The organism is Acinetobacter sp. X9 (assembly GCF_054889255.1).
In genome coordinates this window covers 2,191,516-2,249,186 of sequence record NZ_CM142679.1, presented here as the reverse complement: position 1 = coordinate 2,249,186, position 57,671 = coordinate 2,191,516, and the positions used below count along the sequence as shown (strand labels likewise).

The following is a 57,671-nucleotide window of genomic DNA, read 5'->3' as shown; positions in this document are numbered from 1 at the left end:
AATGCAGATGGCTGAACCGTCAATTGCGTATGATGCAGTGATTATTCCTGATGGCGATAACTTAAATGCCGTGCTGCAAGATGGCGTAGCGCGCCACTATCTATTAGAGGCTTACAAGCATTTAAAACCAATTGCGTTTTTAGGTAATAAATCTGATTTACTTGAACCGTTAGGTTTAGTTCCCGATGAAGGCACTCTAGTTGGAGATGAATTCCAGCCGATTGCTGAAAATTTCAAAAACCTGATTATGGCTCATCGTGTTTGGTCACGAGAACAAATAGCTGCTCAGATACCGGCTTAACAAACAAAAAAGCCCTGAAAGTTTTAACTTTCAGGGCTTTTTTATATCTTAGGGATTAACCATTTACGATTTGACCACCATTTACATGAATGACTTGACCTGTAATGTAACTTGCATCATCTGAGGCAAGGAAAAGATAAGCAGGTGCAACTTCACTTGGTTGTCCCATTCTTCCCATTGGGGTGTCTTTACCAAACTCCTTAACGGTTTCTGCATCGAAACTGCTTGGAATTAATGGTGTCCAGATGGGTCCCGGCGCAACACCATTTACTCGAATTCCTTTTTTCTGCTTCATTAAATTGTTCGATAAGCTACGCGTAAAAGTAGTAATCGCGCCTTTAGTACTTGCATAATCAATAAGCTCATCATGGCCTTGATAGCTGGTAATACTGGTCGTATTAATAATACTGTCGCCTTTTTCCATATAAGAAATGGCTTCTTTAGTAAGATAAAACATTGGGAAAATATTAGTTTTAAAAGTTTTTTCTAATTGCTCATTACTAATGCTTTCAATTTCTTTTTGTTGATATTGCACACCAGCGTTATTCACTAAAATATTAATTTTACCGTAATGTTGTAGAACTTTATCAATATCAAGTTTTGCCACATCTGGATCAGAAATATCACCTTTTAATAAAAGACAATGTTGTCCTTCTCTTTCAACGAGTTGTTTAGTGATTTCAGCATCTTGATCTTCTTCAAGATAAAGGATTGCAATATCGGCACCTTCACGAGCAAACAATACTGCGACAGAACGCCCTATACCGCTATCGCCACCACTAATAACGGCAACTTTACCTTTTAGCTTATCGCTACCTTTATGTGAGCTTTTTATAATCTCAGGTTCAGGATGCATTTTTTCCTGATCGCCTGGTTGATGAGATTGAACTTGTGCGGGGGCAGATGTTGGATACTGGTTTGTTGAGTTTTCCATTTTTAAATACCTCGGTTGTAATATCTAATTTTCATATAGTGAGCTGTTACCGCGTAAATGTGAGTAAAATGAATTTTTTAATAAGTTGTCTTTGTTATTTTATTTATAAGGATGTAAAAAAATATTTTATATTTGAGGGTTAAATAATATCGATTAACTTGATTTTGTTTTTATCAATCATGCTTTCAATAATAGATCTATTTCCTGTATCCTCTAACCAGTTTTCTATCGGTATATTATTAGATAAGTCTAATATTTTTTTAATAATTTCTTTTGCTCCATCTATATTTTCTGAATTTTTATTATTTTTAATAGCTATATTATCTAGCAACAGTTTTATATCTTCATGTTCTATATTTTTTGACTTAATAATATATAAGTCTCTTTGGAAGGGATGACTTGCATGAGGTGGGTCTAATCTATAGCTCCATTCTTTGTCATAGTCCTGCCATGAGTTTTTGGACTTAATATGTCCTAGTAAAATTTCAGGAATGGAAATATGGATATATTGTAGAGCTGACTGTTGATTTTTTAATTGCATAGTTAAGTTACTCAAACCATCTTATTAAAATTAGTTTTAAATATTCATATAAATCTCTCAAGTAAATTAATTCTGAAAATGTAATGATATATGTTGTTGTTTTTTAATTAAAATAATTGTTTGCTTGTTATTTTCTCAATAGACCTGATGTTGTGTTAGTTTACTGTTTTGTACATTTTGAAATTTTTTGTTATCAGTTAAAATATTTTAACTGTGTTTGTAAAAATATATTGTAGTGTGCCCTTAGGTAATAATGAGTATATCCAATATTTAAAGAGTAAAATTATTAATAATTAAAATTTTTAAAATATTTTAAAAATAATATGTTTATAAGAAATTTCATTTTTTGATTGATATACATTTAAAAGGATTGATACATCACTTGGGTGGGAAAATATTATAGATATTCTATTGTTATTAAATCCGTTAACTAAAAGCGGTAGTGACTATAATTAAATATAGGAAGATATAACTATGGCTAATACTAGATATGAAGATGATGATAACAATAGAACAGGTACTTCAAATCGTGGATTTGCAAGTATGGATCCTGAAAGAGTACGAGAAATAGCCAGCAAAGGTGGGCGAGCTGCTCACGCGAGTGGTAATGCACATGAGTTTACCTCTGAAGAAGCTCGTGAAGCTGGCCGAGCAGCCCATGCAAGTGGTAACGCTCATGAATTTACGTCTGAAGAAGCGCGTGAAGCGGGTGCATTAAGCCATAAAAATGATGGCCGTAATGGTCGTGGCCGCGGTCGTGATGATGACGACGATGATGACGATCGCGGTAGCCGCTCAGGTGGTCGAGGCCGAAGCCGTTACGACGACGATGATGATGACGATGATCGCGGTGGTCGTTCAAGCGGACGAGGACGTGGCCGCAGCCGTGATGACGACGATGATGATGACGATCGCGGTGGCCGTTCAGGTGGACGAGGTCGTGGTCGCAGCCGTGATGACGACGATGATGACGATGATCGTGGTGGCCGTTCAGGCGGACGAGGCCGTGGTCGCAGCCGTGATGATGACGACGATGATGATCGCGGAGGCTGCTCAGGTGGTCGAGGCCGAGGTCGCAGCCGTGATGACGATGATGATGATGACGATCGTGGCCGCTCAGGCGGACGAGGTCGTGGCCGCAGTCGTGATGACGACGATGATGATGATCGCGGAGGCCGTTCAGGCGGACGAGGCCGAGGTCGCAGCCGTGATGATGACGATGATGATGATCGTGGTGGCCGTTCAGGCGGACGAGGTCGTGGCCGCAGCCGTGATGACGATGATGATGACGATCGCGGTGGCCGTTCAGGCGGACGAGGCCGTGGCCGCAGCCGTGATGACGATGATGATGACGATCGCGGTGGTCGCTCAGGCGGACGGGGGCGTGGTCGCAGCCGTGATGACGACGATGATGACGATCGTGGCCGTTCAGGCGGACGAGGCCGTGGCCGCAGCCGTGATGACGACGATGATGATGATCGCGGTGGCCGCTCAGGCGGACGAGGTCGTGGTCGCAGCCGTGATGACGATGATGATGACGATCGTGGTGGCCGCTCAGGTGGACGAGGTCGTGGCCGCAGCCGTGATGACGATGATAATGACGATCGTGGCCGCTCAGGCGGACGAGGCCGTGGCCGCAGTCGTGATGACGATGATGATGACGATCGAGGTGGCCGCTCAAGTGGACGAGGTCGTGGCCGTAGCCGTGATGACGACGATGATGATGATGGCCGTGGTCAAAACTCTCGTAATCAAAAACGTGATGCCTACGGACGTTTTACCTCTTAAGCAGAATGTTTTAAAAACAAAGGAGGCTTTTGCCTCCTTTGTTTTTTAGCTTACTTATTTACTGAGGGAGAGGTTGTAGGCCTTTTACAATATCAAGGTATTCAGAACCGTTTAACCAAAAAGATTTTTTCAAAAAAAGTGTCGTCATAATACTTTCGGCTGCTTCGCTATCTGGATTTTCACAAAATAATCCGTAGCTTTCACCTAAAACCGCATCATTTTCAATTAGGCGGATATAGTAAGCATGTTGCTCATTTGCATAACCTAAAACCGCATCACGTTGATTTTTCATTTCGCATGTCTCCATACCAAAAAACTGAATTTAACCAGAATGTTAAGTGTTCAGAATCTCATTTGATAAAAATCAAAAACAGTCAGCGATAACGACTATTCCGAAATAGGTTTTGATTTTCTTCAAATTGCCATTTTGGTTAAAACATCCCTGTTAAAAGCAAAATGGATTAAAATCTGATCATGAGATTTATTGTTATGCAAAAAAAATATTTCGTCAACTTGAAAATGTAACTTTTTCAAGTTACATTGTTTGTGTAGGATTTGAACAGTGGAATGGAGGCAATATGCCAAAGAAAAAAGAGTTCGAGCATGGCGGTGCACGAGAAAATGCCGGACGTAAAGCACAGTTCAATGAACCCACCAAAGTCATTCGTGTTCCCGAGTCTCAAGTTAAATTTATCAAAAATTGGTTACTGAATAATGTCAAAACCAATAACTTGACCGACTTTAACTCAAAACTTAATGTCCAACAGGTTCACCCAAATAACGATAAAATTTACCACATTCCTCTGGCAACTGAACGTGTTGCGGCAGGTTTTCCTTCACCTGCGCAAGATGATATTGAGCAAGCACTCGATTTAAATGAATATTTAATTAGAAATGAAAATGCCACGTTTATTGTTAAAGCCAACTCTTTATCCATGTTAGATGCTGGAATTGATATTAATGATCCGCTTATTGTGGACCGTAGCATTCCCGCTAAATCAGGTGATATTGTGATTGCACTCATCGACAATGATTTTACTGTGAAGCGCTTAATGATTGATAGTCAATTTCATCCACCTAAAGTTTGGCTGAAAGCAGAGAACCCTGATTATCAGAATATTTATATTGAAGAGGGGCAAGAACTGGTGATTTGGGGAGTGGTGACTTATAACCTCAAACGAATGAGATAATTTTTTCTCATATTTTGTTATTCAAGTTACTGACCTGAAATGGAGACCAGTAACTTTTGCTGAATGACTTTTTAAATTTGCCCAATCAATAAACATGTAGCGATAACAACCATCAAACCACCTGAAAAACGACCAACTAACTGTGCTGCTTGTGGTCTGGTTTTTAAAATAGCCTCTGAACCATAACCCACCATTAAGTAAATTATCGCGCAGCTAATCATGTGAACAACACCAAAGGCAAGAATTTGTGTTGTTACTGACCATGAAGCAGTAGTATCAATAAACTGAGGAAGCAGGGCTAAAAAGAGTAAAAAAACTTTCGGGTTTAATCCACTCACGTAAACGCCTTTGGTTGCCCAGCTCAACCATGACTGAGCTTTTTCAGAACCAGATTCGTTCGGAGTAGGAGGGGTAAGTAATAAATTTATACCCATCCATAACAAATAAGCAGAACCCGCAACAGTAAGAATCATTAGAGCAGTTGGATTATTTGCTACAAGCAGACCAACACCAGCCGCTACCAATAAAATCGTAATAAAGTGTCCAAATAGCATACCTGCGACGGCGGGTACGACGACTTTGCCTTTAATCCCTGCTGAAATGGCATAGGCCCAGTCTGCCCCTGGCGTAATAATAAAAAGAATGGAGACACTCCAAAATGCAATAAAAATGTTAAAAGCCATATGCTTATCTCAGCAAACTATTTTCCAAAGGTTTCGCTCGTGGTTTAGAAAAAATCCCTATTTATTCGAGCTTGTTGAAAATAATATGCTCATGTATTTAGAATGTGCTTTTAAATGTTTGCTCATATCACACTCATTTGGGGTAAATTTTTCTAAATGGATCGCACAGATAAAAAGATTCTTGCTGAATTGCAATTAAATGGCCGATTATCTATTACTGAATTGGCAGAAAAAGTCGGTTTGAGCATTTCACCTTGTCATAGACGAGTAAAGGCTTTAGAAGAGTCAGGAGCTATCAAAGGTTATCGGGCAGAACTCGACCCAAACTTAGTGGGATTTGAATTTTCAGCGATTGTTTTTATTACGCTTAAAGAGGGCGATAAACAGGCAGTCGAGAAGTTTGAAAATGCCGTGATTGACATCCCGCAAATTATTCAGGCACAGCGTTTGTTTGGTGAGCCAGATTATTTACTACATGTGGTGGCTAAAGATTTACCTGCTTTTCAGCGTTTGTACGATGAAAAATTATCTGCTATTCCAAGTGTGCAACGACTCATCTCAACCATTGTGATGAAAGATGTAGTGCCTGAACGTTTATTCCCGATTGGCTAAGAATCATCAGATATAAAAAAAGAAGCTTTAAAGCTTCTTTTTTTAGTTTTAAGAATATTTAAGCATCGAGTGTTTTACACAAAGAACAGATCGTACCGTTATGTTTGTGAGAGAACATAATATCTGGACGCTCATAGCCTTGCTCACATACGCGGCAGTGATAGACGGTAGCAACAGGAGTGCCTTCAGCATCATAACGTGGTTCTTTAATACCGTCATCGTGTGACTTGATGTAGTATTTTCCTTTGGTTAGTAAGCCCATGATGGGTGTTAATACAAAAGCAAGCACAAGTGCGATAAGCGGTGAGTAAGGTGCCAAGAAACTACCGAGTAAGCCGAAGAATGCTGCAATCGATAAGCCTGCTGATACAAGGAATGCAACCATACCGACAGGGTTTACGTTGTATAGCATATCACGGCGGTATTCCGGCTCTTTAGGTGAAAGTTTTAAAACATATTTGTTGATTGAAATGTCTGTTGCAACAACTACAACCCATGCAATTGCAAAGTTTGAATAGAATCCTAAGATTTTACCCAGTACCGCAAACATATTGCCTTCCATCAAAGCAAGTGCAATTGCCAAGTTCACCATTACAAAGACAATACGGCCCGGATAATGTTTGCTTATACGTGTGTAGGCACTTGTCCATGCAAGGGAACCAGAGTAAGCATTGGTCACATTAATTTTAATTTGAGAAATAACCACCAAAATCACTGCAAGTGTTAAAGCAGCCCAACCCGGAAGCATGTCATGAAACGCCGCATTAAACTGTTGAACAGGTTCAGTACTGTTTACGCCCGGTATTTTAGTAAGTAAATAGAAACCTAAAAATGCCCCAATAATTTGTTTAATTGCCCCTAAAATCACCCAACCCGGACCCGCTGAAATAACCGCAGCCCACCATGCTTTGCTATTTTCTTTTGTTTTAGCAGGCATGAAACGTAAGTAATCAATTTGCTCACCAATTTGCATGATGAGAGATAAACAAATACCAGCACCCAACATGATTGCAGCCATGTCTACAGTTGCAAAACCTTCGTTACCTGTGAAAGTTGCAAACTGGCTGACTAAGGTAGGTTCTTGATAAATCAGATAGGCCACAGGACCAATCATCAGAACCAGCCAAAGCGGGGTAGTCCAGACTTGTAATTTACTTAAGGCTTTCATGCCGTAAATTACCAGCGGTATGACCATAACGGTTGAGATGAGATAACCTGCCCAAAGCGGAATACCTAAACCGAGCAATAACCCTTGCGCCATGATTGAACCTTCAAGGGCAAAGAAAATAAAGGTAAAACTGGCGAAAATGATACTGGTCAGGACTGAACCGATATAACCGAAACCTGCACCGCGGGTAATCAAGTCAAGATCGATGTTATAGCGCGCTGCGTAGTAGGCTAAAGGAATGCCTGTTAAGAAGATAATAATCGCTGCAAATAAAATGGAGAAAACAGCATTGGTTGTTCCGTAAGACATACCAATACTGGCGCCAATAGAAAAGTCAGCAAGATAGGCAATACCACCAAGTGCAGTAATAGCGACAACTTTGGGACTCCAGCGCCGAAAGCTATGTGGAGCATAACGTAAAGTATAATCTTCTAAGGTTTCATTCACTGCTTTTTGTGAATCTGTACCTTGCACAGTGTCCAGATTTGGATGTTCAGATACACTCATAACATCAATCTCCCAATCAGTTTCGGTCAATCAACACAAATATTGATCATTGTTTTTTGATGGATTTGAGTGTGTGATTTTTGGGAAAAATTGAAAATACGTTATTTTGCGTATATGTGCGTATTCGAGAAAATCGCCATGATAATTGACTTTTGGCATAAGGATTGCTGGGTTTAATGCAGTCACAAGCCAAACATGAGTGTTATGCCAGATTCTTCACGCCCCCAACAAGCCCCACAACGTGTGATCAAAACACGCCGTGAATATAATATTTGGGTGGCAGATGAAAGTATTGAAGATTATGCGCTCCGCTATGCACCCACCTCTGTACGTAAGTGGTCACCTTGGACTGTGACCAACACCGCAATTTCGACCGTTAGCTTTTTGGCGATGGAAGCCATTGGGGCGACTATGCTTTGGCAGTATGGCTTTAGCAATGCAGTATGGGCAGCAATAGTCGTATGTACCATTATATTTTTAACCAGTTGGCCGATTAGTTATTACGCTGCAAAATATAATGTAGACGTCGATTTGCTTACTCGTGGTGCAGGTTTTGGCTACATTGGCTCGACCATTACATCTCTGATTTATGCCAGCTTTACCTTTATTTTGCTTGCGTTTGAAGCCGCAATTATGGCGATGGCACTTGAGCTGGCTTTAGGTATTCCACAAGTCATTGGTTACTTAATTTCGGCATTAGTGATTTTGCCTTTAGTGGTCAAAGGTATTGGTTTTATTAATAAAGTTCAGGCAATCACACAGCCAATCTGGCTCTTATTGCTGTTATTACCGTGGTTTTTTGTACTTTGGAAACAACCACAAATTTTAAGTAGTAGTCTGCATTTTGTTGGTGCGGTTTCAAACTCGACTGATTTTAATCTGTATTACTTTGGTGCGGCGTGCACTCTCATTTTTTCATTTGTGATCCAAATTGGTGAGCAAGCCGACTATTTACGTTTTTTACCCCAACAAGAAAAGAACAGAACTGCATGGCGTTTTGCTGTTTTTTTAGGGGGGCCATCTTGGATTATTTTTGGATTTCTAAAAGTTTTGATGGGCATGCTGCTGATGGTGTTGGCTTTTCAGTTGTTTATTCCTGTCTCTGAACTAGATAATCCGACTTATTTATATTGGGTTGCCTATCAACAATTTATTCCAAACCCTCAGCTAGCGTTAATATTGACTTTAGCACTGGTTTGCTTGGCGCAAATTAAAATTAATATGACTAATGCCTACGCTGGCTCACTGGCATGGTCAAACTTTTTTGCGCGCTTAACTCATAGCCATCCGGGGCGAATTGTCTGGCTTCTTTTTAACGTTTTTATTGCCATTGTTTTGATGGAAATGGGGATTAGCCATGCAGTTGAACGCATTTTGGGGCTATATAGCAATATCGCTTTGGCATGGATTGGTGCCGTTGTTGCCGATTTAATTATCTGTAAGCCTTTAGGCTTAAGCCCAAAGGGAATTGAATTTCGCCGTGCTTATTTATATGACATCAATCCCGTAGGTGTAGGCGCGCTACTCATCGCTTCAGTGTTATCGATGCTGAGCTATTTGGGCTTTTTCGGACTCATGGCGAAAGGCTTGGCGAGTTTTATTGCTTTGGGGAGTGCGGTGTTATGCGTTCCTATTATTGCTTACTTAACCAAAGGCAAATATTACATTGCACGCCAGCCTGAAAAAATTCAGGCAACTTCAGTTGCTAACTGTGTAGTGTGTGAAAGGGACTATGAACTTGCTGATATGGCTGGCTGTCCAGCCTATAACGGTACGATTTGCTCTTTATGCTGCTCACTTGAAGCACGCTGTCACGACTTATGTAAACCTGATGCACGTTGGTCAGTACAGCTCAAAAAAGCCATTTGGCACTATTTACCAGAACGCTGGGCCAGCCGTTTAAATAGCAGGGTCAGTTTGTATCTATTGCTGACTCTAGGGCTGTCGATCGTTTTGGCAGTAAGTTTGAGTCTGGTTTATATCCAAGAAAAAACCTATTTAGAAACAATCAATGCGGCAGCCGTTCCGCAGTTATTTACACTGTTTGTCAAAATTTACACCATTTTATTTTTATTGATGAGCGTTGCTGCATGGTGGCTCGTATTAAACGATGAAAGCCGTCGTAATGCCGAAATCGAAACGCATCAGCAAACAGCATTATTGATTGATGAAATTGCTGCCCATGAAGTCACTTCAAAAGACCTGCAAGATGCCAGAATTTCAGCAGAACGGGCAAATGATGCAAAAAGCCGTTATGTCATTGGCATTAGTCACGAACTAAGAACGCCTCTAAATAGTATTTTAGGCTATAGCCAATTACTTCAAAAACAAGAGCAGCTTTCAGAACAAGGCAAAATGGCGCTCGGTGTGATTAGCCGTAGTGGGCAGCATTTAACTTCACTGATTGACGGTTTACTAGATTTAGCGCGAATTGAAACAGGCAAGATTTCTTTAAATGTAGTGGACGTTCATTTCCCAAATTTTATTGAACAAATTATTCAAATGTTTCAGCCACAGTTTGAACAGAAGAATTTACAGTTTGTTTATGAAATTGGAGATAACCTGCCGCACTATGTTCGTACCGACAAAAAACGCTTAGAACAGATACTTATTAACTTACTAGGCAATGCTTTAAAGTTTACAACGAGCGGCACAATTACTTTGAAAGTCGAGTACCGATTTCAAACAGCATATTTTGAAATTAGAGATACGGGCTGTGGTATTGCCGAGGCAGATTTAGAACGAATTTTTAACCCGTTTGAACGGGGCAGCAATGTAGTGCAAGGTGGATTTACCGGAACAGGGCTAGGCCTACCCATTGTAAAATTGTTGGTCGATTTACTCGGTGGACAGCTATCTGTGACTAGTCAGCTCAATCAGGGGTCACAATTTAAGATTAAGTTTTACTTACCTTCAAAAGAAGTGGTTCATCCAATTTCTAATGTTTACTCCAACCAAATTACTGGTTATCAAGGCGAACGAAAACGAATTTTAGTTGTCGATAATGAAGCGGTGGACCGAGGTTTAGTCGCTAATTTTCTAAAACCTTTGGGATTTATGATTGAAGAAGCCGAGTCGGGCATTGATTGTTTAAGACGTGTACCTATTTTCCAACCTAATCTGATCTTGATGGATTTAAATATGCCTTTGATGGGCGGTTGGGAAACTGCGCGATTATTGCGTCAGAATAATATTACCAATGTGCCGATCTTAATTATTTCAGCGAATGCAGGCGAGCGTGAAGTCAATCCACAAGACGCCGTCTTAAGTGAAGACTTTATGTTAAAACCAATCGATCTTAATTTGTTGCTGAGTAAAATTGGAGACAAGTTAGGCTTGGTATGGATTGATTCCAAATCAGATGCACACCTTGAAAATAATGAAGTTCAAGCACTTGATGTAAAGGTGTTAAAACAAGAGCAAGCCACTGTCCATACATCAATTACACAACCTGAAAAGAATGATCTGCTCGATTTGCCCCAAAGCTTGCAGCATTTAAATGATTTAATTGGACAGGGTTATATTCGCGGAATTCAACAGACTTTAATGCAATGCCGTCAAAATTTTCCGGAGCATGATGAGTTATGGGAACAGCTTGAAGAGGCGATTCAAAAGTTTGATTTAAAACACGCGCAACGATTAATTCAGGATAAGCAATGAGTACGCAACATGTTTCTTTTCAGCAAGCTTCACCAAATGAGCAAGCTGTTATTCTGATTGTGGATGATGTGCCAGAAAATTTAGGATTGCTACATGAAAGTCTGGACCAGGCAGGTTATCGCGTGCTTGTCACAACCGATGGGTTAAGTGCTATTGAAATAGCACACCGATGCTTACCAGATATGATTTTACTTGATGGCAATATGCCACATATGGATGGTTTTGAAAGTTGTATACAACTTAAAGCGAGCCCAATTACACAGTTTATTCCCGTCATTTTTATGACAGGCTTGTCGGAAACAGAGCATATAGTGCGAGGTTTTCAGGTCGGTGGGGTGGACTATGTAACCAAGCCTTTGAATATTGAAGAAGTACTAGCAAGGGTAAAAACACATTTGGCACATGCCAAACTATTGCAGCAACAGAAACAGGTGATTGATGCGACGGAAACAGCCATTCTTGCGCTAGATGTTCAAGGTGAAATTGTTTGGAAAACCCAAAAAGCCAGTGATTTACTGAATCAATATTTACCTGAATTAGAGGGCTTTGAAGCAGGCTTAAAAGCTTGGTTTTCAGACTTAGAAAATGAAAAAGACCCTAAAAAATTAACCAGCTGTTCTTATTCGACACCATCTCAGCAATTACAGCTTTTATTGCTTACGCCGTGGGAAAGTGACTCAAGCGTAGCAAAAAATTATCTGATACAGATTAAGACTTCTACGCCAGCTCTGGAAATGGCTGATATTTTGAAATATTGCCCACAGTTGACTCAACGTGAGGCAGAAGTCATGCACTGGTTATTGTTAGGGAAAACCAATAAAGATATTGCAGAAATATTGGAGCTTAGCCCACGGACCGTGAACAAGCATTTAGAACATATTTTTGAAAAACTTTGCGTTGAAAATCGAACTGCTGCCGTGGCGCACATTAATAGTTTGGTGCAAGAGTTTCACTAATTTAATTGACGATTGTATTTAAAAAGCATACAGACTCACTGCTAAAAATAGTCTATTTTTTTACACTTAAATTTGTTCTTATAGATAAAGATATATAAAGTCATTTTTAAATAAATTTGAGCCATAATATGAGGAATTCATTGTGAATATTCAACAAAAAGATGATACAAAACACGGCAGCTTTAGCTTACTTGATGGTGAAACTGTTGCAGGTGAAATGACTTATACATGGGCAGGCGAAGGCATGCTGATTATTGATGCTACAGATGTAAATGAAAATTATCGGGGACAAGGTGTAGGTCGTCAATTACTGGATGCTTTGGTGGCTTTTGTTCGTGAAAAAGACGTAAAGGTGATTCCGCTTTGCCCATATGCTAAATCGGTTTTTGATAAAGATCCAAGCATTGGCGATGTACTGAGAAAGTAAAGAATAGATTAAAAATCATTTTAAAAAATCGGGCCTTGGTGTCCGATTTTTTATTGGATTTATTGTTCATCTTTGTTTTAGTGAATATGTTTTAAGCAGTTGTATTCAACTGATTTGAAGGTTTTCGATTGGCATATCGAATTTATCAAACTTATAGAAAAGCTTATCTAATAAAAATAGTTTTAGACCAATTGGGAAAAAAATAAACTTCTTACACAAATATTTAATAGCTGATGAAAGCTAAATATTTATAACGTTTTAATATTATTTTTTGGAATTTTCCTTGAACTGGCAGTATATCCATAGTGTGTTGCCGCAATTTTTCTCTGCAACTTTGACCACGCTGAAAATTTCAATTATCAGTATTATTTTGGCAATTATTGTAGGGCTAATTTGCAGCATTTTAATCACATATCGCGTGCGGGTGCTAAATAGAATTGCCCAGTTCTATATTGAGTTATCTCGAAATACCCCCTTATTAATTCAACTGTTCTTTTTGTATTACGGTTTACCAAAGCTGGGTATCAAAATTGATGGTTTTGCTTGTGGTGTGATCGGACTGACCTTTTTAGGTGGAAGCTATATGGCTGAAGCTTTCCGAGCAGGTTTGCAATCTGTTGCAAAAGGGCAGATTGATTCTGCAAAAAGTATTGGTTTGCAACCGACTCAAATTTTTAGATATGTCATTTTTCCTCAAGCACTTGCCATTTCAATTCCGGCAATAGGGGCAAATTGCCTATTTCTGATTAAAGAAAGTTCTGTGGTTAGTGCCATTGCTGTCGTTGAACTGCTTTTTGTCACTAAAGACTTAATTGGTATGGACTATAAAACCACCGAAGCTTTGTTCTTACTCATCATGGCTTATCTCATTATTTTATTGCCCGTGTCTATTTTAACCAGTTATCTGGAGCACAGAAGTCGGAAGGTGAGCCATGGAACTTGATTATCTATTTCAAGCAAGTCACCTCGAACGTTTAATGTGGGGACTCTGGGCAACTGCAAAAATTGCTTTTATTTCGGTCTTTTTCTCTGCAATTTTCGGCACAGTTTTCGGCGTCATTATGACTTCTAAAAACATAGTCGTTAAATCGCTGTGCCGGTTGTATTTAGAAGCCATTCGAATCATTCCAATTTTAGTTTTGCTATTTGTGTTTTATTTCGGCTTTGCGACATGGTTTAACTGGCAGTTTTCTGCAATGTGGGTGTGCATTGTTGTATTTGTTTTGTGGGGTACTGCAGAAATGGGCGATTTGGTCCGTGCAGCCATTACTTCAATTGATCAGCATCAACGTGATTCGGCCTATGCGCTCGGACTTACCCATGTACAAGCCTTGGTCTATGTCATTTTCCCGCAAAGTCTAAAACGAGTAACGCCAGGTGCGATTAATTTATTTACTCGAATGGTGAAAACCAGCTCTTTGGCAGTCCTGATTGGTGTGGTTGAGGTGATTAAAGTGGGTCAGCAAATTATTGAAAATTCGCTGTTGACCGTACCGAGTGCTTCTCTTTGGATTTATGGCTTTGTTTTTATTTTGTATTTTCTGATTTGCTATCCCTTATCTCGTTTGGCGGCACATTTAGAAAAGGTCTGGGAGTAATTATGTCTTTGTTATCGATACAACAATTACAGAAATCATTTGCACAAAGTCATATTTTACAGGGCATTGATCTGGATGTAGAACAAGGAGAGGTGGTTGTTATTTTAGGTCCATCGGGCTGTGGGAAAAGTACCTTATTGCGCTGTATTAACGGCTTAGAACCGATTCAGGGTGGTGAAATTCGTTTAACTGGCTCAGGTGTACTCGGTAAAGATGTGGACTGGACTAACGCCCGTCAAAAAATTGGCATGGTTTTTCAGAACTATGAGTTATTTGGGCATATGAATGTCATTGACAATATTTTGCTTGGACCCCTCAAAGTACAAAAACGTCATCGTGATGAAGCTGAACAAGTAGCAGATGAGTTATTAAAGCGAGTGGGGCTATTTGAGCGAAAACTTGATTATCCACGCCAGCTTTCAGGTGGACAAAAACAACGTATCGCTATTGTGCGTTCGCTAGTTATGCAACCTAAAGTCATTTTACTTGATGAAATTACCGCCGCGCTTGACCCAGAAATGGTCAGAGAAGTGCTCGATGTCGTACTCAAATTGGCGAATGAAGGAATGACCATGCTGATTGTGACACATGAGATGTCCTTTGCCCGCAAGGTTGCTGACCGCATTATTTTTATGGATAAGGGCAAGATTATTGAACAGGCTTCACCAGAAGAATTTTTTGAACAGCCAAAAACAGAACGAGCGAAAGCCTTCTTAAATATTTTGTCGTACTAAATTTTTATTATTTGAATCATGAGGAAGTGAATGTTTAAACGTAATTCAATAAAAATATTAAGCAGTCTTGCTGTTGCTGGGGTTTTATTAACTGCATGTAGTAAAACCCCATCAACTGAACAGGCAAGTAATAGTCAAGAAGACCATTCTTTAGAACAAGTCAAAAAAAATGGAGTTCTACGCGTTGCTGTTTTTGCCGATGATCCGCCGTTTGGTTATGTAGATAGTGCGGGGAATAATCAGGGCTTTGATGTGGCTCTAGCAAAACGGGTGACTAAAGATTTGCTTGGTGATGAAAAGAAAGTTGAGTTTATTGTGACTGAAGCTTCAAATCGGGTGGAGTTTTTAAAATCAAATCGTGCCGATGTGGTGTTCGCGACATTTACAGTAACCCCTGAACGTAAGGAAGTTGTCGATTTTGCCGAGCCTTATTTAAAAGGGGCTTTTGGGATTGTCTCGCCTAAAGCTAAGCCGATTACAGACATTGCCCAGTTAGAAGGTAAGACCTTAATTGTAAATAAAGGCACAAGTTCGGATACCTACTTTACCAAGCATTATCCAAAAGTGAATTTACTTAAGTTTGAAAGAAATTCGGATGCCTTCAAAGCCTTAACTGACGGTCGTGGTGACGCAATTTCACAAGATAGTACCTATGCTTTGGCATGGGCCGCGAAGAACCCAAGTTATGTGGCAGGTATTCAGTCTATTGGTGATCAAGAGTTTATTGCACCAGCAGTTAAAAAGGGTAATACCCAATTATTGAATTGGCTCAATACTGAAATTAAGCAGCTCAGAACAAGTGGTGAAATTAAGAAAATTTATGATGAAACCTTGAAACCAATTTACGGTGACTCGGTCAATCCGAATGTGTTTTTAGATGTAGGCCAATAATTTTCGATGTCGCTAGAGCAGTGCCTAGAAGTAGGCGCTGCGATTCTAAATAAGACTTTTACAAGAACGAGAGGGTGAAATAATGACAACATTAACATTTCAAAACGTGAAGCATATTTTAGCTGCGTCTTTACTGAGTTTAGGTTTAGTTGCTTGTGACAAAGGAACTCAGTCTACTGAAAAAACAGCAGATACCACACAAACTGTATCGAGTATTGAACAGATCAAAAAGAATGGTGTGGTACGAATTGGCGTATTTAGTGATAAACCGCCATTTGGATATTTAGATGCTCAAGGTAAAAATCAGGGTTTTGATGTAGAAATTGCCAAGCATGTTGCTAAAGATCTGCTGGGTGATGAAAACAAAGTGGAATTTGTTTTAACTGAAGCGGCTAACCGTGTTGAATATTTAAAAGCAAATAAAGTCGATATTATTTTTGCAAACTTTACTGTTACACCAGAACGTAAAGAAGTGGTCGATTTTGCTAAACCTTATTTAAAAGTGGCGCTCGGTGTGGTTTCTCCTAAAAGTCATCCGATTACCGATGTGGCTCAACTTAAAGATAAAACTTTATTGGTAAACAAAGGTACAACGGCTGATTCATTCTTCATCAAGACTCATCCTGAGATTAAACTACAAAAGTATGAGCAAAACACTGAAACTTTTGATGCTTTAAAAGATGGTCGTGGTGCTGCGCTTGCCCATGATAACTTGCTGGTTTTAGCTTGGGCTAAAGAAAATCCAAATTACACGGTTGGCATTACCAATTTAGGTGAGCAGGACTTAATTGCACCAGCAGTGAAAAAGGGTGACAAAGAGTTATTGGACTGGTTGAACCAAGATTTAGAGAAACTGGCAAAAGAAGGCGTGATTCATCAGGCTTATGAAAAAACGTTAAAACCAGTCTATGGCGATACGATTAATCCAAAAGATTTATTGGTTGAGTAATCGTGCTAATAACCTCTAAAGATTAGAACTCTAGATAGTATTTATTCGAGCTAGGATTCATCTACAGCCTGCCCATAATTTATAAAGATAATGTTTTTGCAATATTTTTTTATAGATCTAAACAGTGGTCAGGTTCTGTAGATGAGAAAGTTTTTTGGTTACTTTTTTCAAAAAAAGTAACAGAATTAGCTGAGTGCTTTAGAGGTTAAAAGGTAGGATTCCATCGTGCTAATTCCTTGACTTTATATTACTTTAATTTAAATAAAGTCGGCTCTGCTGCTAATTTATCTGCCAAATATTGAATCAACACACTCAATTTAGGCGGGACATGCCTTGTCGGTGGGTAAAGTAACCACAGCCCACCACTGTAATAGGTTTTAAAATACCAATCTGGTAAAACCTGAACTAAGGTACCTTGTTGTAGAGCATGGCGTGCAACGAAGTATGGCAAGCTCGCAATACCTAAATGCTGTAGGGCTGCGCTTAAACGAACACCTGTATGGTTTGCTGCATAACGCCCACGCACAGCCACACTGATCGATTTGTTTCCTTGTTGAAATTTCCATTTTGAGTCACTGGCTTGTTCGCCCAAGTAAATACATTCATGCTGCTTTAAATCATGAGGGTGGCTCGGTGTGCCATGCTTTGCTAAATATTCAGGTGTAGCACAAACCAAGTGATCAATATCAATGAGTTTTCGACCCATAAGGCCACCTGGTGGTTGCTCTGTAATCCGAAGTGCTAAATCAACGCCATCATCAATCAGATCTACATAGCGATCTTCTAAAAGCATTTGTATATCAATTTTCGGGTAGCGTTCTAAAAAATCGGGTAAATGCGGATGAATCATAAAATGTCCCACAGCTTTTGGAACACTCATACGAATAATACCTTCTGGTTCGACATGAAATTGACCCGAGCTTTCCATGACTGCTTGTGCCGCATTGACCATATCTAAACAACGTTGATAAACCTGTTGTCCACTTTCACTTAAACGAAGTTTCCGTGTGGTCCGATAGAGTAAGCGAGTGCCTAAAGCACGTTCTAAACGAGCAATGGCGCGGCTAACAGCAGAAGGTGTTGTACCAAGCTGGCGGGCAGTTTCAGAAAAACTTTCCGATTCGACAACCTTAACGAAAGTCGCCATTTCATTTAATAGAATCAGACTTTGATTTGTGCTCATGAGGCAAAAGTTATTTGGATTTTGATTGGATTATCGCGTCTAAAAAATCGCAATACAATCTTTTAGGTGATTTTCAGGAAACTAAATTGTTATGTGGCAGTTGTATGGACATGAGTTTTTAACGCTAGCTCTTATTCATTTTATGGCGGTGATTTTACCGGGACCAGATTTTGTGATTACGGTCAGACAAAGTGTACGTTATGGTTATTTGATTGGATGTCTAACCGCAATTGGTATTGGTGTTGGGATTTCGGTTCATGTCTTTTATACCTTGGTTGGGATTGGTTTTTTGATTCAACAAAGTGAATGGCTCATGTCGCTTATTAGAACAGCGGGAGCAGTCTATTTAATTTATTTGGGGTGGCAGTGTTTACGTAGCCAGCCGAATACCAATATTGAAATTAATGGCCAAGCAGGCAGTGATAAGCCGAGTTTATTTAAAGCTTTTACAATGGGTTTTCTTACCAATGCGTTAAACCCAAAAGCCACTATCTTTTTTCTGGCAATTTTTACGACGATTGTAAGTACAACTACACCAATGAAAGTTCAGGTTTTTTATGGGGTCTGGATGTGTATGGTCAATGCCATCTGGTTTATGGTGGTGAGTGTAATGTTTGCTCAGCCTATTGTACGTAAACGTTTTTTAGAATTTGGAGTTTATTTTGAGAGGGTGATGGGAGTTTTATTAATTGGGATTGCGTTGAGATTGATTTGGAGTTTGTTTGTTTAAGTTGGTTTTATTTATAAGTGGATGGGGTAGCACGACGGAGTCTTACCGTTTATACATCAGAAGAACGTAGCTAATTCTGTTACTTTTTTTGGAAAAAGTAACCAAAAAACTTTGTCATCTACAGAACCTGTTCACTGTTTTCATCTATCAAAAAATGTTGCAAAAACATTATTTTTATAAATTATGGGCAGGCTGTAGATGACTCTTAGCTCGAGCCGAAGCTTAATCCAGAAATCGAAATTAAAATAACAAGACTCTGAGGTGATAGCTACTTTGAGTTGTCCGAACTATTGATGACTCTTAATTCGAGCTAAAATCATCTGCGAACTATTGCATAGCACGACAGAGTATTATCGCTTAAAGTTTTAATTTCTTCAGTCGCCTTCGGCTTGACTTACTTTGGTTTCGCTCAAAGTAAGCAAAAGCATTGTCATCTGCAAAACCTGTCGACTTATTTCATTTAACTAGTATTTCACAGAAACAGAATCTTTTTGATGCTACGCAGGTTGCAGACGACATTTGCTCGAGTAAATATAGTGCTAGGACTATTTGAGTTTTAATAGTTTCCTCATTGAAAAATTGAATTTTAATGATGGCAAATTAATTATAAAAAAAGACCGCTCGAAGGCAGTCCTTTTTGCAAAAATAGATTTAACTGGTACGCTTGTTACGCGTAAGTTGATGTAAAACCGACACCAATAAATCAATTTCTTCCGTCGTGTTATAAAAAGCCAAAGACGGACGCACGGTCTGTTCTACACCAAAACGACGTAAAATTGGCTGTGCACAATGGTGCCCAGAACGTACAGCAATACCATGTTGATTTAAAGCTTTACCCACTTGTTCGGTTGAATAGCCTTGTAAGGTAAAGGACATAACACTGGCTTTGTGATGTGCGGTTCCGATCAGGCGTAAACCTGACACACTACTCAGCGCATTTTGACCATATTCGAGTAGATCATGTTCATAGCGAGCAATGTTATGAATGCCTAGACTTTCGACATATTCAAGTGCAGCGCCTAAACCAACAGCATCGGCAATGTTTCCAGTTCCAGCTTCAAACTTGTTTGGTGCAGGTTGGTAAACTACTTGTTCGAAGGTAACATCCTGAATCATGTTACCGCCGCCTTCCCAAACAGGCATACTTTCTAGCAATTCTGGTTTTGTATAGACCGCACCAATACCTGTTGGACCAAACACTTTATGTCCAGAAAACACAAAAAAGTCTGCATCAAGAGCTTGTACATCGGTAGGGATGTGCGAAACAGATTGAGCACCATCAACTAAAACACGAACACCTTTGGCATGCGCAATTTTAATGACTTCAGCAACAGGTGTGACTGTACCCAAAGCATTTGAAACTTGAGTAATCGACAGCAGTTTGGTGCGCTCATTAATCAGTTTTGGCAATTCTTCTAAAATAATTTGCCCAGTGTCATCCACAGGAATGACTCGTAATTTCGCTCCAGTTTTTTTAGTGAGTTGATACCAAGGCACAATATTGGCATGGTGTTCTAAGTGAGAAACGATAATTTCATCACCTTCACCAATATTTTGCTCACCCCATGTTTTTGCAATCAGATTAATGCCTTCGGTTGTTCCTCGAACAAAGATAATTTCTTTAGAAGAGGGTGCACCAATAAATCGGGCCACTACATTTCTTGCATGCTCATAGGCATCGGTTGCACGAGCCGCTAACTCATGGGCAGCACGGTGAATATTTGAGTTTTCATGCTGATAAAAATAAGCAATCCGATCAATCACGCGCTGCGGTTTTTGTGTAGTCGCTGCATTATCAAACCAGACCAAAGGTCGACCATTGACGCGTTCCTGTAAAATTGGGAAATCGCGACGTATGGCATGCACATCGAGTGGTTGAGCACTGCTTGCTACAAAAGTGGGTTGCGATGGTTGATAGTGACTATAACTTTGTCCACTTTGAGGCAAGTCTAAAAAATAAAATGCAGAGCTTGCCGAACTTTGGGTGGGCGTGTTCGTTGCAAAACGATCTTCCGTCAGTAATGACTTCAGCTGGTCACCATGTGGCAACTGAAAAGACTGTGCAACTGAATAATTATCTTCAACACCTTTAACAGACGGTTCTTCTGTATTGGGAGCAGAAAAATCATTTAAAAAATAATAAGGTGATTCACCTGCACCAGTGGGTAAGTTTGGTTCAATGCGTGGCACATTGGGTTCACTATGAGCAGCTTGTGGCAAAAGTGGTTCAAATGGTGGGCGTGGCAAATTAGCTCCACCAACCACAGGTGCAGACGCTACAATTCGACGTTCAGGGTAGTCTGGCAAATTTGGAATATGCTCAGGATATTCTGGATTGAGACTTTTCTGAAACGCGATATTGGGCGCACGACCACTGAGAGCAGAGAATGGTTCACCTGGTTGTGGTGGGTGCGGTGGCGCTCCGACAGGTAAATCCAAGTTAAGGCCCGATGGAGAAGCTGAACTGCTTGAACTTGGCAATGCTGAAAAAAACTCATTAGCAAGTCGAGCAATAGTGGACTCATCAGGGAAGTTGGCTGGTGGGTTAACACCAGTCACTTCAGGCCCCGTTGGACTACCTTGCAGATTACTTGTAGTTAACTGGGTAGTCATGATATTTGTCCACCTCCACATCATCTAATACTGCCAACGCATCATCAGTCAATACTGCAAGTGAGCAATATAATGAGATTAGATACGATGCAATCGCATTACGGTTGATTCCCATAAAACGTACTGAAAGCCCTGGTGACTGTTCACCAGCAAGACCCGGCTGGAACAAACCAACAATCCCTTGACGCTTTTCACCAACACGAAGCAGCAAGATTTTAGTTTTGCCATCTTCTACAGGAATTTTATTAGATGGAATAAGTGGAATTCCGCGCCATGTAATGAATTGTGAACCAAATAAGCTAACCGTTGGAGGTGGTACACCACGGCGTGTACATTCACGGCCAAATGCTGCAATTGCATCAGGATGCGCTAAGAAAAACCCCGGTTCTTTCCAGACTTTACGTAATAAGTCATCAAGATCATCTGGAGTAGGTGGGCCATTTAAAGTCGAAATACGTTGGTCATCTGTCACACTTGCCAGTAAACCGTATTCAGGATTATTGATGAGCTCACTTTCTTGACGTTCTTTAATGGTTTCAATGGTTAAGCGAAGTTGTTCTTTAATTTGGTCATGTGGGCTGCTGTAAAGGTCGGCTACACGTGTATGCACATCTAAAACAGTAGAAACACCATTTAAAAAGTATTCACGCGGCTCTGGATCATAATCGACAAAAGTCTGAGGTAAAGTTGCTTCATCACGTTGTGTACAAGCCACCTGAATATCATCGGTATTATTGACACGGTTTAGGCGATAAATACCTGCTTCAACAGGAATCCACTGAAGTAAATGAGTCAGCCAGCGGGGAGTAATTGTAGAAAGCTGGGGAGCTGTTTTGGTTGCATTGGCCAGTTGACGGGCCGCATGGTCCCCAAGTGCAAGTTGGGCTTTATCTGTATTTTTCGCCATGAATCATTTTTCCTTATTACATTGGCTTTTTGAAAATAAAAATTCTAGGATGCATATAAACTAGAATTAGTTCTGGTTTTAAAATTAAAATCGCGTTATAAATTTTTTAAATACTGAGCTTATTAATGAGTTATCTATTTTCTAAATAAAAATATATTTAAACTAGAAATAAGCATTTAGTTAATACATAAGTTTTTTGTTTATTTATCTCCTTATCTATTTATTTCACATCTATAGTTTTTAACTGGCAATATGATTTTTTTGATAAGACTCATTCGGTGACTGTAAAATCTGGCTACCTGCGGCCACACTATGTGTAAGCCAGACATTCCCCCCAATAATTGACCCTCGACCAATGGTAATACGGCCTAAAATAGTGGCGCCTGCATAAATCACGACATCATCTTCAACAATCGGATGGCGTATATAATCTTTTTTCAAACCACCATCATCATTGGTTTCAAAGCGTTTTGCTCCAAGGGTCACGGCCTGATAAATACGAACGCGTTCCCCAATCACACAAGTCTCACCAATCACCACACCCGTACCATGATCAATGAAAAATCCTTTGCCGATTTGCGCACCCGGATGAATATCAATACCTGTTGTAGAGTGGGCCAACTCGGAAATAATGCGCGACAATAAAGGCACTTGGGCATACAGTTGATGCGCAATTCGGTGATAAATAATCGCAAATATGCCCGGATAGCAAAGTAATACCTCATCCACACTATGCGCCGCTGGATCACCTTCATAAGCCGCTCGCACATCGCCGTCTAAAAGGCGCCGGATAGAGGGCAAAGTGTTGGCAAAATCCTGCACAATAGTTTGAGCAAGTTCTTGTGGCTGCTGCACTAGGTTTGAATGGCCCAAATGACGTTTTGCTTCATAATTCAAAGCCAGTTGCACTTGAGCATGTAAGGCTGTCAGCACCCGATTTAAAGTATAGGCAATATAAGAATCTTCAGTTTCTTGACGTAAGTCGGCAGGGCCTAAACGCATTGGAAATAAAATCCCGCACAGGTCATCTAAAATGGCCTTTAAAGCTTCTTTAGATGGAAGTTCACGGCCCCCAAATTCTTTGGTTCTGTGCTGCTGCTGACGCCAGTCATGCCTTGCTTGTTGTAAACCTTGTACAACCGCATTAATGTTCCATTGAGTCACAAGCTTTCCTTGATTCACTGAAAATTGATTGAAGTATTAGTCTTGTTGCCAAGGAAGTTGGTGGATGCGCCAGCCATTTTTCTGATTACGCTGTTGCTGATCATTTAGATCACCTTCGAAGCCTTCAAGAACGTTATAAATATGCTCAAACCCTGCATTAAATGCGGCTTCGGCAGCTTGTGCTGAACGGTTACCACTACGGCATAACAAAAGAATGGTTTTATCTTTGCCAACTTTTGATTCAAGTTCTTTTAAAAAGCGTGGATTACGGTTAAATGACGTGCCTGTTGCCCAAGCGACATGAACACTTTCAGGGACATAACCCACAAATTTGCGTTCTTCATTGGTACGCACATCAACTAAAACAGCTTCTCCTTGTTGTACGAGTTGCCATGCTTCAACAGGTGATAAACTGCCACTAAAATTTAGTTCGTGTTCTTGTGCATATTGCTGTGCTTTAGCAAGAATATCTTCGGTTGAAAAGGATGTATTTGAACCATTTGAGATAAAACTTTGCGGAGTTTCAGTATTTAATTTAGCGTTCATTGAATATATCCTTATCTTTGATTCAGATTGTTAAGGTTCAATTTACGCGGTTTTAAATATAAGCAAAAATAAGGAATATCTATTTATATATATTATTTTGATAAATAAGAATGAGGGATATTTTTATAAAAATAGTATTAGTTAATCTTATAAACTTATTAAAATAAAATAGATTTAAGAAATTTTAATAGTTAGTAAAAAACCTTGTGAATTAAAATAATCCACAAGGTTTTAAAAATTAAGCAAATCCACCATTTACTCGAATGACTTGTGAATTTACCCAACGTCCATCTGGACCAGCCAGCATGGCAACTACGCCAGCAATTTCGTCAGGTGTCCCGATTCTTTCCAATGGAGCAAGTTTTGCAATAGCCGCTACTTGTTCATCAGTTTTTCCATTATAAAAAAGGTCAGTGCCTGTCGGGCCGGGTGCAACGGCGTTTACAGTGATATTGCGTCCACGTAACTCATTTGCTAACACATGTACCAAACCTTCGACACCTGCTTTTGAAGCAATATAAGGACCATATAAAGGAAAAGATTTGGCAATTACACTGGTTGAAAGCGCAATAATCCGGCCACCATCTGGCACTGTTTCGGCCGCATGCGCCAATATTAAAAACGCGCCACGTAAATTGGTATGAATTACTTTATCGAAATCTGGCAGGCTTTCAGGTGTAATTTTTGCCATAGGCATAATACCAGCACTATGAACTACCACATCTACTTGACCATTAATGGCCTTTGCCTCTTGAAACAAACGGCTCACCTCATGTTCATTTGCAACGTCCGCTTGAATAGCTGAGGCTTGACCACCTTGCTCAATAATATGTTCTACAGTGGCTTGGGCATGCACTTTATTGCCAGCATAGTTAACAATCACATAAAAACCATCTTGAGCTAAACGTTCTGCAATAGCACGGCCAATACCACGTGATGCACCAGTAACCAGAGCTGTTTTTCTTGAAATATTCATTTTTAGATTGCCTATTTGATTAAGTATGGCTTATTTTAATAATATAGAAATATGGGATAAATCATCAGAATTGGATAAGATAATTCCATATACATTAATAATAGACAGGGTTAAAAGCGAGCACTATGGATAAATTTGATACCTTGCAACTTTTTACCCGCATCGTAGAGCTGGGTAGTTTTAGTCAGGCAGCCGATCAGCTGAATATCCCACGCGCTACAGCAAGTAACGCCATTAAAGAGTTAGAGAGTAATTTACAGTGCCGTTTATTAGAGCGGACGACTCGGCATGTAAGACCATCACTAGATGGACAGGCATTTTATGAACGCTGCACACAAATATTATCGGAACTTGATGATGCCGAATCATCTTTACGCAATGTAATTGCTCAGCCCCGTGGTTTATTACGTGTCGATTTATCAGGCGCACATGCAACTAAAATTGTTTTACCCAATATCGACCAATTTCACGAGTTATACCCTGACATTGAACTGGTAATCAGTACGGGGGATCGCTTGGTTGATCTGATTAGGGAAGGGATAGACTGCGTAGTGAGGGCGGGGCGTTTAGATGATTCCACTTTAATTGCCAGACATTTGGTCGATATGCCACAAGTCATTTGTGCAAGTCCTGACTATTTAAATAAACATGGAACGCCAGAGCAACCAGAAGATTTGTTATCACATTATTGTGTCAATTTCTTTTCGACATCAGGCGGACGGAATTATCCATTTGAATTGATGGTGAATGGCAAAAAACAAGATTATTTTTTGAAAAGCTGGATCGCGGTAAATGACGCTGAAAACTATGTATTATCTGCTTTACGTGGGGCAGGTTTAATTCAGGTCCCGCACTACCATGTGGCAAATGAGTTAAAAGACGGGCAACTAGTTGAGATCTTATCGGAGTGGGAAATCCCGAAGATGTCAGTTTCTGCTTTATATCCGCAGCATCGGCAGCTCTCGCCACGCGTACGCGTTTTTGTCGCTTGGCTGAGTGAGTTATATATAGGCTATTTTTCAAAATAACCATAGCGTATAACGTATAGGTAGAATGCTCTCTAGCACATATAAAATTTTGGTGAATATGTGATTGAATTACCTAATGCAAATGATTGGATCGTCAGAAATTCTGACCCGAATAGTCTAGAACGAATTGAAGCCTTTTTTACTGATCATGCTTATGAGTCGCATCGCCACGATACTTTTGCAATTGGTCGAACATTAACAGGTGTTCAAAGCTTTCATTATCGTGGAGAGATGAAACATAGCTTACCGGGTATGACGATGGTTTTACATCCTGATGAAAAACATGATGGCGAGTCAGGTAGTCGAGACGGTTTTAGATATCGGATGGTGTACGTAGAACCTGCAACCCTACAGGAAATTATGAAGGGTAAACCTTTACCATTTTTTGAGAATGGCTTGAGTCAGGATCCTCGATTATTTAAAGCAACTGATGTTCTATTACAAGGGATGGACCAGCATATTGATCCTTTAGAAAAACAAGATGCTTTATATGATCTGGCAACCACACTTTACGAAATTTCTGGTAATAATCAGCGCACCTCACATGCTTATGACTATGTCGCAGCGGAGCGCGCTAGAGAGTTTATACATGCCTCTTTATATGAAAATATCTCTTTAGATGATATTGAAAAAAATGTGGGACGAGACCGTTGGAGCCTTTCACGGGACTTCCGATTGCTATTTGGTACAAGTCCACATCGATATATGACTATGCGCAGACTGGAAGTTGTGAAGTCCTGTTTAATGTATGGAGAGTCCTTAACTCAAGCTTCATTGATTGCAGGATTTTTTGATCAAAGCCACATGACACGTCATTTTTTAAAAGCATTTGGATTGACTCCAGCCAGATGGCGGATGATCAATAAGCTCTCTTCATAAACAAAAGCTAGCCTGTTTAGGCTGACATAGACTTTATCTTAAATTAGATGCATACCTTTCAAAAAATCATAAAGCATAAATATGCCGGAAATGATTAGCATCAATCCCATGGCTCGGTTTATACCATTAAACCAGATTTTATTTTTAATTTTTTTACCTAACACAGCACCTGCCCAAGAGTAAAGGCAGGGCGCGCCAGCTGCACCCAGTGAAATGAGCAATGATACTAAGAATATTTGAACGCCAATGATATGTGCAGTAGGGTACATAATGGTTGTAACAGGCAAAATGACTAAAATCCCTTTGGGGTTTAAAGCTTGTATCCAAAAACCATTCCAGAACGAAAGCACCTGAACTTCAGTGGTCTCATTACTCAGATCGATATCTGACTTTAGCATTTGATATGAAAGGTAAAACGTATAACATGCACCAAACAAAGCAATATAGTGCAAGGCATTTTGTGGAATGATTGCAGCCCCAAGATATCCAAAAATCATGAATAACATCAGCATTGCACAACCGACGCCTATAAAAAAATAAATCGTTTTTTTGAATTGTCCGGTAAGCCCAGCATTTAGCCCCATAAAATTTACTGGACCGGGGCTATACATCACACTCAAGGTATAAAAAAAGATTTCCATAACGTATCTACTGAAACAAAAACAACCCAGCATAGTGACTCGTAAATTTAGGGTCTTGTACGTTTGTGATGGCTCCTGCACAAACGTACAAGACGAGAAAAATCCGAATGAGTCATGATGAGCGGTCTAAAATAAATGATTCAGGAAAGAGGTTTATGTTTGACACAAAAATTGCGCTGATTGTCCGTAATGATCTTGCGACGTGGCAGAGATTAAATGTGGTGGCTTTTTTGGCAACGGGGATTGCCTCTGCTGTACCTGAAATGTTGGGAAAACCTTATATCGATGCGAATGGCTATGAGTATGGCAACATGTTAGGGCAGCCGATGTTGGTATTTGAGGGGGATTTATCTGGTCTACAAAAAGCACATCGCAAAGGAATAGAGCAAAATTTAACGATAATTCCCTATGTACATGCCATGTTTTCTACAGGCAATGATGAGGATAATCGAGCTGTATTTTTGGCCGAAGATGCGAATCAATTAAATTTGGTTGGGCTAGCATTAAGAGGACCTAAAAAGGCAGTTGATAAGGCAATTAAAGGACTTTCTTTGCATCAATAAGATTTTTATTGGAAGAATCATAAAACCCACTTTTTGAGCAAAAGTGGGTTTTATTTAAAAATAATAATTAAACTTTATCTTGAGTATTGGTCTCAAAATCGCTCGCATCATGACGTTCATGTAACTGTGTGGCTAAATCACCAAAGGTACGGTTGACCATACGGCCACGTTGTACCGCAGGGCGCGCTAAAATCGCATCTGCCCAGCGCTGAACATTTTTATATTGATCGACACCTAAAAACTCCGCGCCGTTATACACCCAGTTTTTAACAAGACCGCCATACCAAGGGAATGCTGCAATATCAGCGATGCTATATTCAGAACCAGCCAAATATTCATGCTTTGCTAGATGCTGATCTAATACATCAAGTAAGCGTTTTGTTTCCAAGGCAAAGCGGTTAATTGCATATTCAATTTTGACAGGGGCGTAGGCATAAAAATGCCCAAAACCACCACCTAGGTAAGGCGCGCTGCCCATTTGCCAAAATAACCAATTAAGGCATTCAGTACGTGCAGCAATATCAGTTGGAATGAAAGCCTTAAATTTTTCAGCTAAATAAAGCAAAATTGAGCCAGACTCAAATACTCTTAATGGCGGGTTTTGGCTATGGTCAACCAATGCTGGAATTTTAGAGTTTGGATTAGCTTCTACAAAGCCACTACCAAATTGCTGTCCTTCACCGATTTTAATCAGCCATGCATCATATTCAGCATCTTGGTGTCCTAGAGCTAAAAGCTCTTCTAACAAAATAGTGACTTTTTGACCATTAGGCGTTGCTAAAGAGTAGAGCTGAAGCGGATGTTTTCCTACAGGAAGTGTATGTTCGTAGCGAGGGCCTGAAGTAGGTTGGTTTAAATCGGTTTTCTCTCCAGTCCATTGCCAAACTTGTGGAGGAATATAGTTTGAATCACTCATTTTTTATCTCGTGTTTGGTGTAAATATAAGGATTTATTTATGTCGTAAGGCAAGCCATTTTTGTACGGTCGGTCTTTGCCATTGCTGTAATGCATAGTTTTTTAAACGTTCTGGTACAGCATCACCATTTTGAATAAGGCGTTGCAACATAAGGGCAAGTTCAGCATCGACAATGCTCCATGAACCAAAAAGAAATTCGGCATCAGACGCAAGAAGTTTTTCTGCAACAAAGAAAAGTTTCTCCGCAGCTTTTAGACCTTCTTCTGAAAGTGGAGTGGAGGTGGGCTGAATAAAAATAACATCGGTTGGACGCTCAGTTCTTAGTGCAACTAAGTCCGATCGGAGCCATGCCTGAATTTGTCTTGCTCTTGCGCGTGCTTGAATATCTTTTGGATAAATAGATGTGTTTGGATAAAGCTCTTCAAGATATTCCAAAATGGCAGAAGATTCTGATAAGGCAAAATCATTATGCTCAAGTACAGGCACTTTGGCAGTTAATGACTTTTCTACATAAGATTTTTCAAACTGGCCTTGCTGGCCTAAGTTGATGGTCGCTATTTCAAATGGAATTTGTTTTTCATGTAGCCCTACAAAAACTGTAAACGCATAGGGGCTTAGAAATTGTGAATCTGTGTACAGCTTAAAATGTTCATTATTCATTGTTATTGTCCATGTCATAAAACAATCGGATCTAGTCTAAGTGAGCTGATTCAAGATTGGGTAGCTTTTTTGTGGAAAAGCTTTATCGGTTTTTGAATTAAGCTATTTCAACGTTAGGGCTTAATGTGCTGAAAATGTTGACGAACAATACTAAGCCACGCCTGTACAGCTGGTGAGACAGGAAGATTCTTTTTCCAAGCCATCACTAAGTGCCACTGAATATTTGGTTTTTCGAGTGGTACTGCTGCAAATAAATTAGGGTCAAGCATGTCGGTATAATATTGCGGGAGAAGCGCAATCCCCATACGTTGTAACACCATGTCTGCCAACAGGTGCCATTGGCTGGTCCGGCAAGCAATAGTTGGGTAAAAACCATGCTGCTTACAGGCATCGAGAATAATACTGTTTAAAGAGAAATTTTCAGGAAACATTAAAAATGATTGGTGTTGTAGCTCTTCTAGATTTATTTTTTTACGGGTTGCCCAAGTCGCATCACGACGTAAAAGTACCATTAAAGGGTAGTTACATAACTCGATGCTATTAAAGATTTGCTCATCAAAAGGCTGCAATAAAACGCCAACGTCCAACTCATTGTTAAGCAAAGCTTGCTCAATACCGCGTGAACCAACCTCCATAAAAGCCAATTCAATATCTGGTAATTGCTGATGATAATCAAATAGGGCAGTCGTTAAGAGCTGCGAGCCTAAAGGCGGAACGCCAAGTTTTAAAGTTCCTGTTTTTAATTGTTGGTAGTTTTCAATTTCAAGAAAGATGTTCTGTTCTGCCTGAAGAAGCTCGACCGCATGTTGATAAATGCGCTCTCCAATTTCAGTTAACTCGATTTGTCTTTTACGGCCATGATCGGGTTTAACCAAAAGCTGTACCTGAAGTTGCTCTTCAAGCTGCTGTAATATTTTACTAATAGTGGGTTGAGTCAGATACAACTCTTCAGCAGTACGTGTAAAGCTTTTAGTTTTTACCAGCGTAACGAAGCACTGTAGTGATTTTAGAGAAAGCATAATAAAGAATAAATTATTCCATTTTAGAATAATATTAACATTAATAATTCATATTTAGCAGCTTTAACCAAGATAGCATAATGGTGTAGTTAACCATCTAATTTCGCAAAATGAGTACTGAATCTGCTTCTGGAACACCCACACAACCTTCACTTTTAGTTTTAGTTAAACAAATTTTGATTTTGGCTGGATTTTGGTGGGTCGGATATCTCTTACATCAAAAACTTGGCGTACCTGTCTCGGCAGGCATTTTAGGTATGTTTTTATTGCTTTTATGCCTGTTCTTTAAAATTATCAAAATGGATCAGGTGGCAATGGGAGCAACTGTTGTTTTAGGTGAGCTATTACTGTTTTTTGTGCCTGTAGTCGTTGCCGTAGTTCAGTATAAGACCTTGTTTATGACCGAAGGGTGGCAAATTGTTTTGAGCATTGCGGTTGGGACCATTTCGGTCATGCTCAGTACCTGCCTCACGATTCACTATTACAATCGTTTGAAAGCTTATTTACAGGCTAGAAAACGTCTTCAACATAAGCATATCTAAAGAGCAAACGACATGAATATCTGGTCAATTCTTTGTCTGATCTGGACTTTGGCAGCCTATATTGTGGCAAAGCGGATCTATCAGAAAAATCCAAAACTTTGGTTGTCACCCGCGATTAGTGTGCCTGTACTCACCATTATTTTGATGACGATTTTTGGAATTTCATATCAAACTTATGCTGAAGATACGCAGTGGATTGTTAATTTATTAGGGCCTGCAACGGTTGCGTTTGCTGTACCGATTTATCGTTATCGGGAAACGATTCGTAAAAACCTTGGAGTCCTTTCAATTGCGATTATTGTGGGGATGAGTGTAGGTGTGATGTCAGCCTATGAGATGGCGCAGTGGTTCCATTTTAGCCCTGAAGTGACCAATAGTTTAATGGCCCGTTCTATTTCAACACCATTTGCCATGATTTTAGCGGAAGATATTCACGGTTCAGCAGCATTGGTTTCACTATTTACGGTTATTACGGGTTTGGTTGGTATGATTTGTGGTGATGCAATTTTAGCAATTACTAAAATCCGTTCTAATGTAGCCAATGGGGCAGCCTTCGGTAATGCAGCCCATGGTTTTGGTACAGTTAGAGCACAGCAGCGCAATAGTGAAGAGGGCGTAATTGCTAGTTTGACTATGGTTATTGCCGGTATTTTAATGGTACTGATTGGGCCATTTGCTATTCATCTATGGTTGCTATTGTAGGTTTTCCGAAGTTGGCTTGTCATGTTGTTGAATAATGTTTGATAGTTTTTTAATGGCTTGTTTCATCAGCTCAGGTTCAAAATCCCCTAAACCGACAATTAATCCCGGGCGCTGTTGCTCTGTTGAAAATGTTGGTGAAATTGCTTTAATGGCAATGCCTGCATCGACGGCCGAGTTTGCAACTTCAATATCATTAATATGATGAGCAAGCCATAACACCATATGCATACCTTGATCACCCGGCTGTAACCAAGCCAGTTCTTGAGGTATGTATTTTTCAATCAAGCCAATAATATATTCTCGGACTTCTGCGTAAACATTTCGAGTACGTCGAATATGTCGCTCTAAATAGCCTTCTTGAATAAAGGCAGCTAAAACATGTTGATCAGCAGCAGGCGGATGTCGATCAATTAATACTCTAAGTCCGCAAAAAGATGCTACTAATTCTTTAGGCAACACTGCATAGCCAAGCCTAAGGGACGGAAATAACACTTTGCTAAAAGTACCCAAATAAATCACTTGGTCGGGTGCCATGCCTTGTAAAGATGGGAAGGGCTGGCCGTTATAACGAAGTTCACTGTCATAGTCATCTTCAATGATCCACGCATTTTGCTGTTTTGCCCAAGCTAATAAAGCTGTACGTCTTGCTAGGCTCATTGGCATACCAAGTGGGTATTGATGAGATGGCGTCACAAAAGCAGCACGTGCATGTTTTGCAAGCTTAATGCCAGTTTCAACCTGAATGCCTTCTTCATCGACAGGAACACGCACCATCCGAATGTTTTGTACTGTATGCTCAAAAATCGCTGTCGTACCCCGATAAGCTGGATCTTCAACCCAGACTTCATCTTTTGCTTCAAATAAAATCTGGCTACAAATATAAAGGGATTGTTGAATGCCGGGTGTAATTACGATTTGGTCAGGTTCACAGTGGACAGAGCGTGATCGGCGTACATAGTCTGCTATAGCAATTCTTAGTGATAACACACCTTGCGGCTCGCCATATCCTGAAGGAACTCCTGCTCCCCGCGATCTATATTTATTACCAAATTTGCGCCAGATATCACTTGGTTGGGTCCGACCGACGGGGACAGACACCGCAAATGGAACATGGGGAAGTGGTTTAAACTCTTTAAGTACTTGGGCATAAGAACGTGCCGACTTCGTCAAAGGGATTGAGCTAGGTATGGTTTCTTTTTGAGAATGTTGCAGTAGAGTTTTTTTAGTTAAAGCATGAGACACATAGGTGCCCGTTCGTGCTTGAGAGTCAAAAACACCTTCAGCTAAAAGCTGATCGTAAGCTTCGATAATCGTTCCGCGAGCGACCCCAAGTGTTTGAGCCAGTTCACGGGAAGAAGGCAACGGATCGCCGGGTTGTAAATCACCACTTTGTACAGCTTCGCGTAAAGCTTGAGTCAGTTGAGCACTAATCTTTCCTTGGCTTTTATCAATTTTTGCAATAGACGGAAGTTCCACAACTTTTGCCATTCTTGCCATAATTCTGGTCTACTTAAAAAAACACAAAGTGGTTCTTTTTAATAAACCACATAAACCAGAAAATTTAAACACAAAATATAAATAACCCTGATATTTACAGCGAGGTTTTGAGCCATGTATATCCCTGATGATTTTGCAGAAAACCGTTTGGATGTGTTGCATTCTCTTATTGCAGAACACCCATTTGGGGTGCTTTTTACCCATGGAAGTAAGGGCTTAGATGCAAATCATCTTCCATTCGAGTTGCAGGCAAATGATGGGGAATTTGGCATGCTACATGCGCATGTGTCTCGAAATAATTCTGTTTGGCAGGACATTAAAAATGGAGATGAGGTACTCGTCGTGTTTCAAGCGGGTGATGCGTATATTTCACCAAATTGGTACCCATCCAAACATGAACAGCATAGACAAGTACCGACATGGAACTATAGGGTTGTGCATGCTTATGGGAAAGTGACGATTCGAGATGATGAACGTTATGTTCGTGGTGTAGTGGCTCGTTTAACCCGTACCCATGAAGCATCTCAACCTGAGCCATGGAAAATGTCCGATGCACCAAAAGACTATCTTGAACCGATGTTAAAGGCGATTGTGGGAATAGAAATTGTAATTACTAAGCTGCAAGGAAAATCAAAACTTGGGCAAAACAAAGAACACCGAGACATTTTGGGTGCGGCAGATGGCCTATCGAAATCTGGTCATCAAACTATAGCGAATGCCATGTACAGTGTGGCTGAGTTAAATAAATAATTTTGAAAATATAAAACTTTAATATTAATTGAGGAGATAAAGATGTCTTTGACTACACCTGTTGAATTAGTGGGTGAGCACGTTATTTTAAAGCCGCTAGATGTAACTCAAGCTGAATCATTGGCAGAGGCCGTTTGCGATGGGGAACTCTATAATCTTTGGTATACCCGTGTGCCAAGACCTGAAAAAATGACTGCTGAAATTGAAAGACGTCTTGGTTTGCAGCAATCAGGAAGCATGTTGCCATTTTATATTGAAGACCGAAAAACGGGACAAGCGCTGGGCATGACAACCCTCATGCATATTGAAGAAGCCCATCGCCGTGTAGAAATTGGCTCGACGTGGTATCGAAAGTCTGCGCAACGTACGCCAGTCAATACTGAATGTAAAAAGCTATTGCTGGCTCATGCATTTGAGACTTTAAATTGCATTGGAGTCGAGTTGCGCACATCTTCTTTAAATGTTCAAAGTCAAGCCGCGATTGTACGCTTAGGTGCAAAGCTCGATGGTGTGCTAAGAAGTCATCAAATTGTGAAAGATGATATTTTGCGGGACACTCATGTTTATAGCATTTTGAAACATGAGTGGCCTGCGGTCCGTCAAAATCTCGAATGGCTATTGAGCAAACCGCGTTAAAAAGAATTTAAACAAACTGCTTTTCTCTTTTTTGGCTTAGCCAGAAGAGAGAAGCTGCGGCAATCACTAACCATGGTATTAACGCCATATTCATTGCTTTCCAGCCAAATAAATCCAGTAAAGCACCTGCACTAAACGAACAAATCAATCCCACAACAAAAACCGTCATATCATTAATTGCCTGAGCTTTGGCTTTTTCAGCCACAGAATAAGTACCTGTGAGTAAAGAAGTACTGCCAATAAATAAAAAGTTCCATCCCACACCTAATAAAATTAAAGAAATAGCAAACGATGCGAACTGAATACCCGAGAGGGAAAAACCAATATAACTAGCAAATAATATAAGACCTACAAACATGATTTTAAGCACACCAAATCGAGCGATTAAATGTCCAGTAAAGAATGAAGGTAGGAACATACCAAGCACATGAAGTTGAATGACAGTTGTAATCGTGCCTAGTTCATGGTGTGAATGTCGCATGGCAATGGGTGTTGCGGTCATACCTAAAATCATGATGCCGTAGCCTGTGACTGCACCAAACAGAGCAACTAGATAGGTAGGCTGAAAGACAATCTGTTGCCATGGGCGACCAGCAGTAAAGTCAGACTTTTGCTCAACTGTATTGGCAATATGTAGGCTAGATAAAATGCCCATTGCCACAAGTGAAATGATACTAATAATTAAAAATGAACCGATATATTCTAAATGTTGAAATAATGGGCCACCAAAGCGCGCCAAAGTCGGACCAATCAGTGCGGCAACAATTCCACCTGCCATAACCCAAGAAATAGCACGTGAACGGAACGCATCATCTGCTACTTCACTGGCAGCAAAACGATAAAACTGAGCAAAGGATTGGTAGGCTCCGACACATAACGTGCCTACGGCTAAGAAAGTAAGTGAACTATAAAAGATACCAATGGCGGCAATAATACCGCCAATTACACCTAAAAAAGCGCCGAAAAGAAAACCCTTACGCCGTCCCACATGTGCCATCAACATTGATGCAGGGAACATCATTAAAGCTGTACCCAAAAACATAGATGCGATGGGTAAAGTTGCTAGTATCGGTGTGTTAGAAATATTTGCCCCAGCCAAACCACCAATCGTCATGACCATGATCGATACGGTTTGGTAAAGTGACTGAGAACTCGCCAAAATAAGAACTTGGCGATGCATCGTATTTTGAAGCATGAGAGCCTTTAATTATATGTGTTAATTGATGAATTTGGGTGCTGAGTTTTTATAGAGCAAGAAAGTATCAACAGCTCAGCTGGAAAATGCTGAGATGTTCTTGGCGATAGATATAACAATATTTCTTTGGCATAAACTATTTCTTATCAAATATTTGTAGCTGAATGATCAGGCTTAATATTCTATCATCTGATAATTTGATGCAAAACAGTTGCAGTACCAGTTTTCTAAATAAGTCTATTTATCTAAGACATTTAATGTGTCTATTCTCTCAAATTCTTTTTCATCCACCTTAAAATAAATCGTTAACCTGAGGTTAATAACGGCTCATCTAGGTTGATTGATCGAAACTCCATAAAGCGTTTTTATAGATTCAGAACAAAACTGCGATCTATAGGTAAACACATGGAAGGCTCAGTTCAGAATAAAGAACGGTTATGGACAAAACGGCGTCATGCCAAACAACTAAAACTAGAGATGGCAAACCAATATACCGATGGTGTGGTGATTCCAACTCAAGACATTATTAAAGTTTTGGAAACCCTGATTACACCGGGTGACAAGGTTATACTCGAAGGGAATAACCAAAAACAGGCAGATTTCCTTTCGCGCTCTTTGGCACAAACCAATCCAGATGTTTTACACGATTTACATATGATCATGCCAAGCGTCGGGCGTTCAGAACATCTTGATCTGTTTGAAAAAGGCATTGCACGTAAGCTCGATTTTTCTTTTGCTGGCCCACAAAGTTTGCGTATTAGTCAGTTAATTGAAGATGGTTTACTAGAGATTGGTGCGATTCATACCTATATCGAACTATATTCACGTTTGGTAGTCGACCTCATTCCAAATGTGGTGCTCTCAGCGGGTTTTATGGCAGACCGTCAAGGCAATATCTATACAGGTCCAAGTACCGAAGATTCACCAGCACTTATTGAACCTGCGGCTTTTAGTGACGGTATTGTGATTGTTCAGGTCAATGAACTGGTCGATGATGTCTCAGAGTTACCACGTGTCGATATTCCTGCTTCTTGGGTTGATTATGTGGTGGTCGCAGATCAGCCATTTTATATCGAACCGTTATTTACCCGTGACCCGAAACACATCAAGCCAGTGCATGTGCTTATGGCCATGATGGCAATTCGCGGAATTTATGAAAAGCATAATGTGCAATCGTTAAACCATGGTATTGGTTTTAACACTGCGGCAATTGAATTGATTTTACCGACCTATGGTGAATCTTTAGGTTTAAAAGGAAAAATTTGCCGAAATTGGACACTAAATCCGCATCCAACCTTAATTCCAGCGATTGAAACAGGTTGGGTTGAAAGCGTGCATTGTTTTGGTACCGAACTCGGTATGGAAAAATATGTTGCAGCTCGTCCTGATGTTTTCTTTACAGGTCGTGATGGTGCTTTACGTTCCAACCGTATGATGTGTCAGCTTGCAGGTCAGTACGCCGTTGACTTGTTTATTGGCGCAACTTTGCAAGTTGATGGCATGGGCCATTCTTCGACTGTTACTAAAGGTCGTTTGGCTGGTTTCGGTGGTGCACCAAACATGGGGCATGACCCGCGTGGCCGTCGTCATGATACGCCAGCATGGTTAGATATGCGTTTGCAGGGTGCCAGTGAAACAGAAACCTATTTGGCACGTGGTAAAAAGCTGGTGGTGCAAATGGTGGAAACCTTCCAAGAGGGCGGCAAACCAACTTTTGTAGATCGCCTTGATGCGATTGATGTGGCTAAAACGGCTGGTTTGCCTTTAGCACCGATCATGATTTATGGCGATGATGTTACCCATTTACTCACCGAAGAAGGCATTGCTTATCTATATAAAGCAAGCAGTCAAGAAGAGCGTCAAGCCATGATTGCTGCGGTGGCAGGTCTGACTAGCATTGGTTTAAGCCAAGACCCGAAAACAACAGCACGTTTAAGACGTGAAGGTTTGGTGGTATTTCCTGAAGATCTAGGTATTCGCCGTACCGATGCCACACGTGAACTTTTAGCGGCTAAAAATATTGCCGACTTGGTGACATGGTCAGATGGCTTATATCAACCACCTGCGAAATTTAGGAGTTGGTAATGATGGCACAAATTAAATATCAAACGCTCAGCGATAGTCAGATTTTGGCAAGTTTAGCGGTCGAGGCTTTGATTGATGAGGTTAATCTGACACCTAAACCAGCCTTGGTTGATCGCCGTGGCAGTGGTGCACATGATGACCTGACTTTGGAGTTAATGGAGCGCTCTGCGAAAAGTTTAAGACCCATGTTTGAAGCGATGGCTCAAGCTGCAAAGCATCACGGAAAAGTCTGTTTAGCCTTGCGTGAAGACATTGGCGAAATTGGTCGCCAAGGTGAAAAGACCATGATGTTGGCGACAAATGGTGTCAACACACACCGCGGCGCAATTTGGGCCTTGGGTTTAATGGTTACGGCAGCAGCATTGGCGCGCAGTAATCAGCAATATTTATCGGCTGTTGAGCTATGCCAGTTAGCAGGCCAGATTGCTCAGCTTGAAGATCGTTTTATTCCAGAGCAGGCCTTGAGTCATGGTCAGCAAGTTCAAAAGAAATTAGGCATCTTAGGTGCCAAAGAACAGGCTCAACAAGGTTTTCCAACCATCGTAAATTTTGGGTTAAAGCAACTTTATCAAAGTCGTAGGAAACCTATGAAAGAAGAGTTCGCACGCTTAGATGCCTTACTTGCCATGATGACCGATCTGAACGATACATGTGTGCTTTATCGCTCGGGAACATCGGGTTTAAAGCGTATGCAACAAGGTGCTCAGCAAGTACTTGATTTGGGCGGCAGCTCAAGCTTAGAAGGTCGCCGAGCTTTGCATCTTTTAGAGATTGATCTACTTCGGATGAAAGCTTCTGCAGGTGGTGCTGCAGATTTGTTGGCAGCAACACTATTTATAGATCGTGTTAAGCAGACATCTGTCAAAAAATAAAAAGGATTTTAATTATGGAAACACTTCATTTTGAATTTGTGGCGACAAAGCCACCTGTAAAAAAAGCATTAGTAGGATGTGTTGGCTCGGGCGATTTAGAAATTTTGATGGAACCTGGTGAAACTGGAAAAGCTTCTATTCAGGTAGTGACTTCGGTAGATGGCAGTGCAGCACGTTGGCACAATCTTTTTGAACGGATTTTTACTGCGCAAATACCACCTGCCGTCAATATTGATATTCATGACTTTGGTGCAACTCCTGGTGTTGTTCGCTTACGTCTGGAACAAGCATTAGAGGAGATTGCTCATGACTGATATTCAAAGCTTGTTAAATAAACAAGATTTTATTGAACTCAGTGCGAGAGAACGTGCCAAAGCGCTATTAGATGAAGGGACTTTTCGAGAGCTACTTGACCCATTTGCACGTGTCATGTCACCTTGGTTGGTTAAGCAAAATATTGTGCCGCAAGCTGATGATGGCGTGGTGATTGCAAAAGGATCTATTCAAGAACAGCCAGTAGTTTTAATTTCGATTGAAGGTTTATTTCAAGGTGGAAGTTTAGGTGAGGTGGGCGGTGCCAAAATTGCGGGTGCCTTAGAACTTGCAGTTGAAGACAATCTAAAAGGAATTCCAACAGCGGCAATTTTACTATTAGAGACGGGCGGCGTTCGCTTACAGGAAGCAAATCTTGGTTTGGCTGCAATTGCTGAAATTCAGGCTGCAATTGTGAACTTACGTCAGTATCAACCTGTGATTGCAGTAGTTGCAGGCAGTGTAGGGTGCTTTGGCGGTATGTCAATTGCTGCTGGCCTATGTAGCTATATTGTAATGACACAAGAAGGACGTTTAGGCTTAAATGGCCCGCAAGTAATTGAACAAGAAGCTGGTGTACAAGAATATAACGCCAAAGATCGTCCATTTATATGGAGTATTACTGGTGGTAATCAGCGTTTCGCTAGTGGTTTGGCAGATGCTTATGTTGACGATGATCGTCAGAAAATTCGTCAGCAAGTCATCGATTATTTAACTCAAGGCGTGCCTCAGCAGCATCGTAGTTCAAATTACTCATTCTATTTAGAAAAGCTACAACAAGTCGATACTGCTGAGCAGATTATCCCAGCACAGGTTCAAGCTTTGTATCAAGGAGAGCAAGCATGAATATCGCCGTTGATACATTAAAAGCATCTACTCGTGGTGCACATTGGTTTAAAGCATTTACACAGGGTTTTAAGACAGTTGAAGGTTTTCCAGCTTCCGTTTGGATGGCTGATGGTCAGATTGATCAGCAAGCGGTACGTGTGATTGCAGTTGTGCAAGATACCAATAATCTGTTCCCACGCGCGAGACAAGGTGAGGTTGGGCTACTGGAAGGCTGGAGTTTGGCAAAAGCAGTTGATGACGTGATTCAAGCCGATGCACAGACTGAAAATAAACGCGGCATTTTATGCTTGGTTGATGTGCCAAGTCAGGCCTATGGGCGCCGTGAAGAATTATTGGGTATTCATCAAGCTTTAGCGGGTGCAGTAGATAGCTATGCTAGAGCCAGATTAGCAGGTCATCCTATTGTGAGTTTATTGGTTGATAAGTCGATGTCAGGTGCTTTCTTGGCGCATGGATACCAAGCCAATCGTATTATTGCCTTAAAAGATTCAGGTGTTATGGTGCATGCGATGGGTAAGGAATCTGCTGCACGCGTTACCTTGCGGTCGGTTGATGAGTTAGAGCAATTGGCATCAAGCATTCCGCCAATGGCTTATGATATTGAAAGTTATGCAACTCTAGGTTTGTTATCTGAACTGTTATCTGTTGAAAACCCTGAACAACCAACAACCGATGATCTTTTGTTAGCGAAGCAGGTAGTTGCTCGAGCATTTAAAGAAATTAATGCTGAGCAATCGAGAGGACTGGAACAAAGACTTCACGGCCAAAATCGCCAAATGTCTAAAAAGGTCCGTGAATTATTGCGTGAGCAATGGTCATGAAACTTAAGCTCGAAGCCCATGATTTACTGTGGGGCATGACGGTCGATTGCTTGGCCGATGATGCTCCAGTTTGGGTGAAAGAGGTATTGCAACGAGGTGATCCTGTTGTAGTTCGACGGGCAATTACTCCTGTAGATCAGGTGGCTGTGGGTGTAAGAGGGCAATTTCGTCATCAACGCTATGCAGCTCAAATGCCACGATCTGCAATTAGCAAACAGCTTAAGCCAGAAGCGCTGACTCATGTAGATACGCAGCAGTTTGAACACTTGGCAGAACGTTTACAGAGTATTTCAAGCATTATGAAAAACTTTTCAGGATGTTGGGGATATACAGGAAGTTTCGGATTTGAGCTGGCAACGGGCATTAAAACAGTAACCGAGCAAAGTGACATTGATTTGTTGATTCGAGCTGAACAGCCTTTTACCAGAATGCAGGCGATTGAGCTACTCGAAAATTTTCAGCAAGCAGGGCTGAATGTGGATATACAGCTTCAACTTCCACAAGGTGGGTTAGCGTTAAAAGAATGGGCTGGGAACAGTGGAAAAGTTCTATTGAAACGTCCTGACGGTGCTGTTTTAGTAGAAAACCCATGGAATTAAGGAAATAGATATCATGGCTTCAATTTGGGTATATCCGGGGCAAGGTGTGCAACGAAGCAATATGTTGCACGACTTACCTCAAACAGCTCTGGTTAAAGAATACCTTGAGCGTGCATCGGATGCACTCAAAGAAGATGTCTTGATGTTAGATAGTCCGGCTGCATTGCAGTCGACACGTGCAGTACAGCTTTGTTTACTGATTTCTGGTGTGGTGAGTTCAGCTTTATTAACAGCGGAAAACTTAACAGCTGATTATGTAGCGGGTCTATCAATTGGCGCATGGTCGGCTGCGGTTGTAGCAGGAGTTTTAGCCTTTGAGGATGCCGTTCGTTTGGTTGCCTATCGAGGTGAACTCATGCAAAACGCCTATCCAACAGGCTATGGCATGACGGCCCTAATTGGTACAGACCGTGCAGCTGTTGAAACATGGGTCAAACAAATTTATGAAATAACGCCAGAGGTGTTTGTCGCAAATATTAATGCATATAACCAGATCGTTATTTCAGGAGGCTTTGAAGCCATGAACCAAGTTGCTGTTTTGGCAAAGCAACAAGGCGTGGTGGCAAAAAAATTAGATGTATCGGTGCCATCGCACTGTGAATTATTAAGTCAGCAAGCAAAGCAACTTGCATCGTCTATGGAGGGAGTGACTTTAAAGCAGCCTAAAATACGATATTTAAGTGGTACAACGGCTCGTACGCTTAGCAGGCCAGAACAGATTGGTGATGACTTGGCTTTTAATATGAGTCGAACTGTAGATTGGGAAAGTACCATCCAAGCTGCATGGGAGCGAGGTGTGAGGTTACAGATAGAAGCTTTGCCGGGAACGGTACTTACTACACTTGCACGTCGAACATTTAAAGAAGGAACTGTATTGTCATTTCAGGGAACACGTTTAGACAGCATTCAATTGGCAATGCAAAACGAAAATAATGCTTCTTTGTAATTACAATACAAATTAAAAATTGAGTAATAACCCAAGGATATGAGGGATTTACAATGATTATTTATGGAACAGCAATATTAGCGATCTGCCATTTATTAGGTGATTATCTTGGCAACACCTTAGGCATGGTATTAGGCGTTAAAGCCAATGTCGGTGGAGTGGCTATTTCGATGATTTTGTTAATCTTATCTAAAGAATTATTGGCAAAAAAAGGTTACTTACCTCAAGTCACACAATTTGGCGTCTTGTATTGGTCAGGCATGTACATTCCGATCGTAGTTGCGATGTCGGCAGGTCAAAATGTCGTTGCAGCTTTATCGGGTGGCATGTTAGGGCTGATTGTCTCTATTGCATCGTTAATCGGTACGGTTTTAGTCATCCGTTATTTAAATAGAATTAGTGGCGACTATGAAACCTATGAATGGACGATAGAATCCAAGGAAAAAATAGCCTAAGCAAACATAAACTACAAAAAGTTCAATCAAAAAGGATTTAAATGATGGACGCTATAATTGCTGTGTTAACAAAAAATGCATTAGTTACTGCTCTTGCCGTAACGGGTTTAATGATGTTCGTTTCCCATTTACTCTCAAAATATTTGACGAAGGGAAAACTACAAAGTTCTGCAATCGCGATTACTTTAGGTTTGGTTGTTGCTTACTTTGCAGGAGTTTATACGCAAGGAACCAAAGGTGTTTCGGACATCGCTATTTTTTCTGGTTTTGCGTTGTTGGGCGGAGCCATGATTCGTGATTTGGCTATCGCTTCAACTGCATTTGAAGTTGATGTGAAAGAAGTGAAGAAAGCAGGCAAAATTGGTCTAATTGCATTAATGCTTGGTTGTGTTGTGCCTTTTGCAATTGGGGTTTTGGTTGCATGGAGCATGGGCTATCGAGATCCAATTTCGATGACAACGATCGGTGCAGGGGCAATGACTTATATTGTTGGCCCGATTACAGGAACCGCAATTGGTGCGAGTTCTGATGTGATCGCACTTTCTATTGCAATTGGTTTAATCAAGTCAGTTTTCTTTATGGTAGGGACGCCACTGCTTGCGAAATTTATGTATCTAAAAAGTCCACGCTCTGCCATGGTATTTGGCGGTTTAGCAGGAACAACCAGTGGCACTGCAGCAGGCCTAGCTGGCACGGATGTTCGATTGGTACCTTATGGCGCTTTAGTTGCAACCTTCTATACAGGACTTGGCTGTTTACTTGGACCTTCTTTATTTTTCCTAACGGTTAATGCAATTTTTGGATAAATTTTTGAAAATCGCACAACGGCAACTCATTATCTTTTAATAAGTTGCCGATATTTATCTTTTAAAATTAGTGGCGAACATTCGACATTCAGCAATCAGAGCAAGTAAGTTAGGGTCGCGTTCTTTACTTTTTAAAAAGACCAGTCCAATTTCTTGTTGCATGTGATATTGCTGTTTTAGCGGAATAAGTTTTACTGAACTTTCATAAACAGCAGAAATACGACCGGGTAGTAGAGCAAAACCGACGCCTGAACTGACCATACTAATTAAGGTGAAAATATCATTCACCTGTAAAGCAACTTTAGGCGAAAAGCCTGCTTTTTTAAAAATAATATCGCTGTCGTTATGGGTTGCAAAACCCTTGGTTAAAGTTAAAAAAGTTTCTTCTTTTAAAAGGCTTAAATCAATATCTTTAAACTCGGCATATTTAGAATCTTTGTTGACGGCCAGAAAGATATCGTCTGAAAACATCGGCAAAACTTCAAAGTCATCATCTTGTGTGGTTTCATTTAAAGCCACGATAATGGCATCCAGCTCAGTTGCTTTAAGCTTTTTCACCAAATCCTGATTTGAACTCAGCAACAGTTGAATATCAAGCTCACTACGTCTGAGTTTAAGACCGCTAATCACATTTGGAATCGTATTTACCGTCAAAGAATAAAGAGACCCTAAATGTAAAACCTTAGCCGCAAAACCAGCAGCTTCTCTGGTTTTATTTACGGTAATAAAAATGTCTTGTACGATTTTTTGTGCCCGTTCTTCAAAGACATAAGCACTTTTTAAAGGAATGAGGTTACGGCCTTCATTTTTAAAAAGAGGGCAACGTAAAGCGCTTTCTAAAGAGTGTAAGGCTTTATGAACACTGACATTACTCAACTGCATTTCTGTAGCTGTTTTAGACAAATTTCCACAGCGCATGAAAGCTAAAAAAATCTGTATTTTTTTCAGGGTGAGTTCTTCATCAATTTCCATATTAATCCTTTGAACCTGTTTCCCTTAAAACTATAGATTTTGAGCTATAAAGTTACCACAAAATAAAGTCTATAAAATTGTGCTTACGTCGAAGCATTTCTTTAGAGACTTGCTTCAACTCTTTGTTGAATGGTTTTGATAACTTGATCTAATGCGCTTTGAATTTTAGTGTTCCATTCAAAAGAACAGTTAATTCTCAAATAATGCTGCTGTGAGGGTAAAACACTAAACAAAGGGCTTGGTGCAACGCCAATATCTTGCTGAATCAATTCTTCATAAACTTGCATACTGTCTAGCGTACTAGGAAGTTTGACCCATAGAAAATAGCCACTCGGGTAGTAATACACTTCGCAAGAGCTCGGTAAATGCTGCTTTAAATAGTGATAAAACTGCTTTTTATAACGCTCAAGTGAAAGTCTAAGTGTACGCAAATGCTTTTCATAATGATGATGTGACAAAAATTCGACTAATGCATTTTGAATGAGTGCATTGACTGAAATGGTACTCATGAGTTGCAAGTGTTGAATATGGTCTGAAAATTTACCTGCATAAACCCAACCGACCCGAAAACCTGCACCTAATGTTTTAGAAAAAGACGAGCAGTGTAGCACCAGATTTTGTTGGTCAAAATACTTCATCGAAAGTGGTTTTTGCCCACCATAATAAAGCTCTTCATAGACATCATCTTCAATCAAATAAATTTGGTGTTCATGAAGCAACTTGGCAATTTTATATTTAATGTCATCACTAACAGTAAAACCAATCGGGTTATGGGCATTCAGCATGAGCCAGCACACTTTGATTGGATAGGTTTGAATGACTTGTTCAAATGCCTCTAGGTCAAAACCATGTTGCGGATGTTCAGGAATAGTAATCACTTTAAGTCCTAAACGCTCAGCGGCTTGCCACGCCCCATAAAACACGGTTTGCTGTAATAAAATATAATCGCCGGGTTGAGCGACCGCTTGTAGCGAAAGGTTCAGTGCGTCCAAACCTCCAGATGTAATGACAATGTCATCTGGGTCTGTCTGTATGCCTTGCATACAGTAGCGTTGAGCAATTAGTTTTCTTAAGGCTAAATTACCGGGAGGCAAACTGGTTGTCTGGTCATAACTTTGTCTTTGACGGGCAAGCTGTCCCATAATTTGAATAAGTTTGGGTGCTGTTAAAAGCTGACTGTCCGGAAAAGCTGAACCAAAAGGTACGACAGACTCATGTTGAATTGACTTAAGATATTTAAAAACTAAGGAATTAATTTCAATTTTAGAGTTTAGTGAAACAATTGAATATTGTTCGAGTGGCTTTAGTGCAATTTGCTCGGCAACAAAGTAGCCAGATTTTTCTTTTGAATAGATCAGACCTTGTGATTCAAGCTCCTGATAAGCATTCATTACAGTCATTAAGCTAAAGCCAGAGCGTTGTACTTGATCTCTTAATGAAGGTAATTTTTCATGCGCATTTAAAGTGCCGCTCTCAATGAGTTGGCGAATGCTATGAGCGAGTTGTTCTGATTTATACATGTATGAGCTGCACGAAATAACAAAATGAAAGAAGCACTTAATCAATAATAAATGCCGTTTGCAGAATCTACAAACGGCATTTGTTTAGAACAATAGATTTACTTTAAGTAAGGGGCTGCATAAATCAAGATAACTTTAAACAATCCCGCAATCACAGCTAAGGCTAAAAAACCACCGAGCCATAGCAGAATAAACCATTGGGTTTGATTGAGTTTAACGGATGACTTTTTCATAAAACCCTCCATACTTAATGATAGCCTTCATCACCTACACGGACTTTGTCTCTAAATACCCAGTAAGAGACAATGGTGTAAGCAATAATGATTGGAATCAAGATAAGTGCGCCAACCAGAGCAAACATTTGGCTTGAATGAGGTGCTGCAGCCTGCCAGATGGTGACTGATGGCGGAATAATATAAGGCCATAAACTAATTACAAAACCAGTAAATGCAAGGAAAACGAGGGCCAATGTATATGCAAATGGTTTGAGGTCGTGATCTTGCTTTTTACATGCCGATAAAATCAGACCAACAAACAATAAGACCAAAATAGGCACAGGGCTAAAATAGAACAGATTTGGTAAAGAGAACCAGCGATCTGCAATTTCAGGATGAGTCAACGGAGTATATAAACTCACGCCACCAAAAATAATGAGCAATGCAATAATCAGCTTTGGCATAAGCTCATACATACGTTGCTGCAAACCTTTTTCGGTTTTTAAGATCAGCCATCCACAGCCTAAAGTAGCATACATGGCAACTACGCCAATACCTGTGAAGATGGTAAACGGAGAAAGCCAATCAAGAGACCCACCAGCAAAAATACCATTTTCGGTTTTGATTCCTTGAATATAAGCACCCAAAATAATCCCTTGAAGGAAGCTCGTTAAAACTGAACCCCAAATGAAAGCCAAGTCCCACAGATGTTTAGTGCGATGAGCCTTAAAACGGAATTCAAAAGCAACGCCACGAAAAATCAGGGCAATGACCATGAAAATAATAGGTAGGTAAAGAGCTGATAAAACTGTTGAATAGACCAGTGGGAAGGCAGCATATAGACCAGCACCACCGAGAACCATCCAAGTTTCGTTACCATCCCAAACAGGAGCGACGGTATTCATCATGACGTCACGTTCTTGGCTGTTCTTAATGAAAGGGAACATAATCCCGATTCCTAAGTCAAAACCGTCCATGACGACGTAAATTAAAACGCCTAAACCAATAATACCGACCCATATTAAAGAAAGATCAATCATGATGTTTCTCCCCAGATTTTTGATTATCGTCAATGTTTTCATCGACAGCACTGAGTGGACGCATTGGTGTTTTAAAGTGTCCAACGCCACCAGTTTCAATATTTGGTGTATCGATAAATACAGGGCCTTTATTAATGAGTTTTAAGGTGTAGTAAATACCGCTACCAAAAACGATGGTATAGACCACCACAAAAATAAAGAGACTAAGTCCAACCTGATCTGCCGAAACGGTATGTGAAAGCCCGTCTTTAGTGCGCATAATGCCGTATACAACCCACGGTTGACGGCCTACTTCGGTAGTAATCCAGCCAGCCAGCATTGCCACATAACCCGCAGGCCCCATCACTACAGCAAATTTATGAAACCATGATGTTTCATAGAGTTTTCCACGCTTACGTAACCAAAGCGCAATTAAAGACAGAGTGACCATGAGCACACCAAGACCAACCATCACACGGAAGCTCCAGAAAACGATGGTTGAATTTGGACGGTCTTCAGGTGCGAAATCTTTTAAGCCTGTCACTTGGCCATCTAAGCTATGCGTTAAAATTAAACTACCCAAATAAGGAACACCCACTTCGAAGTGGTTACGTTCTTCTTTCATATCTGGAATGGCAAATAGCAATAATGGCATCGGCTCATTGTGATTGGTTTCCCAATGTCCTTCCATTGCTGCAAGTTTGGCTGGTTGATGTTCACGGGTGTTTAAACCATGGTTATCGCCAATCACCACTTGCAAACAAGAAGTGACAAGTACCATCCAGAGACCCATCGAGAACGATTTTTTCACCAACTCATCGCGACGGCCTTTTACTAAATGCCATGCAGATGTTCCGACGACCAATAATGATGAAACTAAGAAAGCTGCTGCACCCATGTGGGCAAAGCGGTAAGGGAATGATGGGTTAAAGACAATTGCAAACCAGTCTTTTGGCACAATAATGCCATTTTCGATGGCAAAGCCTTGAGGTGTCTGCATCCAGCTATTAGAAGATAGAATCCAGAACATGGAAATACATGTTCCGATGGCAACCATAAGTGTTGCGAAGAAATGGGCTCGAGGACCAACGCGTCCCCAACCAAATAACATAATGCCTAAGAAACCTGCTTCTAAGAAGAAGGCACTCAAGACTTCATAGGTAAGTAAGGGACCAGTAATACTTCCGGCGACACGTGAAAATTCACTCCAGTTAGTACCGAACTGGTAACTCATGACCACGCCCGAGACCACACCCATACCAAAGGCAACGGCAAAGATCTTAATCCAGTATTTAAATAGATCTTTATAAATCGGGTTTTGGGTTCTTAACCATTTCCACTCTAGCACTGCTAAAAAGCATGCAAGACCAATGGAAGTGGCCGGAAAAATAATATGGAAGGATACTGTAAAAGCAAATTGTATTCGCGCTAATTCTAGAGCGGTTAGACCGAGGCTCATAAACTTTCCCCCTGTGAACTAGCTGATGATGGTTAAATGAGTTAAATACTTATTTTCAGGCAACAAAGTATTTTGGCGATTAAACTTACTTCTGTGATAAATGTTCTTAGCAAGTAAAATGCCAACAGGGTTAAGCAATATAATTGCTTGATATTTCAAGAGAATAGACTGATTGATTGTTCTCAATCTGTTAACAAAGTTTATGCTTGATGTTGCATTTGTAAAAATGCATGTTGCATTGAAACATTGATGAAATATCTGGCGATATGCAATAGATCGTCTCATGAAAACTACCTACCTTAAGAAGTTTCCTTAATCATGCACTTACTAATTTTGTATATGTAGATACAGAAATTTTTTATAAAACTATAACAGTCTGGAGCAGTCATGAGGTGTGCTATAGTTTTTTTTCAATTATCTGTAGCTATGTATCCATTCTTCAAAAGTCCAAAATAAATGAACAAGATTTACGAATGGCCAAAATCACTTTCCAAAACAAAGTGAATGCGACTTTGGGTAATAAGCGCAGAATAGTTTCTTCTCTTTTATTCCTTTGTTGTTTTGCGTGAGGTCTGGTTGTTACGTAGGTTATTAAAGACCTGATTTAAGTGTAGCTCTTCTAAAATAGCTTGGATGTTAAAAAATGTTTATTACTTCTCAACTAAATGTTCTACATAAAATTATTAAAAATCAGCCTATTCCTGTATCTATATTGGCTCAGTTAGAGCAAACCTACGTTAATTTTGAAGCTACTTTATTAAGAGCGAAAGTACTCAGAGACTTTTCTAAATCTGAAACTGTATATTTAATCCAATCTCATATTGAGCTACAGCAAAGTAGTGTGGCTTATCTATTTTCACCATTTATTTTTGCCAACTTAAACAAGGCTGCTATTTATACAACACCTGCGACAACGCCTGTGCTTTCTATTCTTAATAAATATTATCAAGCTGAAAAAAAAGCATTATTCAAAGTAGATGATGTTTTAGACAGCTTAAAAATTTATATAGATTTGGAACTTACAGAGCTTAATGAAGTTGAGTTTATTTATTTAAGCCTCATCAAGGCACTATGCCGAAGTGATCTCTCTACCGTTTTTTTAATTACGAGTTTAGATGTAGATGTCGAGCATTTAAAAGCACTGGAGCAATTTTTAAAGGTCAAAATTTATTGGATTAAAACCACAAAAGATGATGACTTGAAAAATTTAAATAGCTTAGAAATGCGGAAATTATTATTCAAAAATAAAGATGAAACTTATGTCAAATTATGCGCGAAATTTGCTCAAATGAATGCTGAGTTGGTAGGACTCTGTGACACTTTCACGACGCCTCAAATGACGCATTTAATTGACGACATGTTTTATTCAGAACATATTTTTGAAAAGTTATCCGTCTATTCAGAATATATACAAACACTTCTGCAAAGCCAGCAGAGCATTAGACAAAAAGAGGCTTCTTAGTCTTTGAGATGAGAGCTTTTTATCTTTGTGCTTGGGGGCTTATATAAAGAATGAATACAGTTATAAAAAAATAATCGTTTTCATGTGAAATAAATATTTTATGGTAAAAGCAAAGCAATATTGGTTTTACTTACATGACAAATTTAAATTTTGAGCATCATCTCGGTTCACTAACGCATGCAGCACTTAGTCAGGCCTCAATTATTTCTCGCGTGTGGGGTGAAGGGCCTTCAGAACGTTATGATGAATTGGCAAAGAATTTCAGACCGACTTTTGCCCGTATTAAAGAAGGAGCTTTAATCCGTGAGCAACAGCATATTTTGCCCTATGAACAACTTCAATGGCTTAAGGATATTGGTTTTACGCGCTTACGACTTTCCAAAGCTCATGGTGGCTTTGATGCAACTATTCCTGAATTATTTGCATTACTCATTGAACTTGCAGAGGCCGATTCAAACTTACCGCAAGCTTTACGTGTACATTTTGGTTTCACTGAAGATGTGTTGGTGAGTAAAGACAAAGCGTTTCAACAGCGTTGGCTTAGCCGAATTGCCAATGGGGAAACAGTCGGTAGTGCATGGTCTGAAGGCGGGAAAGAGTCAATTGATCAGTTCGAAACACATTTATATCGAGACAGTGAAGGAAAAATTCGCGTTAAAGGTAAAAAATATTACACCACAGGAAGTCTATATGCAGACTGGGTGGACGTTGGTGTAACAGATTTAAAGGGTGAATCTGGCTCGGTCGTTGTTCGCCGTGAAGATGAAGGTGTCGAAATTGTGGATGACTGGAATGGCTTTGGTCAGCAACTTACCGCGAGTGGTACAGCATATTTCCATGACGTATTGGTGGACGAAACTGAAATTTTACCTGACGATGACCGTTTTAAATATTCAGCGGCTTACTATCAACTGGTTCAACTGGCAATCATTACAGGTCTAGGACGTGCTGCAACCTATGATGTTTCTCAAGCTGTTGCTAAACGTACCCGAAACTACACGCATGCAAATGCCCAATTTGTAAAACAGGATCCGCAAATTTTACAAGTGGTAGGCCAAATCCGTGGTGCAGCTTACAGTGCAGGAGCGATTGTTGAAAAAGTCGCACAAAGCTTACAACGTGCTTATTTGGCAGCATTTCAAAATAATGAGCAGCTGGAAGAAGAGCAAAATGCGCTTGCCGAACTTGAAAGTGCGCAGTCTCAAACGGTCATTACCGATCTAATTTTAAATGCCTCTACAATTTTATTTGATGCTTTAGGTGCTTCTGCAACAGACAAAGATTTAGGCCTAGATCGATATTGGCGTAATGTACGAACTTTATCTTCACATAACCCGAGAGTATTTAAAAATCGTATTATCGGTGATTTTAGTGTAAACGGCACATTACCACCGTATCAATGGCGTATTGGTGAAGTAGCTAAACAATAATTGATAATTGTAGATATTAAGCTGCTATTTTTAGTGGCTTAATACTATTTGTTATTTTAAATAAATTATAAAAAACTATTAGAATAAAATCATATTTTGTTTGGGGTTTATATTATAAAGAAAACCTAAAAATTGCTTTAGTATAAAAATTAAATAAAATGCTGGTTGATATTTTATGACTAAGAAAATTAGTTTTAATGCTTTTGAAATGAATTGTATTGCCCACCAATCTCCTGGATTATGGCGACATCCTCAAGACCGATCTGTTGAATATAAAGATTTAGAATATTGGACAGATTTAGCACAAATTCTTGAGCGTGGTTTTTTTGACGGTATTTTTATTGCAGATGTGCTTGGTATTTATGATGTTTATCATCAAAGTGCTGAACATGCTTTAACAGGTGCAGTACAAGTTCCAGTCAATGATCCGCTACAGATTGTGCCAGCGATGGCAGCGGTCACAAAGCACTTGGGTTTTGGTGTCACGACTTCGATTTCCTTTGAACATCCTTATCCTTTTGCTAGACGTATTAGCACGCTAGATCATTTAACCAAAGGGAGAGTTGGTTGGAATATCGTGACGTCTTATTTGGAAAGTGGTTCGAAAAACTTAGGTTTAAAAACTCAGGTCAATCATGACAATCGTTATGATATTGCTGATGAGTACTTAGAGGTCCTTTACAAACTTTGGGAAGGTTCTTGGGAAGAAGGTTCAGTACTTCGTGACCGTGAAAGCGGTATCTTTGCTGACCATAAAAAAGTGCATCCAATTCAGCACGAGGGTAAATACTTTACTGTACCAGGTATCCATATTTGTGAACCATCACCGCAGCGAACACCAGTACTTTACCAAGCAGGTGCATCTTCACGCGGGCAGAAGTTTGCAAGTCAAAATGCCGAGTGCGTATTCATAGCAGCGCCTTCTAAAATTGCCACTAAAAAAGTGGTACAGGGCATTCGCCAAAAATTGGCTCAAGAAGGCCGCGATCCGTACTCTGTCAAAATTTATGCGCTTTTATCGATTGTCACTGATGAAACCGATGCAAAAGCTCAGGCTAAGTTTAAAGAATATCAAAGCTATGGAAGCTATGATGGCGCTTTAACCTTGCTGTCTGGCTGGTCGGGTGTTGATTTTTCACAATATCAACCCACTGACAAAGTTGAATATATTCAAACCAATGCCATTCAATCTTTATTAGATTCTTATGTAAATGCAGATCCAGAGCGTGTTTGGACCATTGAAGAAATTGCAAATTGGAACAGCTTAGGTGGGAATGGACCTGTGTTAGTGGGTTCGGCAGAAACAGTTTCAGATGCTCTACAGCAATGGGTTGAAGATACAGATGTCGATGGCTTTAACCTTGCCTATATTTTGGCGCATCAAACCTTTGCTGATGCGGTTGAGTTTATTGTGCCAGAGTTGCAAAAACGAGGGGTATATCAAACCTCATATGCACAAGGAACATTAAGAGAAAAATTATTTGGTGCTGGGCCATATTTGCCTGAAAATCACCGTGGTGCAAAATATCGTAATCTAAAGGAATTAAAACTTGCTGAGGCGAGTTAATATTTTGGAAAACCTTTAAATAAATAGCTGGTTAAATACCAGCTTTTATTTTGTCTTTTTATATCGGTTTTACTGCTGAGTTAATAATGAAAAGATAATTCTATAATTTAGATTAAAACATCAGATTAATTTGTTTTTGTATTATGTGAATAATCATTATTTTGTTCCTGTTATTAAAGTTCAGGAATTATTAAGTGAGCACACAAGAACTCGATCATAACCATCGTTATGAAATTAAATCTCCCGATGATGTTTCACAATTAATTTCAAAATTTGCAGGGAAGGGTAAATCGAATAAAGTTATTTGGTTGGCACTGATTGGTGTGTTTATTGATGCCTATGATTTAACAACGCTGTCCTTTGGTATTGAGCAAGTTATCTCAGAGTTTTCTTTAAGCCCTGTGATGACTGGTGTGGTGGCTTCAGCAATTGTCTGCGGAACCATTGTGGGTAACCTGATTGGTGGTTGGCTGACAGATAAAATTGGCCGTTATCGGGTCTTCATGGCGGACATGGTGCTGTTTGTCATTGCGGCAATTGTCGCAGGCTTTGCACCGAATGTATGGGTTTTGATTTTAGCCAGATTTATTATGGGAATTAGTGTTGGTATTGATTTGCCTGTGGCAATGTCATACTTATCTGAGTTTTCCAAATTTAACGGTAGTAGCAACAAGGCAGCGCGTTTAGCCGCATGGTGCCCAATGTGGTATGCCGCTTCTTCGGTGTGTTTTGGTCTAGTTCTGGCGCTTTATTTTCTTTTACCCCCTGAGCATAGCAATTGGCTATGGCGAGCATCTTTAATTTTTGGAGCAGTGCCAGCGTTACTCATTATTTTTATTCGGGGTAAATATTTAACTGAATCACCAATCTGGCTTGCAAACCAAGGTGATTTAAAAGGCGCAGCTAAAGTTCTACAAGAATCCTATGCAATTCATGCAATCGCTACAGTTGAAAAAGTAGAAAGAACTGCTGAAAAGAAAAAGCGCGAGGGGTTTGCGGTTTTATTTAATAAAACCTATTTGCCAAGAACGATTGTGGCAATTGTGATTCACATTTCGGTGGCATTTCAGTACACGACCATTGCTTTCTTTTTACCTTCTATTTTAACGCGTTTCTTTCATACCGATGTCTTGACGACCATTACCACCACGCTTGGACTTAATTTACTATTTGCATTTACGGGTGGGTTGTTAGGGGTATTTGTTGCCAGCAGATTTAAATCTCGTCATGTATTGCTTACAGGCTTTTTACTCCAGTTTATTGCCCTGATTGCCTTGGCATTCATTGGTGAACCCGGTAATAGCTTTTTACTCTACACCGCAATTGGCATGCTCGGTTTGTGGCTTTTTGCTGAAGGTTTTGGGCCAGGTGCACAAATGATGGTTTATCCAACTATGGCTTATCCAGCTTCGATTCGTGGTGTTGGTGTTGGCTTTAACCGTGCGGTAACGGGCGTTGCTCAAGCAATTGCTTTGTTTGTTTTACCGATCTGGATGGCGGGATATAAAACCGACGTTTATCTGATTATTTCTATCTTTGCGTTTATTCCTTTAATTGTGATTGGACTACTGATTAAGTTTGAGCCTACCGCCCAAGATGTTGATGTTATTGATGAAGATAAAACAGAACTTCCTCTCAATAATTCACCAGTAATTGACTAGAGTGAAATAGATATCTAAATAAAAACAAAGGCCAACATCTGTTGGCCTTTGTTTTGGAGTTAGAAGTAATAAGCAAAAATTACAAACGCTTTTTTATTCCATTTATCATTGCTTCCGCCAGCCGCAAGGCCTTCACTGTCTCCTAGATATGGATCGTGTTTACCCATCAGCAACTCCGCTTGTACTGTCAATTTTTGATAGTTAAAGGCAATGCCGGGAATAAAACGGGTGGAGTCTTTAAAGCCATCTTGCTCTTTTCGATAAGAACTATAATTTAGGTAAGGACGAACAGAGGTAATGGGGCCAAACTGCTGAGGAAATAAATAGCTCAGTTCGGCTGAATAAATCTGACCTTTGGTTGCCGAGTTAAATGAATAATCGAAACCGCCCAAAGTCAGATGATCTTTATATTGGGTGTCGGCATTATCAATGTCTTGATAACCAGCCAAAAGCTGTAAATTCCATTGGTTATAATTGGTATTGCTAAAAACTGAATAGACTTGGCGATCGCCATCTTGCCCTGAACGCTTATTTTCAATGGTGGAGTACCATGCAGAGGCGCCCAATTGGGTAGAGAAATTTTCTTGGCCTAAGACATTTTTAAAGGTATGAGCACCGCGAACTACAATCGAGTTCTTTTCTTTAGTATTGGTACCTTGTGGTACAGAGTCATCCGCATTGACAGGGTTGATACTAAATCGACTCGAGTCTTTGCTTTTACCTCTATAGGTGCCACCATCGGTAGGATAAAAAGCGAGTTGTGCTTCATTGACTCCATCATTGAAATCATATTTCACCCCAAGGTTGTGTACATCTTCCCAACCAGCACTATTGGCAATGCCTAAATAATAAGTATTTCCCCAAAAGCGACCCAAGCCAAAAGGAACGGGGTTTAAGCCAGCAATAATTTTACTGTTGTCATTAATTTTATAACCCATCCATGCATCGGTAAGCCAGTTGGCATCGCCTAAACGTCCATAATACTCATAAACCCGATAATCTAAATGACCAATCCATTTCGGAGAGTTATAGTCCAGCCATAATACTGCGTCATTAAAAGAAAATTTACTGGTAGTGGGATCAGAGTCAAAATCATAAACATATTTGGCTCGAACAGTACCGCTTACTTTAAGTTGACCTTCTTCAGCATTGCCAAAGGTAAGGGCTGCATGACTTGAGAGGCTGAATGTAAGCAAAGATGTTGTAATTAATGTTTTTGTCAAAATTTGAGAATGTTTAAACAAAAGAATTTTTCTCCTCTTAAAAATAAAAATTAAATTTGCGTCATGTATAAACCAGAAAAAGATTTGTCTAAATCTTAATATTTGCAGAAGATTCAAGATAAAAAGATAATAAAATCTGTTCTTTATATAAAAGAATGAAAATTAATGAGATGCAAAACTCTGGATATAAAGACAAAAATAAAAATGATGAAATGAGTAGGATAAAATACTTAGAAGATGTGTGTCAGCCTTTTCACATCTTATCTTTTGTGAATATCGTTTTTAATTATTGATATATAAGTAATTTAATTTTACCGCTAATCTGTAAGTTTGCTTGAAATTTGCTTTTTACCAAAAGATAAAAACTTATATGAAAAAGTTATTTATAAAAACCAGATAAGCAACTCATATTTTTTTATTTTTCATTATAAGGCCAGCTGCATACCATGAGCTTATATTATTGAAAGATCATGAAATTATGAGCACGAAGACCAAACCGTTGATTATCACGGCAATTGTGGTTGTAGCAATTGTTGCATTTATCGTATGGCAAAATAAGAAAGATAATAATACGGGTGCTTCAGTTCGTGACAACAAACCTGTCGTGATTGCTTATCAAACCGGAGTTGACCCAAGCAAAGTTGCACAGGCGAATGGAGACTATGAAAAACATAGTCAACGTACCATTCAATGGAAAAAATTTGATGCGGGTTCAGATGTTGTAAATGCACTTGCTTCAGGTGATGTGGTACTGGGCAATATTGGATCAAGTCCACTTGCTGCTGCCGCAAGCCGTGATTTACCGATTGAAGTATTCTTAATTACTTCAAAACTTGGTGGGTCTGAAGCACTCGTGGTGAGTAATAAATCAGGCATAAAAAGCCCTCAAGATTTAATTGGCAAAACCATTGCTGTACCATTTGTTTCAACAACCCATTACAGCCTTTTGTCTGCACTTAAACATTGGAACATTCCAGAAGACAAAGTAAAAATTATTAACTTGCGTCCACCTGAAATTTCAGCTGCATGGGAACGTGGTGATATTGATGCTGCCTATGTTTGGGAACCTGCTTTAAGTAAAGCCAAAGCATCTGGTACGGTTTTAACTGACTCGAAACAAGTCGGTGAATGGGGTGCCCCAACTTATGACTTATGGGTTGTGCGTAAAGATTTTGCAGAGAAAAATCCTGACTTTTTAAAAGCTTTTGTGCAAACCACACTTGAGCAGCTTGAAAAATATAATCAAGATCCAGCCGCTTACGTTAAAGATGCCGATAACGTGCAAAAAATTGCCCAGCTCACAGGTTCTGAT

General features: G+C 40.0%; 57 protein-coding genes and 1 pseudogene (2 of these 58 only partly in view). 34 read left to right on the top strand and 24 right to left on the bottom strand.

What is annotated here, in order from left to right; translation table 11 throughout:
- A protein-coding gene (gene katE, locus ACYU0V_RS10735; protein ID WP_461847398.1) for a catalase HPII crosses the window boundary here: on the top strand, positions 1-301 show its end. Its footprint begins 1,844 nt before the window's first position; only the last 301 of its 2,145 coding nucleotides appear in the window; its start codon lies beyond the left edge, outside the window; its stop codon occupies positions 299-301.
- Positions 302-356: 55 nt separating this feature from the next.
- Here katE and ACYU0V_RS10730 read toward each other — a convergent pair whose 3' ends face one another.
- Together ACYU0V_RS10730 and ACYU0V_RS10725 are read right to left on the bottom strand one after the other, a co-directional pair.
- Entirely contained in the window at positions 357-1,235 is an 879-nt protein-coding gene (locus tag ACYU0V_RS10730) for an SDR family oxidoreductase (protein ID WP_461847396.1), read from the bottom strand.
- 139 nt (positions 1,236-1,374) lie between these two features.
- Positions 1,375-1,776, bottom strand: a complete 402-nt coding sequence (locus tag ACYU0V_RS10725) for a DUF6367 family protein (RefSeq protein ID WP_002114331.1) — start codon at positions 1,774-1,776, stop codon at positions 1,375-1,377.
- A 474-nt stretch (positions 1,777-2,250) separates the two neighbouring features.
- Here ACYU0V_RS10725 and ACYU0V_RS10720 point away from each other — a divergent pair, with 474 nt between their 5' ends.
- On the top strand, positions 2,251-3,564 hold the full coding sequence (locus ACYU0V_RS10720) for a KGG domain-containing protein (protein ID WP_461847394.1): 1,314 nt from the start codon (positions 2,251-2,253) through the stop codon (positions 3,562-3,564).
- 58 nt (positions 3,565-3,622) lie between these two features.
- On the opposite strand, the gene ACYU0V_RS10715 is transcribed toward ACYU0V_RS10720, so the two are convergent.
- Complete coding sequence (locus ACYU0V_RS10715; RefSeq protein ID WP_002114518.1) at positions 3,623-3,856, bottom strand: hypothetical protein; 234 nt, start codon at positions 3,854-3,856, stop codon at positions 3,623-3,625.
- A gap of 286 nt (positions 3,857-4,142) precedes the next feature.
- Here ACYU0V_RS10715 and ACYU0V_RS10710 point away from each other — a divergent pair, with 286 nt between their 5' ends.
- Entirely contained in the window at positions 4,143-4,754 is a 612-nt protein-coding gene (locus ACYU0V_RS10710; RefSeq protein WP_213688424.1) for a LexA family protein, read from the top strand.
- Positions 4,755-4,825: 71 nt separating this feature from the next.
- Here ACYU0V_RS10710 and ACYU0V_RS10705 read toward each other — a convergent pair whose 3' ends face one another.
- Positions 4,826-5,437 (bottom strand): LysE family translocator, encoded by a 612-nt coding sequence (locus tag ACYU0V_RS10705; protein WP_000885232.1) that lies wholly within the window; start codon positions 5,435-5,437, stop codon positions 4,826-4,828.
- A gap of 156 nt (positions 5,438-5,593) precedes the next feature.
- Here ACYU0V_RS10705 and ACYU0V_RS10700 point away from each other — a divergent pair, with 156 nt between their 5' ends.
- Entirely contained in the window at positions 5,594-6,049 is a 456-nt protein-coding gene (locus ACYU0V_RS10700; protein WP_000376211.1) for an Lrp/AsnC family transcriptional regulator, read from the top strand.
- Positions 6,050-6,107: 58 nt separating this feature from the next.
- Here ACYU0V_RS10700 and ACYU0V_RS10695 read toward each other — a convergent pair whose 3' ends face one another.
- Positions 6,108-7,724 (bottom strand): purine-cytosine permease family protein, encoded by a 1,617-nt coding sequence (locus ACYU0V_RS10695; protein WP_002114289.1) that lies wholly within the window; start codon positions 7,722-7,724, stop codon positions 6,108-6,110.
- A gap of 195 nt (positions 7,725-7,919) precedes the next feature.
- Here ACYU0V_RS10695 and ACYU0V_RS10690 point away from each other — a divergent pair, with 195 nt between their 5' ends.
- The 3 genes from ACYU0V_RS10690 to ACYU0V_RS10680 all read left to right on the top strand — a co-directional run bounded on the left by ACYU0V_RS10690 (position 7,920) and on the right by ACYU0V_RS10680 (position 12,767).
- Positions 7,920-11,384 carry a hybrid sensor histidine kinase/response regulator gene (locus ACYU0V_RS10690; protein WP_461847391.1) on the top strand — a complete coding sequence of 1,155 codons (3,465 nt, stop codon included), beginning with the start codon at positions 7,920-7,922 and terminating at the stop codon, positions 11,382-11,384.
- The gene (locus ACYU0V_RS10685) at positions 11,381-12,340 is read left to right on the top strand and encodes a response regulator (RefSeq protein ID WP_461847389.1); all 960 of its coding nucleotides are present in this window, start codon (positions 11,381-11,383) and stop codon (positions 12,338-12,340) included. Before ACYU0V_RS10690 ends, ACYU0V_RS10685 begins: the two co-directional genes overlap by 4 nt.
- 142 nt (positions 12,341-12,482) lie before the next feature.
- On the top strand, positions 12,483-12,767 hold the full coding sequence (locus tag ACYU0V_RS10680; RefSeq protein ID WP_004642449.1) for a GNAT family N-acetyltransferase: 285 nt from the start codon (positions 12,483-12,485) through the stop codon (positions 12,765-12,767).
- A gap of 105 nt (positions 12,768-12,872) precedes the next feature.
- On the opposite strand, the gene ACYU0V_RS10675 is transcribed toward ACYU0V_RS10680, so the two are convergent.
- Entirely contained in the window at positions 12,873-12,986 is a 114-nt protein-coding gene (locus ACYU0V_RS10675; protein WP_081404750.1) for a hypothetical protein, read from the bottom strand.
- 64 nt (positions 12,987-13,050) lie between these two features.
- On the opposite strand from ACYU0V_RS10675, the gene ACYU0V_RS10670 reads away from it, so the two are divergent.
- The 5 genes from ACYU0V_RS10670 to ACYU0V_RS10650 all read left to right on the top strand — a co-directional run bounded on the left by ACYU0V_RS10670 (position 13,051) and on the right by ACYU0V_RS10650 (position 16,939).
- Positions 13,051-13,710, top strand: a complete 660-nt coding sequence (locus tag ACYU0V_RS10670) for an amino acid ABC transporter permease (protein WP_001104465.1) — start codon at positions 13,051-13,053, stop codon at positions 13,708-13,710.
- The gene (locus ACYU0V_RS10665) at positions 13,700-14,365 is read left to right on the top strand and encodes an amino acid ABC transporter permease (protein WP_461847386.1); all 666 of its coding nucleotides are present in this window, start codon (positions 13,700-13,702) and stop codon (positions 14,363-14,365) included. The genes ACYU0V_RS10670 and ACYU0V_RS10665 overlap by 11 nt, the downstream gene beginning before the upstream one ends.
- Positions 14,366-14,367: 2 nt before the next feature.
- Positions 14,368-15,099 (top strand): amino acid ABC transporter ATP-binding protein, encoded by a 732-nt coding sequence (locus tag ACYU0V_RS10660; protein WP_033850216.1) that lies wholly within the window; start codon positions 14,368-14,370, stop codon positions 15,097-15,099.
- A gap of 30 nt (positions 15,100-15,129) precedes the next feature.
- Positions 15,130-15,990, top strand: a complete 861-nt coding sequence (locus ACYU0V_RS10655) for a transporter substrate-binding domain-containing protein (RefSeq protein ID WP_000476797.1) — start codon at positions 15,130-15,132, stop codon at positions 15,988-15,990.
- An 82-nt stretch (positions 15,991-16,072) separates the two neighbouring features.
- On the top strand, positions 16,073-16,939 hold the full coding sequence (locus ACYU0V_RS10650) for a cysteine ABC transporter substrate-binding protein (protein ID WP_461847384.1): 867 nt from the start codon (positions 16,073-16,075) through the stop codon (positions 16,937-16,939).
- 247 nt (positions 16,940-17,186) lie between these two features.
- Here the strand turns inward: ACYU0V_RS10650 and ACYU0V_RS10645 are convergent, their stop codons facing one another.
- A complete protein-coding gene (locus tag ACYU0V_RS10645; RefSeq protein WP_461847382.1) occupies positions 17,187-18,122 on the bottom strand; it encodes a LysR family transcriptional regulator in 936 nt (311 codons plus the stop codon).
- A gap of 91 nt (positions 18,123-18,213) precedes the next feature.
- Between ACYU0V_RS10645 and ACYU0V_RS10640 the strand changes: the two genes are divergently transcribed.
- Positions 18,214-18,852, top strand: coding sequence for a LysE family translocator (locus tag ACYU0V_RS10640; RefSeq protein ID WP_346523677.1), 639 nt, complete (start codon positions 18,214-18,216; stop codon positions 18,850-18,852).
- Positions 18,853-19,503: 651 nt separating this feature from the next.
- Here the strand turns inward: ACYU0V_RS10640 and ACYU0V_RS10635 are convergent.
- The 5 genes from ACYU0V_RS10635 to ACYU0V_RS10615 all read right to left on the bottom strand — a co-directional run bounded on the left by ACYU0V_RS10635 (position 19,504) and on the right by ACYU0V_RS10615 (position 25,058).
- Positions 19,504-21,465, bottom strand: coding sequence for a family 2A encapsulin nanocompartment cargo protein cysteine desulfurase (locus ACYU0V_RS10635; RefSeq protein ID WP_461847380.1), 1,962 nt, complete (start codon positions 21,463-21,465; stop codon positions 19,504-19,506).
- Positions 21,440-22,372: a family 2A encapsulin nanocompartment shell protein gene (locus ACYU0V_RS10630; RefSeq protein WP_001107594.1), complete on the bottom strand. Its 933-nt coding sequence runs from the start codon at positions 22,370-22,372 to the stop codon at positions 21,440-21,442. Before ACYU0V_RS10630 ends, ACYU0V_RS10635 begins: the two co-directional genes overlap by 26 nt.
- Before the next feature lie 240 nt (positions 22,373-22,612).
- Entirely contained in the window at positions 22,613-23,554 is a 942-nt protein-coding gene (gene epsC, locus ACYU0V_RS10625; protein ID WP_167563759.1) for a serine O-acetyltransferase EpsC, read from the bottom strand.
- An 18-nt stretch (positions 23,555-23,572) separates the two neighbouring features.
- A complete protein-coding gene (locus ACYU0V_RS10620) occupies positions 23,573-24,082 on the bottom strand; it encodes a rhodanese-like domain-containing protein (protein ID WP_461847373.1) in 510 nt (169 codons plus the stop codon).
- 238 nt (positions 24,083-24,320) lie between these two features.
- Positions 24,321-25,058, bottom strand: coding sequence for an SDR family oxidoreductase (locus ACYU0V_RS10615; protein WP_032034215.1), 738 nt, complete (start codon positions 25,056-25,058; stop codon positions 24,321-24,323).
- 125 nt (positions 25,059-25,183) lie between these two features.
- Between ACYU0V_RS10615 and ACYU0V_RS10610 the strand changes: the two genes are divergently transcribed.
- Entirely contained in the window at positions 25,184-26,086 is a 903-nt protein-coding gene (locus ACYU0V_RS10610; protein WP_461847371.1) for a LysR family transcriptional regulator, read from the top strand.
- 60 nt (positions 26,087-26,146) lie between these two features.
- Positions 26,147-26,965, top strand: coding sequence for an AraC family transcriptional regulator (locus ACYU0V_RS10605; RefSeq protein ID WP_086394696.1), 819 nt, complete (start codon positions 26,147-26,149; stop codon positions 26,963-26,965).
- Positions 26,966-27,003: 38 nt separating this feature from the next.
- Here the strand turns inward: ACYU0V_RS10605 and ACYU0V_RS10600 are convergent, their stop codons facing one another.
- The gene (locus ACYU0V_RS10600; protein WP_347745884.1) at positions 27,004-27,606 is read right to left on the bottom strand and encodes a LysE family translocator; all 603 of its coding nucleotides are present in this window, start codon (positions 27,604-27,606) and stop codon (positions 27,004-27,006) included.
- A gap of 155 nt (positions 27,607-27,761) precedes the next feature.
- On the opposite strand from ACYU0V_RS10600, the gene ACYU0V_RS10595 reads away from it, so the two are divergent.
- Complete coding sequence (locus tag ACYU0V_RS10595) at positions 27,762-28,169, top strand: DUF2000 family protein (protein ID WP_461847368.1); 408 nt, start codon at positions 27,762-27,764, stop codon at positions 28,167-28,169.
- A gap of 67 nt (positions 28,170-28,236) precedes the next feature.
- Here ACYU0V_RS10595 and yghU read toward each other — a convergent pair whose 3' ends face one another.
- The 3 genes from yghU to ACYU0V_RS10580 form a co-directional block, all read right to left on the bottom strand.
- Entirely contained in the window at positions 28,237-29,085 is an 849-nt protein-coding gene (gene yghU / locus ACYU0V_RS10590; protein WP_461847366.1) for a glutathione-dependent disulfide-bond oxidoreductase, read from the bottom strand.
- 33 nt (positions 29,086-29,118) lie between these two features.
- The gene (gene yfcF / locus ACYU0V_RS10585; RefSeq protein ID WP_445405212.1) at positions 29,119-29,745 is read right to left on the bottom strand and encodes a glutathione transferase; all 627 of its coding nucleotides are present in this window, start codon (positions 29,743-29,745) and stop codon (positions 29,119-29,121) included.
- A 113-nt stretch (positions 29,746-29,858) separates the two neighbouring features.
- Positions 29,859-30,764, bottom strand: coding sequence for a LysR family transcriptional regulator (locus ACYU0V_RS10580; RefSeq protein ID WP_461847363.1), 906 nt, complete (start codon positions 30,762-30,764; stop codon positions 29,859-29,861).
- Positions 30,765-30,874: 110 nt separating this feature from the next.
- Here ACYU0V_RS10580 and ACYU0V_RS10575 point away from each other — a divergent pair, with 110 nt between their 5' ends.
- Together ACYU0V_RS10575 and ACYU0V_RS10570 are read left to right on the top strand one after the other, a co-directional pair.
- Positions 30,875-31,306: a CidA/LrgA family protein gene (locus ACYU0V_RS10575; protein ID WP_005069824.1), complete on the top strand. Its 432-nt coding sequence runs from the start codon at positions 30,875-30,877 to the stop codon at positions 31,304-31,306.
- Between the two features lie 12 nt (positions 31,307-31,318).
- Positions 31,319-32,008, top strand: coding sequence for an LrgB family protein (locus ACYU0V_RS10570; RefSeq protein WP_032062653.1), 690 nt, complete (start codon positions 31,319-31,321; stop codon positions 32,006-32,008).
- On the opposite strand, the gene pdxR is transcribed toward ACYU0V_RS10570, so the two are convergent.
- Positions 32,000-33,505, bottom strand: coding sequence for a MocR-like pyridoxine biosynthesis transcription factor PdxR (gene pdxR / locus ACYU0V_RS10565; protein WP_461847361.1), 1,506 nt, complete (start codon positions 33,503-33,505; stop codon positions 32,000-32,002). The two genes, ACYU0V_RS10570 and pdxR, sit on opposite strands and share 9 nt — an antisense overlap.
- 114 nt (positions 33,506-33,619) lie before the next feature.
- Here pdxR and ACYU0V_RS10560 point away from each other — a divergent pair, with 114 nt between their 5' ends.
- Together ACYU0V_RS10560 and ACYU0V_RS10555 are read left to right on the top strand one after the other, a co-directional pair.
- Positions 33,620-34,255 (top strand): FMN-binding negative transcriptional regulator, encoded by a 636-nt coding sequence (locus ACYU0V_RS10560; RefSeq protein ID WP_163119205.1) that lies wholly within the window; start codon positions 33,620-33,622, stop codon positions 34,253-34,255.
- Between the two features lie 42 nt (positions 34,256-34,297).
- Entirely contained in the window at positions 34,298-34,891 is a 594-nt protein-coding gene (locus ACYU0V_RS10555; protein ID WP_461847360.1) for a GNAT family N-acetyltransferase, read from the top strand.
- Positions 34,892-34,898: 7 nt separating this feature from the next.
- Here the strand turns inward: ACYU0V_RS10555 and ACYU0V_RS10550 are convergent, their stop codons facing one another.
- A complete protein-coding gene (locus ACYU0V_RS10550; RefSeq protein WP_461847359.1) occupies positions 34,899-36,086 on the bottom strand; it encodes an MFS transporter in 1,188 nt (395 codons plus the stop codon).
- Positions 36,087-36,491: 405 nt separating this feature from the next.
- On the opposite strand from ACYU0V_RS10550, the gene mdcA reads away from it, so the two are divergent.
- The 9 genes and pseudogenes from mdcA (at position 36,492) to madM (ending at position 43,831) form a co-directional block, all read left to right on the top strand.
- Positions 36,492-38,171, top strand: a complete 1,680-nt coding sequence (mdcA, locus tag ACYU0V_RS10545) for a malonate decarboxylase subunit alpha (RefSeq protein WP_461847358.1) — start codon at positions 36,492-36,494, stop codon at positions 38,169-38,171.
- A pseudogene (locus ACYU0V_RS10540) lies at positions 38,171-39,077 on the top strand (triphosphoribosyl-dephospho-CoA synthase). The gene mdcA and the pseudogene ACYU0V_RS10540 overlap by 1 nt, the downstream one beginning before the upstream one ends.
- Positions 39,058-39,357, top strand: a complete 300-nt coding sequence (locus ACYU0V_RS10535) for a malonate decarboxylase subunit delta (RefSeq protein WP_032011867.1) — start codon at positions 39,058-39,060, stop codon at positions 39,355-39,357. The pseudogene ACYU0V_RS10540 and the gene ACYU0V_RS10535 overlap by 20 nt, the downstream one beginning before the upstream one ends.
- A complete protein-coding gene (locus ACYU0V_RS10530; RefSeq protein ID WP_461847357.1) occupies positions 39,350-40,201 on the top strand; it encodes a biotin-independent malonate decarboxylase subunit beta in 852 nt (283 codons plus the stop codon). Before ACYU0V_RS10535 ends, ACYU0V_RS10530 begins: the two co-directional genes overlap by 8 nt.
- Complete coding sequence (gene mdcE / locus ACYU0V_RS10525) at positions 40,198-41,025, top strand: biotin-independent malonate decarboxylase subunit gamma (RefSeq protein ID WP_461847356.1); 828 nt, start codon at positions 40,198-40,200, stop codon at positions 41,023-41,025. The genes ACYU0V_RS10530 and mdcE overlap by 4 nt, the downstream gene beginning before the upstream one ends.
- Positions 41,016-41,624, top strand: a complete 609-nt coding sequence (locus tag ACYU0V_RS10520) for a malonate decarboxylase holo-ACP synthase (protein WP_461847355.1) — start codon at positions 41,016-41,018, stop codon at positions 41,622-41,624. The genes mdcE and ACYU0V_RS10520 overlap by 10 nt, the downstream gene beginning before the upstream one ends.
- A 13-nt stretch (positions 41,625-41,637) precedes the next feature.
- Positions 41,638-42,570, top strand: coding sequence for a malonate decarboxylase subunit epsilon (gene mdcH, locus ACYU0V_RS10515; protein WP_461847354.1), 933 nt, complete (start codon positions 41,638-41,640; stop codon positions 42,568-42,570).
- 53 nt (positions 42,571-42,623) lie between these two features.
- Positions 42,624-43,025, top strand: a complete 402-nt coding sequence (gene madL, locus ACYU0V_RS10510) for a malonate transporter subunit MadL (RefSeq protein ID WP_002114391.1) — start codon at positions 42,624-42,626, stop codon at positions 43,023-43,025.
- Between the two features lie 44 nt (positions 43,026-43,069).
- Positions 43,070-43,831, top strand: a complete 762-nt coding sequence (madM, locus tag ACYU0V_RS10505) for a malonate transporter subunit MadM (protein ID WP_461847353.1) — start codon at positions 43,070-43,072, stop codon at positions 43,829-43,831.
- 54 nt (positions 43,832-43,885) lie between these two features.
- On the opposite strand, the gene ACYU0V_RS10500 is transcribed toward madM, so the two are convergent.
- The 5 genes from ACYU0V_RS10500 to ACYU0V_RS10480 form a co-directional block, all read right to left on the bottom strand.
- Positions 43,886-44,803 (bottom strand): LysR family transcriptional regulator, encoded by a 918-nt coding sequence (locus ACYU0V_RS10500; RefSeq protein WP_461847351.1) that lies wholly within the window; start codon positions 44,801-44,803, stop codon positions 43,886-43,888.
- 101 nt (positions 44,804-44,904) lie between these two features.
- Positions 44,905-46,323 carry an aminotransferase-like domain-containing protein gene (locus tag ACYU0V_RS10495; protein WP_461847350.1) on the bottom strand — a complete coding sequence of 473 codons (1,419 nt, stop codon included), beginning with the start codon at positions 46,321-46,323 and terminating at the stop codon, positions 44,905-44,907.
- A gap of 98 nt (positions 46,324-46,421) precedes the next feature.
- Positions 46,422-46,556, bottom strand: a complete 135-nt coding sequence (locus tag ACYU0V_RS10490) for a hypothetical protein (protein ID WP_000749813.1) — start codon at positions 46,554-46,556, stop codon at positions 46,422-46,424.
- Between the two features lie 14 nt (positions 46,557-46,570).
- Entirely contained in the window at positions 46,571-47,578 is a 1,008-nt protein-coding gene (gene cydB / locus ACYU0V_RS10485) for a cytochrome d ubiquinol oxidase subunit II (RefSeq protein ID WP_032053685.1), read from the bottom strand.
- Positions 47,571-49,016, bottom strand: a complete 1,446-nt coding sequence (locus ACYU0V_RS10480; RefSeq protein WP_005076460.1) for a cytochrome ubiquinol oxidase subunit I — start codon at positions 49,014-49,016, stop codon at positions 47,571-47,573. Before ACYU0V_RS10480 ends, cydB begins: the two co-directional genes overlap by 8 nt.
- Positions 49,017-49,659: 643 nt before the next feature.
- Between ACYU0V_RS10480 and ACYU0V_RS10475 the strand changes: the two genes are divergently transcribed.
- From ACYU0V_RS10475 to ACYU0V_RS10460, 4 genes are all read left to right on the top strand, one after another.
- Positions 49,660-50,478 carry a hypothetical protein gene (locus ACYU0V_RS10475; RefSeq protein WP_218660016.1) on the top strand — a complete coding sequence of 273 codons (819 nt, stop codon included), beginning with the start codon at positions 49,660-49,662 and terminating at the stop codon, positions 50,476-50,478.
- A gap of 134 nt (positions 50,479-50,612) precedes the next feature.
- Positions 50,613-51,908 (top strand): acyl-CoA dehydrogenase family protein, encoded by a 1,296-nt coding sequence (locus tag ACYU0V_RS10470; protein WP_461847349.1) that lies wholly within the window; start codon positions 50,613-50,615, stop codon positions 51,906-51,908.
- Between the two features lie 175 nt (positions 51,909-52,083).
- A complete protein-coding gene (locus tag ACYU0V_RS10465) occupies positions 52,084-53,475 on the top strand; it encodes an LLM class flavin-dependent oxidoreductase (RefSeq protein WP_461847347.1) in 1,392 nt (463 codons plus the stop codon).
- Between the two features lie 194 nt (positions 53,476-53,669).
- Positions 53,670-55,136: an MFS transporter gene (locus ACYU0V_RS10460; protein ID WP_263613502.1), complete on the top strand. Its 1,467-nt coding sequence runs from the start codon at positions 53,670-53,672 to the stop codon at positions 55,134-55,136.
- Between the two features lie 59 nt (positions 55,137-55,195).
- Here the strand turns inward: ACYU0V_RS10460 and ACYU0V_RS10455 are convergent, their stop codons facing one another.
- Positions 55,196-56,380, bottom strand: coding sequence for a hypothetical protein (locus tag ACYU0V_RS10455; RefSeq protein ID WP_461847346.1), 1,185 nt, complete (start codon positions 56,378-56,380; stop codon positions 55,196-55,198).
- A 439-nt stretch (positions 56,381-56,819) separates the two neighbouring features.
- Here ACYU0V_RS10455 and tauA point away from each other — a divergent pair, with 439 nt between their 5' ends.
- Positions 56,820-57,671: the 5' portion of a taurine ABC transporter substrate-binding protein gene (gene tauA / locus ACYU0V_RS10450; RefSeq protein ID WP_025469831.1), read on the top strand. 189 nt of this gene lie beyond the right edge of the window; only the first 852 of its 1,041 coding nucleotides appear in the window; its start codon is at positions 56,820-56,822; its stop codon lies beyond the right edge, outside the window.

Excerpts from the sequence above, each read along its gene's own strand:
- ACYU0V_RS10700 (WP_000376211.1), top strand. The coding sequence starts at position 5,594 with ATGGATCGCACAGATAAAAAGATTCTTGCTGAATTGCAATTAAATGGC.
- ACYU0V_RS10560 (WP_163119205.1), top strand. The coding sequence starts at position 33,620 with ATGTATATCCCTGATGATTTTGCAGAAAACCGTTTGGATGTGTTGCAT.
- ACYU0V_RS10595 (WP_461847368.1), top strand. The coding sequence starts at position 27,762 with ATGTTTGACACAAAAATTGCGCTGATTGTCCGTAATGATCTTGCGACG.
- pdxR (WP_461847361.1), bottom strand. The coding sequence starts at position 33,505 with ATGGCAAGAATGGCAAAAGTTGTGGAACTTCCGTCTATTGCAAAAATT.
- ACYU0V_RS10470 (WP_461847349.1), top strand. The coding sequence starts at position 50,613 with ATGACAAATTTAAATTTTGAGCATCATCTCGGTTCACTAACGCATGCA.
- ACYU0V_RS10570 (WP_032062653.1), top strand. The coding sequence starts at position 31,319 with ATGAATATCTGGTCAATTCTTTGTCTGATCTGGACTTTGGCAGCCTAT.
- cydB (WP_032053685.1), bottom strand. The coding sequence starts at position 47,578 with ATGATTGATCTTTCTTTAATATGGGTCGGTATTATTGGTTTAGGCGTT.
- ACYU0V_RS10555 (WP_461847360.1), top strand. The coding sequence starts at position 34,298 with ATGTCTTTGACTACACCTGTTGAATTAGTGGGTGAGCACGTTATTTTA.
- ACYU0V_RS10665 (WP_461847386.1), top strand. The coding sequence starts at position 13,700 with ATGGAACTTGATTATCTATTTCAAGCAAGTCACCTCGAACGTTTAATG.
- ACYU0V_RS10615 (WP_032034215.1), bottom strand. The coding sequence starts at position 25,058 with ATGAATATTTCAAGAAAAACAGCTCTGGTTACTGGTGCATCACGTGGT.
- ACYU0V_RS10660 (WP_033850216.1), top strand. The coding sequence starts at position 14,368 with ATGTCTTTGTTATCGATACAACAATTACAGAAATCATTTGCACAAAGT.
- ACYU0V_RS10650 (WP_461847384.1), top strand. The coding sequence starts at position 16,073 with ATGACAACATTAACATTTCAAAACGTGAAGCATATTTTAGCTGCGTCT.
- ACYU0V_RS10630 (WP_001107594.1), bottom strand. The coding sequence starts at position 22,372 with ATGGCGAAAAATACAGATAAAGCCCAACTTGCACTTGGGGACCATGCG.
- ACYU0V_RS10520 (WP_461847355.1), top strand. The coding sequence starts at position 41,016 with ATGGTCATGAAACTTAAGCTCGAAGCCCATGATTTACTGTGGGGCATG.
- ACYU0V_RS10580 (WP_461847363.1), bottom strand. The coding sequence starts at position 30,764 with ATGCTTTCTCTAAAATCACTACAGTGCTTCGTTACGCTGGTAAAAACT.
- yghU (WP_461847366.1), bottom strand. The coding sequence starts at position 29,085 with ATGAGTGATTCAAACTATATTCCTCCACAAGTTTGGCAATGGACTGGA.
- ACYU0V_RS10480 (WP_005076460.1), bottom strand. The coding sequence starts at position 49,016 with ATGAGCCTCGGTCTAACCGCTCTAGAATTAGCGCGAATACAATTTGCT.
- mdcA (WP_461847358.1), top strand. The coding sequence starts at position 36,492 with ATGGAAGGCTCAGTTCAGAATAAAGAACGGTTATGGACAAAACGGCGT.
- ACYU0V_RS10695 (WP_002114289.1), bottom strand. The coding sequence starts at position 7,724 with ATGAGTGTATCTGAACATCCAAATCTGGACACTGTGCAAGGTACAGAT.
- ACYU0V_RS10495 (WP_461847350.1), bottom strand. The coding sequence starts at position 46,323 with ATGTATAAATCAGAACAACTCGCTCATAGCATTCGCCAACTCATTGAG.
- madM (WP_461847353.1), top strand. The coding sequence starts at position 43,070 with ATGGACGCTATAATTGCTGTGTTAACAAAAAATGCATTAGTTACTGCT.
- ACYU0V_RS10475 (WP_218660016.1), top strand. The coding sequence starts at position 49,660 with ATGTTTATTACTTCTCAACTAAATGTTCTACATAAAATTATTAAAAAT.
- ACYU0V_RS10635 (WP_461847380.1), bottom strand. The coding sequence starts at position 21,465 with ATGACTACCCAGTTAACTACAAGTAATCTGCAAGGTAGTCCAACGGGG.
- madL (WP_002114391.1), top strand. The coding sequence starts at position 42,624 with ATGATTATTTATGGAACAGCAATATTAGCGATCTGCCATTTATTAGGT.
- ACYU0V_RS10645 (WP_461847382.1), bottom strand. The coding sequence starts at position 18,122 with ATGAGCACAAATCAAAGTCTGATTCTATTAAATGAAATGGCGACTTTC.
- ACYU0V_RS10725 (WP_002114331.1), bottom strand. The coding sequence starts at position 1,776 with ATGCAATTAAAAAATCAACAGTCAGCTCTACAATATATCCATATTTCC.
- ACYU0V_RS10620 (WP_461847373.1), bottom strand. The coding sequence starts at position 24,082 with ATGAACGCTAAATTAAATACTGAAACTCCGCAAAGTTTTATCTCAAAT.
- ACYU0V_RS10710 (WP_213688424.1), top strand. The coding sequence starts at position 4,143 with ATGCCAAAGAAAAAAGAGTTCGAGCATGGCGGTGCACGAGAAAATGCC.
- mdcH (WP_461847354.1), top strand. The coding sequence starts at position 41,638 with ATGGCTTCAATTTGGGTATATCCGGGGCAAGGTGTGCAACGAAGCAAT.
- ACYU0V_RS10530 (WP_461847357.1), top strand. The coding sequence starts at position 39,350 with ATGACTGATATTCAAAGCTTGTTAAATAAACAAGATTTTATTGAACTC.
- ACYU0V_RS10575 (WP_005069824.1), top strand. The coding sequence starts at position 30,875 with ATGAGTACTGAATCTGCTTCTGGAACACCCACACAACCTTCACTTTTA.
- ACYU0V_RS10705 (WP_000885232.1), bottom strand. The coding sequence starts at position 5,437 with ATGGCTTTTAACATTTTTATTGCATTTTGGAGTGTCTCCATTCTTTTT.
- ACYU0V_RS10690 (WP_461847391.1), top strand. The coding sequence starts at position 7,920 with ATGAGTGTTATGCCAGATTCTTCACGCCCCCAACAAGCCCCACAACGT.
- ACYU0V_RS10685 (WP_461847389.1), top strand. The coding sequence starts at position 11,381 with ATGAGTACGCAACATGTTTCTTTTCAGCAAGCTTCACCAAATGAGCAA.
- ACYU0V_RS10730 (WP_461847396.1), bottom strand. The coding sequence starts at position 1,235 with ATGGAAAACTCAACAAACCAGTATCCAACATCTGCCCCCGCACAAGTT.
- ACYU0V_RS10715 (WP_002114518.1), bottom strand. The coding sequence starts at position 3,856 with ATGAAAAATCAACGTGATGCGGTTTTAGGTTATGCAAATGAGCAACAT.
- ACYU0V_RS10640 (WP_346523677.1), top strand. The coding sequence starts at position 18,214 with ATGTGGCAGTTGTATGGACATGAGTTTTTAACGCTAGCTCTTATTCAT.
- ACYU0V_RS10535 (WP_032011867.1), top strand. The coding sequence starts at position 39,058 with ATGGAAACACTTCATTTTGAATTTGTGGCGACAAAGCCACCTGTAAAA.
- ACYU0V_RS10550 (WP_461847359.1), bottom strand. The coding sequence starts at position 36,086 with ATGCTTCAAAATACGATGCATCGCCAAGTTCTTATTTTGGCGAGTTCT.
- ACYU0V_RS10610 (WP_461847371.1), top strand. The coding sequence starts at position 25,184 with ATGGATAAATTTGATACCTTGCAACTTTTTACCCGCATCGTAGAGCTG.
- ACYU0V_RS10600 (WP_347745884.1), bottom strand. The coding sequence starts at position 27,606 with ATGGAAATCTTTTTTTATACCTTGAGTGTGATGTATAGCCCCGGTCCA.
- ACYU0V_RS10655 (WP_000476797.1), top strand. The coding sequence starts at position 15,130 with ATGTTTAAACGTAATTCAATAAAAATATTAAGCAGTCTTGCTGTTGCT.
- mdcE (WP_461847356.1), top strand. The coding sequence starts at position 40,198 with ATGAATATCGCCGTTGATACATTAAAAGCATCTACTCGTGGTGCACAT.
- ACYU0V_RS10490 (WP_000749813.1), bottom strand. The coding sequence starts at position 46,556 with ATGAAAAAGTCATCCGTTAAACTCAATCAAACCCAATGGTTTATTCTG.
- ACYU0V_RS10720 (WP_461847394.1), top strand. The coding sequence starts at position 2,251 with ATGGCTAATACTAGATATGAAGATGATGATAACAATAGAACAGGTACT.
- ACYU0V_RS10500 (WP_461847351.1), bottom strand. The coding sequence starts at position 44,803 with ATGGAAATTGATGAAGAACTCACCCTGAAAAAAATACAGATTTTTTTA.
- yfcF (WP_445405212.1), bottom strand. The coding sequence starts at position 29,745 with ATGAATAATGAACATTTTAAGCTGTACACAGATTCACAATTTCTAAGC.
- ACYU0V_RS10465 (WP_461847347.1), top strand. The coding sequence starts at position 52,084 with ATGACTAAGAAAATTAGTTTTAATGCTTTTGAAATGAATTGTATTGCC.